At 61.0% G+C, this 42,695-nt stretch carries 32 protein-coding genes and 4 pseudogenes; 13 read left to right on the forward strand and 23 right to left on the reverse strand.

Going from position 1 to position 42,695, the window contains the following annotated elements; translation table 11 throughout:
• A partial coding sequence (locus AWB80_RS38815; protein ID WP_143328234.1) for a YihY/virulence factor BrkB family protein occupies window positions 1-570 on the forward strand: 570 nt, incomplete at its 5' end.
• Window positions 571-871: 301 nt separating this feature from the next.
• On the opposite strand, the gene AWB80_RS38820 is transcribed toward AWB80_RS38815, so the two are convergent.
• Window positions 872-1,852: a Gfo/Idh/MocA family protein gene (locus AWB80_RS38820; RefSeq protein WP_244206987.1), complete on the reverse strand. Its 981-nt coding sequence runs from the start codon at window positions 1,850-1,852 to the stop codon at window positions 872-874.
• Between the two features lie 641 nt (window positions 1,853-2,493).
• Between AWB80_RS38820 and AWB80_RS38825 the strand changes: the two genes are divergently transcribed.
• Window positions 2,494-2,838 carry a response regulator gene (locus tag AWB80_RS38825; RefSeq protein ID WP_061179928.1) on the forward strand — a complete coding sequence of 115 codons (345 nt, stop codon included), beginning with the start codon at window positions 2,494-2,496 and terminating at the stop codon, window positions 2,836-2,838.
• Between the two features lie 137 nt (window positions 2,839-2,975).
• On the opposite strand, the gene AWB80_RS38830 is transcribed toward AWB80_RS38825, so the two are convergent.
• The 6 genes from AWB80_RS38830 to AWB80_RS38855 form a co-directional block, all read right to left on the reverse strand.
• A complete protein-coding gene (locus tag AWB80_RS38830) occupies window positions 2,976-3,458 on the reverse strand; it encodes an ATP-binding protein (protein ID WP_061179929.1) in 483 nt (160 codons plus the stop codon).
• Between the two features lie 1,309 nt (window positions 3,459-4,767).
• On the reverse strand, window positions 4,768-5,991 hold the full coding sequence (locus tag AWB80_RS38835) for an extracellular catalytic domain type 1 short-chain-length polyhydroxyalkanoate depolymerase (RefSeq protein WP_087131950.1): 1,224 nt from the start codon (window positions 5,989-5,991) through the stop codon (window positions 4,768-4,770).
• 544 nt (window positions 5,992-6,535) lie between these two features.
• Window positions 6,536-7,366: a CHAD domain-containing protein gene (locus AWB80_RS38840; protein ID WP_244206989.1), complete on the reverse strand. Its 831-nt coding sequence runs from the start codon at window positions 7,364-7,366 to the stop codon at window positions 6,536-6,538.
• 113 nt (window positions 7,367-7,479) lie between these two features.
• The gene (locus AWB80_RS38845) at window positions 7,480-8,799 is read right to left on the reverse strand and encodes a PQQ-dependent sugar dehydrogenase (RefSeq protein ID WP_061179931.1); all 1,320 of its coding nucleotides are present in this window, start codon (window positions 8,797-8,799) and stop codon (window positions 7,480-7,482) included.
• Window positions 8,792-9,241, reverse strand: a complete 450-nt coding sequence (locus tag AWB80_RS38850) for a DUF2231 domain-containing protein (protein ID WP_061179932.1) — start codon at window positions 9,239-9,241, stop codon at window positions 8,792-8,794. The genes AWB80_RS38845 and AWB80_RS38850 overlap by 8 nt, the downstream gene beginning before the upstream one ends.
• A 77-nt stretch (window positions 9,242-9,318) precedes the next feature.
• Window positions 9,319-10,407: a catalase family protein gene (locus AWB80_RS38855; protein ID WP_087131953.1), complete on the reverse strand. Its 1,089-nt coding sequence runs from the start codon at window positions 10,405-10,407 to the stop codon at window positions 9,319-9,321.
• A gap of 242 nt (window positions 10,408-10,649) precedes the next feature.
• Here AWB80_RS38855 and AWB80_RS43705 point away from each other — a divergent pair, with 242 nt between their 5' ends.
• Window positions 10,650-11,087 carry a PAS domain-containing protein gene (locus AWB80_RS43705; RefSeq protein ID WP_143328235.1) on the forward strand — a complete coding sequence of 146 codons (438 nt, stop codon included), beginning with the start codon at window positions 10,650-10,652 and terminating at the stop codon, window positions 11,085-11,087.
• Between the two features lie 79 nt (window positions 11,088-11,166).
• On the forward strand, window positions 11,167-12,984 hold the full coding sequence (locus tag AWB80_RS38865; protein WP_143328236.1) for a hybrid sensor histidine kinase/response regulator: 1,818 nt from the start codon (window positions 11,167-11,169) through the stop codon (window positions 12,982-12,984).
• Window positions 12,985-13,416: 432 nt separating this feature from the next.
• Here the strand turns inward: AWB80_RS38865 and AWB80_RS38870 are convergent, their stop codons facing one another.
• The 3 genes from AWB80_RS38870 to AWB80_RS45495 all read right to left on the reverse strand — a co-directional run bounded on the left by AWB80_RS38870 (window position 13,417) and on the right by AWB80_RS45495 (window position 16,253).
• On the reverse strand, window positions 13,417-14,283 hold the full coding sequence (locus AWB80_RS38870) for a glucose 1-dehydrogenase (protein WP_061179936.1): 867 nt from the start codon (window positions 14,281-14,283) through the stop codon (window positions 13,417-13,419).
• A gap of 30 nt (window positions 14,284-14,313) precedes the next feature.
• The gene (locus AWB80_RS38875; protein WP_061179937.1) at window positions 14,314-15,450 is read right to left on the reverse strand and encodes a glutathione-independent formaldehyde dehydrogenase; all 1,137 of its coding nucleotides are present in this window, start codon (window positions 15,448-15,450) and stop codon (window positions 14,314-14,316) included.
• Between the two features lie 425 nt (window positions 15,451-15,875).
• Entirely contained in the window at window positions 15,876-16,253 is a 378-nt protein-coding gene (locus tag AWB80_RS45495; RefSeq protein WP_341866862.1) for a DUF6723 family protein, read from the reverse strand.
• Between the two features lie 139 nt (window positions 16,254-16,392).
• Here AWB80_RS45495 and nadE point away from each other — a divergent pair.
• A pseudogene (nadE, locus tag AWB80_RS45500) lies at window positions 16,393-16,758 on the forward strand (NAD(+) synthase); the annotation flags it as partial.
• 58 nt (window positions 16,759-16,816) lie between these two features.
• On the opposite strand, the gene AWB80_RS38890 reads toward nadE, so the two are convergent.
• The 8 genes from AWB80_RS38890 to AWB80_RS38925 form a co-directional block, all read right to left on the reverse strand.
• Entirely contained in the window at window positions 16,817-18,091 is a 1,275-nt protein-coding gene (locus AWB80_RS38890; protein ID WP_061179953.1) for a cytochrome c, read from the reverse strand.
• 2 nt (window positions 18,092-18,093) lie between these two features.
• On the reverse strand, window positions 18,094-18,456 hold the full coding sequence (locus AWB80_RS38895; protein ID WP_061179939.1) for a c-type cytochrome: 363 nt from the start codon (window positions 18,454-18,456) through the stop codon (window positions 18,094-18,096).
• Between the two features lie 3 nt (window positions 18,457-18,459).
• Window positions 18,460-19,386, reverse strand: coding sequence for a cytochrome c oxidase assembly protein (locus AWB80_RS38900; RefSeq protein WP_061179940.1), 927 nt, complete (start codon window positions 19,384-19,386; stop codon window positions 18,460-18,462).
• On the reverse strand, window positions 19,365-19,700 hold the full coding sequence (locus tag AWB80_RS38905) for a hypothetical protein (RefSeq protein ID WP_061179941.1): 336 nt from the start codon (window positions 19,698-19,700) through the stop codon (window positions 19,365-19,367). The genes AWB80_RS38900 and AWB80_RS38905 overlap by 22 nt, the downstream gene beginning before the upstream one ends.
• Window positions 19,697-20,326 carry a cytochrome c oxidase subunit 3 gene (locus tag AWB80_RS38910; protein WP_061179942.1) on the reverse strand — a complete coding sequence of 210 codons (630 nt, stop codon included), beginning with the start codon at window positions 20,324-20,326 and terminating at the stop codon, window positions 19,697-19,699. Before AWB80_RS38910 ends, AWB80_RS38905 begins: the two co-directional genes overlap by 4 nt.
• Complete coding sequence (ctaD, locus tag AWB80_RS38915; protein WP_061179943.1) at window positions 20,323-22,245, reverse strand: cytochrome c oxidase subunit I; 1,923 nt, start codon at window positions 22,243-22,245, stop codon at window positions 20,323-20,325. The genes AWB80_RS38910 and ctaD overlap by 4 nt, the downstream gene beginning before the upstream one ends.
• Window positions 22,242-23,198 carry a cytochrome c oxidase subunit II gene (coxB, locus tag AWB80_RS38920; protein ID WP_061179944.1) on the reverse strand — a complete coding sequence of 319 codons (957 nt, stop codon included), beginning with the start codon at window positions 23,196-23,198 and terminating at the stop codon, window positions 22,242-22,244. The genes ctaD and coxB overlap by 4 nt, the downstream gene beginning before the upstream one ends.
• Before the next feature lie 103 nt (window positions 23,199-23,301).
• Entirely contained in the window at window positions 23,302-24,606 is a 1,305-nt protein-coding gene (locus AWB80_RS38925; protein WP_061179945.1) for a cation:proton antiporter, read from the reverse strand.
• A 257-nt stretch (window positions 24,607-24,863) separates the two neighbouring features.
• Between AWB80_RS38925 and AWB80_RS38930 the strand changes: the two genes are divergently transcribed.
• Both AWB80_RS38930 and AWB80_RS38935 read left to right on the forward strand, forming a co-directional pair.
• A complete protein-coding gene (locus AWB80_RS38930; protein ID WP_061179946.1) occupies window positions 24,864-27,182 on the forward strand; it encodes an FdhF/YdeP family oxidoreductase in 2,319 nt (772 codons plus the stop codon).
• Between the two features lie 215 nt (window positions 27,183-27,397).
• A pseudogene (locus tag AWB80_RS38935) lies at window positions 27,398-27,723 on the forward strand (phosphatidylserine decarboxylase); the annotation flags it as partial.
• Between the two features lie 112 nt (window positions 27,724-27,835).
• On the opposite strand, the gene AWB80_RS38940 reads toward AWB80_RS38935, so the two are convergent.
• The gene (locus tag AWB80_RS38940) at window positions 27,836-28,369 is read right to left on the reverse strand and encodes a low affinity iron permease family protein (RefSeq protein WP_061179948.1); all 534 of its coding nucleotides are present in this window, start codon (window positions 28,367-28,369) and stop codon (window positions 27,836-27,838) included.
• Between the two features lie 127 nt (window positions 28,370-28,496).
• The gene (locus AWB80_RS38945) at window positions 28,497-30,872 is read right to left on the reverse strand and encodes a hybrid sensor histidine kinase/response regulator (RefSeq protein ID WP_061179954.1); all 2,376 of its coding nucleotides are present in this window, start codon (window positions 30,870-30,872) and stop codon (window positions 28,497-28,499) included.
• A gap of 161 nt (window positions 30,873-31,033) precedes the next feature.
• Here AWB80_RS38945 and AWB80_RS38950 point away from each other — a divergent pair, with 161 nt between their 5' ends.
• Both AWB80_RS38950 and AWB80_RS45505 read left to right on the forward strand, forming a co-directional pair.
• Entirely contained in the window at window positions 31,034-31,498 is a 465-nt protein-coding gene (locus AWB80_RS38950; RefSeq protein ID WP_061179949.1) for a response regulator, read from the forward strand.
• A complete protein-coding gene (locus tag AWB80_RS45505; protein ID WP_208635752.1) occupies window positions 31,422-34,769 on the forward strand; it encodes a PAS domain S-box protein in 3,348 nt (1,115 codons plus the stop codon). The genes AWB80_RS38950 and AWB80_RS45505 overlap by 77 nt, the downstream gene beginning before the upstream one ends.
• Window positions 34,770-35,058: 289 nt before the next feature.
• On the opposite strand, the pseudogene AWB80_RS38960 reads toward AWB80_RS45505, so the two are convergent.
• The 3 genes and pseudogenes from AWB80_RS38960 to AWB80_RS38970 form a co-directional block, all read right to left on the reverse strand.
• Window positions 35,059-36,166: pseudogene (locus AWB80_RS38960) on the reverse strand (GMC family oxidoreductase N-terminal domain-containing protein); the annotation flags it as partial.
• A pseudogene (locus AWB80_RS38965) lies at window positions 36,156-36,805 on the reverse strand (gluconate 2-dehydrogenase subunit 3 family protein). The pseudogenes AWB80_RS38960 and AWB80_RS38965, both read right to left, overlap by 11 nt.
• Window positions 36,802-37,713 carry a hypothetical protein gene (locus AWB80_RS38970; RefSeq protein ID WP_061179951.1) on the reverse strand — a complete coding sequence of 304 codons (912 nt, stop codon included), beginning with the start codon at window positions 37,711-37,713 and terminating at the stop codon, window positions 36,802-36,804. Before AWB80_RS38970 ends, AWB80_RS38965 begins: the two are co-directional and overlap by 4 nt.
• Before the next feature lie 598 nt (window positions 37,714-38,311).
• Here AWB80_RS38970 and AWB80_RS38975 point away from each other — a divergent pair.
• The 4 genes from AWB80_RS38975 to AWB80_RS38990 form a co-directional block, all read left to right on the forward strand.
• A complete protein-coding gene (locus AWB80_RS38975; protein ID WP_061179952.1) occupies window positions 38,312-40,108 on the forward strand; it encodes a thiamine pyrophosphate-requiring protein in 1,797 nt (598 codons plus the stop codon).
• A 153-nt stretch (window positions 40,109-40,261) separates the two neighbouring features.
• A complete protein-coding gene (locus tag AWB80_RS45690) occupies window positions 40,262-40,561 on the forward strand; it encodes a histidine kinase dimerization/phospho-acceptor domain-containing protein (protein WP_425266936.1) in 300 nt (99 codons plus the stop codon).
• A gap of 578 nt (window positions 40,562-41,139) precedes the next feature.
• Window positions 41,140-41,343, forward strand: coding sequence for a ribbon-helix-helix domain-containing protein (locus AWB80_RS38985; protein WP_208635753.1), 204 nt, complete (start codon window positions 41,140-41,142; stop codon window positions 41,341-41,343).
• A gap of 54 nt (window positions 41,344-41,397) precedes the next feature.
• Window positions 41,398-42,695 (forward strand): chemotaxis protein CheB (locus AWB80_RS38990; RefSeq protein ID WP_279628690.1); only part of this gene is annotated, 1,298 nt, incomplete at its 3' end.

The raw sequence follows: 42,695 nt of genomic DNA on the forward strand, positions 1-42,695 counted from the left end.
CAATTCGTGCTCGGGCTCGCCATCCTTTCTTGCGCATTTGCGGCGCTGTTGAAGTATCTGCCGGATGGTCACGTACCGTGGCGCGATGCGCTCGTCGGCGGTGCCATTTCCGCGGTGCTCTTCTCCGTCGGCAAAAAGCTCTTCGCGTTGTATCTCACGCATGCCGGGACCGCGAATGCATTCGGCGCAGCCGGCTCGCTCGCCGTGCTGCTGATGTGGCTGTATTTTGCCGCCGCCGTGATGCTGCTCGGCGCCGAAGCCGCTGCGACAAGAGTCGAGGCGCGTGAAGGAGAAGTGCGAGATGGCAAGGCGCGAGATGGCGAAGCCCGAACTTCGCGCGAAGAGCACACCCTTCGTGCCGCGCCGCAGAACGTGCCTGCGAATGCGATCGTGTCCGCTCCTGCGGCGCAACCCGACTACCGCGTCGCACCGAGCGGGTCATCGGCGATCGCAAGGGTGCTCGATGTGGTGAAGGCAAATCCGAGCCGGTTCGCAATCGCGGCAGCGGGCGCGAGCCTCTTCGTCTTCACGAAGATCGCACATCGCCATTACATAGATCGACGGTCCTGAGCGCCTTCTCCGGGCGGCCATGCCGGGAGGCCGCTGCGTCGAAGCATCGCTGTCATGTTGCGGCGCGACCGTTGCTGCGACCGCGATCAGCATCGTTGACGCCGGGAGCGGAGAGTCGGATCGCTCAAACAGGATGAGGCTCTGGTTAGCAAGGAGCCACGATGCGCCTGGATCAGACGACGCGTGAAATGTGAATCCGCGGTGGGCAATCGTAGGCGAGATCGCTTCGTACTCGCCGCCGAGGGTTCACACCAGAATATTCTGGCATCCCGAAGATGCACCGGACGGACCTGAAGCGCGCTCAGAAGTTTTCTTCCTGTGGGGCTGGGCCACGCGTCAGCGCGCACGGATGCGCAAGTTTGACCGGCCGCCCGCTGCGCGCCGATTCGTAGATCGCGTCGATGATACGTTGATCCTGCAAGCCTTCCTCGCCGGGGGTATGCGGCATGATGTCATCTTGCACACAGAGGGACATGTGATCGATCTCGCGAGCGAACTGATTCTGCGGATCTGTTTGCACCTCGATCGTCGCGCTCTTGCCATCCACCAGCGTGCCGTGGCGCATGCGCAATCCGTTGTAGCCGAACGCCGGGTCCATCTCGGCCCAGCCTTCGGCGCCTTGGAGCCGGAAGAAGCGCGACTCGTGGCTCGCGTAGCTCGACATGCACGTCGCCGTGAGTCCGCTCGGAAAGCGCAAGATGAAATGCACGGACGCTTCTACCTCGACGAAGCGCGGATCGCCTTCCGGCCGATGCACCGTAGCGATGACTTCCTGAGGTTCCTCTCCCGAAAGGAAACGCGCCGCGTTGAGGCAATAGAGTCCGATGTCGGGCATGGCGCCGCCACCCGCGAGCGCCTTCTTAAGGCGCCACTGCGCCGGATCACCGACATTCTGCGAATTCCCCGCGATGAACTCGCGTAAGGGCCCAAGATATCTCTCGTTCACCATTTTCATGATCATGCGATCCATTGGCTCGTATTGACTGCGATACCCGATCTTGAGCTTGCGGTTGGCGCACTTCATCGCATCGACCATCGCCTGGCAATCGGAGGCATTGTTGGCCATCGGCTTTTCGCAGAGCACGTGCTTGCCGAGCTTCGCGGCGCGTAGCGTGAATTCCTTAAGCAAGCCGTTGGGCAACACGATATACACGACCTGCACGCGCGGATTGTCGGCGAGGCGCTCGAAGCTTTGATAGTCGTGGACGTCCGCTTCCGGCACGCCGTACTGACGCGCGACGCGCAGCGCCTTGCCGCGATCGCCCGAGACCAGCGCGGCCACGTTCGAATACTGCACAGCGCGAGGGCGGGCAGGATCTGGTTCAGCGACAGCCGCCCAAGTCCGACGATCGTGTAGCCTACGCGGTCATCGGGTGGCAGACTGGCGTCCGGTGTTTCTTCCTTCTGCTCGGTGTTGGGATCCTGAATCAGCGGGAGTTTGATCTGATTGCTATCGGCGCCGGAAGGGGCTGCGGCCCACGCGCCTCCCGTCGAACCGGCGGCAATCGCGACCGCGATGCCCCGCAGCAGAAAGGAGCGCCGCCCAGTTTCGGCAGGCGCGGGATCGACCTCGGGTTCGGCGGGCGGAATGCGGTGCGGAAGGGTGGGGTCGCTTCGGGCGGGCATGGGAAGCTCCGGTGAGAGGGACTGAGCGCGCCTGCCACCTCGGCTGAATGCCGGTCGGCGTCATGCACTGCGAGGATCTCAGCATCGACCATGCCTCCGATTATTCGACTGCGAAGAAAGGAGGCAGAAGTCAGCGACATGCGTGCTCGAAGGGTGCGCATCGAAGCGTGGTTCGGTCGACGGAACGGTGCTTGCTAAGCTTCGTGCACAGGCGCATGCATCGGACCTTGACGTCAAGAGCACCGTATGCATGGCGTGGCTGGAACATGATCAGCAACTCATTGACGGTACAGTCAGATGCTCTTCCTTTTCATTGACGATGACGAGAACATAACGAACGCGTTCGCGGAGCTTGCGGCATCGCTCGGGCATCGCGCGGAGGTTGCCCACTCGGGTGGCGAAGCGTTGCGGATGGCGGGCCGGACCCGGTACGACACCGTCTTCATGGACATCGGGCTAAGCGACATCGACGGACGCACGCTTTGCGACTACATACGCGCCGTCGGCCCGTCGCGCGAAGCGTGCATCGTCGCGGTCACCGGGTTGCCGGATTTCGATGTGACGACTTCGCATCAATTCGACGGCTATCTGCGAAAGCCCGTTACCGCGCTCGATCTGAAGGGCGTGTTCGGGCGTTGTTGAGTCCGTCCCCCGGCGGGATCGACTGGCTTGCCCACATGGTCGTCAAATCCGGCATCCTTTGCCTTTTGCTGATCTTCTTGTTTGACGTGCCCGCTAAGCGCCACGGCTGGGATGTGGATGCCCTCCCGTCGCAACGCTCATAGCACGTCAAACCCAGCGTGGGCCGGCAGGGTCAGGTCTGAAACGATCACATCGGGTGGGTCTCGGATGATCGCCTTGCGGGCTTCTTCGGCTGACGTTGCGGTTTGCACGCGTACGCTTTCGAGTTGCAGGGTGAGGGCCAGAGCCTCCAGCGTATCGGCATCGTCTTCGATGAGAAGAACGGTTTTCCCTTTTATCGATGAGGTGCTAAGCACCTCTCCTTGTGATGGCGTGGCGGACACAGGCTGGCCCACAGTCGGCAAGACCACCGTAAATGTCGCGCCTTGTCCCGATCCGCTGCTCTGAGCCGATATGTCGCCGCCGTATATTACGACGATGCTCCGCGCGATGGCGACGCCTAGACCTAACCCGACATGGCTTCGCGTGATCGAATCTTCGACCTGAACGAACGGCTCGAAGATCGCCTCCAGCTGGTCGGCTGGAATGCCGGCACCTGAGTCCGCAATGCTGATGCGCACGTTGCACGTTATTTCCGGCGCTGATGAGTGACGGCAGAATTCTTCCGCCCGGCTCGGTATGTTTCATCGCGTTGTTCGGCAGGTTTGTCCCCTGCCTCTCGGTAGGCTCCGTTGGAACATCGATGCAAGACGCACTAGTTGATAATCCGTCTTGTTTCTACGTTTGCGGTCGTCAAGAAATGGGCGCGATGGCAAACTCGGCCGTGGGGGTGATCGTGGGATTCTGTGATCCAAGCGGTCTCCGCCGATTGTTGAACAACCGACTTCACGCGTCCCCTTGAAAAAGAACTCACCCGCTAGATGTGCCTGTGCATACCCGAGGACGCATGGTTAAAGGCACACCTAATTCACGACGGTCACGTTCAGGCTTGTTGCACTGTCCGCCTGTACGGCGATCGCCGCCACGGTCCCTTGTTGTTCCGGGTCGCCATCGCACCATGTGCGAAAAGCGTCTCCACAAGTTTCGCTGCTGCAAGCGTGCATCTGCAATCTCGAACCACGACCATTAAGCGGTCGCCCGTCATCCGGGGTGCCGGCGTGATCGGACGACCAACCACTCTCGCTTCAATACAGCGACTTCCTAGATGTTCACCATGTGCTGCATACTCCGCCTGTTCGAAGCTATGACCGGCTGCGACGGCTCCGTCAACTTCGTCTTGATGGATCATCGGGGCATCGGATTCGAGTAGGTGGACCCGGTCTGGGCTAATGCCGGCTTCCTGACTGCTCGAAAAGCATCGTGTGCGTCGCGCGAACAATGAAACACCGCCACGACATCAGCCAGCATGCGTCTGTCGTTCCGCTCGGCGCGAGGGGATACGGTTTGGAGATCTCTAGGCCCAAGATCCGAAACACACGCGCTGTCCGGTACGGGTTCGGGCCTTGGTGAAGGCGGAAGCGCATCCTGCGAATGACTGGCTTGCGCTCGGGGATCGGTCGTCTTGTCTTCCATGCGATGTTCCCGATTCGTGACTTGACCGCCTTCCTGTCAGCAAGCCCAGTTCCTCCTTGGCGCCGATTTCCCGAAGTCGACCTCCGTTGGATGACGAACGAGCAAATTCACGTGAACCGCAGGCGGCCCGTCCTTAATCTGAATCGTTATCAATTAGACCGACGAGCACGTTTCGTTGCGCGGTTCAGGGGCGCAATCCCTCTCACAGCAACTTCTCTTCCGCCGCTTACTGGCTCCTGGCAATTGGGCGAAGCCGGCTCGCGCGGTGCCTTGAAAAGATCAGAAGTTCGGGCGTGTCCTCCTCCGACGCAGAAGGGCAGATAGATGAGGTTCTCTTGGTCGCTGCCGCGGTATGCACTAGCCGGTGCAGTCGGCGCAGTCGGCGCGACCGTGACGGGGACGGGAACACATGGGGCCGTCCACCTTTCCACAACCGTTTCGATCGGATACATCCAGAGGGGCTAAAGTGCCCAGCGCAAATTGATTGAAGAATCGAATCATTTCGCTCGTTGCATGCGGACCGCGAGAGTCGGTATAGGTACCGCGTGAGTTCCCTCCTGACCAGGCGTGACCTAGTCCGTGGACAAGCCACTGCTCGCCGACGGGGGAGCCATTTTCATCATGAAAGACGTGGCACGTGTACGCGTAGGCGTTCTCCGTTTCGGCCGCGTAAGTCGAAGAAGCCTCAGGCGCCGCGCCACAGTCGCCACTCATCAGTGCGCGCATCGCAACAATTTGATCGCTGTTACGCGGATGCACAGTTTCATCCGCATCGCCGTGGAAGACGATAAGCGGTACGGCGCGAAGTCGAAAATCATCAGCCGAATGTGCGGGCAGGCGAATCTTGCCCATCCCATCATTCATCGCGCAGAGCGCCGAGAACGCCTCATCTGCGACGCCGAAGGATACGCCCGAGTGTACCGCTGCTGCCGCGTACAGATCTGGATGGGTGACTGCGAGATTGACCGCCATGGCGTAACCAGCCGACATGCCTGCCACGTAAATCCGAGTACAGTCGACGTTGTACGCCGCAACGACCTCTCGAGTGAGAGCCGCGATCATCGCGGTTTCCCCGGACTCGCGCGCCTGGTCGCTGGCCCGGAACCAGTGCCAACATCTGAGCAGATTGGTGCTCTCCGACTGCTCCGGATAGGCAACGATAAAGCCACATGCCTCTGCGGCCTCGTTCATTTCTGTGCCGGCCGCGAGGTCGTCGGGATCTTGCTGCGCGCCGTGCAGCATCACGATCATCGGCAGCGGTTGGCGATGACGGACACTCGGGATGTAGAGCTTGAACCGGTGAGTTTGGCCGCGGTGTACGAAGCGATTGCTCAACCATTGCGGACTGTTCTTGGCCGGCGGTGAGCGTGGTTCGAGAGACGGCGCAACCAAAGGGCTTGACCGCGCCAGCGGCGCAGCTTCCGCGATCGCAGCGATTGAGGTTGGGGAAGGGTCCGGTTTTTCGCTTGGAGCCGCCGTGTGGGGTTCCACGAAGAACTGCGCCGCGAAGCCCAGATGTCCAAAGCTGAACAGCGAAAAGAGCGCGGCCTGTGCCGATGCAAGCGGATCAAAGTTATTCATTTCGTTTCTCGAGGGTCAATCAGCGTGCGCTTGGGTCCGCGCTGGGCCACGACTGGCGATCACCGGCCGTATCAGGCGCACCGCATTCGTCGTTCCCGGTGTCGCAAAAGTATCTAGATTAATTTAGGAAAACGAATGGAATGGCCTATGACGTATGCTTGGAGCATTTTCTCCCAACATGATCTTGTGCGGCGCCATTGTGCATGAGCCGCATGCTTCCGGCTCGCCTTCACGCGTGCTCTTCGTATCAGGCCGAACTCTTGGCTGGCGTGCGCGTGGTCTTTGGGACGTCGCCGGCCGCAACCGGCATGCTAGTCCGTCAGTCGTAAGGGGGACGCGTACTTGCCCGGAGACGAGTCATCGAAAGCCGGGAGATGATAGAGGAGAGGAATTTCGTGAGCCGTACGGCACCACCGGATGGAGAACATGCCGGCTCCTCGTGTCAGGGAGGTAGTCCCCTGGCGATGCTCGACGGAGTCTCCACCATCGGCTGGCGCACTATACGTGAGTAGGCGTGCCCGGCGAGCATTACAAAAGAGGATGCCTACAAAAGCTTAGACGCCGCCTTTAGGCGACGCCTCTGTTCCTTCTTGAGCAGCCGAAGTGCTGCATCAATGCTCGCCCCCTCAGGCAGCGCCCCTCGATTTGCAATAAGGAGGTCCCGGCTGGCGACGACGTCGTTCAATCCGCCGAAGCGCTTCTGCAGTTGCTTTAGCTCCTTCAGACTCTTGCGCTGCCGCTTCTGCAAAAGCGGTTCGAAGAACTCGATAAGGTAGCGGACCTTCTTTCCTGCTTTGCGGACATTGTGATACGAGTTGTAGTCCGAGCTCCCTACTTTCGAAGCAAGCTGCATACGCTTCTCGAGTTGCTTTTGCGCGGCTGAAACCCGCTTCCGCGCGAACTTGCCCAAGGGCGTGCGTTCAGATGAGGTATTCAACTCACGATTTGCTTCGCGAATGGCGTCGCGCAGCAGTTTGCGCAGGTCCGTGTTCATCAGCGTCTGTCGACTCTTGTCAGCGGTGTTATCTCTATTTTGTTTGATTGCACTCAATAGTTTTTCATCGCTCTTTTCCTCGACCAGACCAATCAAGATGTCCCAATCGCGTGTGTTTCCGGCCGCGTTCGCGAGAAACTTCAAGAGTGCACGCTGTTCGTTGTCGAACCTCTTGTCAAGTATCGGTCGGTATGCCCACAACAAAGTTCGAAGCCGGCGCAATGCCACGCGTAACTTGTGTAGTTTCTTGGCATCGGCAGTGTCTCTGAGAGCCGAGGCTTCCTCGATGGCTTCGCTCACCAGCGGTCCAGCATAAGTTGCGAAGTTCGCTTCTGCGACTGCTTCGCGTTGCACGGCAGGGTTAGTATCGTCGGTCGTCACGTCAGCGCTCCATATCTCTGTAGTCTCAACCATTAGGCAAGATGCCTACCTTTGAAACGGTGTCGCTTTCCATAAACCGGGGTGCTCGTCGCGCGCTTTTGAGCGATGCCGCACTACTTGGCTGCGCCTGTCACTCGCCATACCGTGTTGCCGACATCATCGGCAATCAGGAGGCTGCCTTGGCGATCCTGAGTCACGCCCACAGGCGCGCCGTACAGTTCCTTCTGATCGGCCGATGTGAACCCCGTGATGACATCCTTCGGCGCGCCGACCGGTTTGCCGTTGTCGAACGCGACGTAAGCGACCGCATAGCCGCTCAGTGGTGAACGGTCCCAACTGCCGTGCTCGCCGATAAACGCGCCGCCGCGATACTGCGCAGGCAGGCTGTCGCCGGTATAGAAGGTCAGCCCGAGCGGCGCGACGTGTGAGCCTATGGCGAAGTCGGGCGCGATCGCTTTGGCGACGAGGTCGGGACGCTGCGGCTGTGCGCGCGGATCGACATGCTGGCCGTAATAGCTGTACGGCCATCCGTAGAAGGCGTTCTCCTTCACGGAAGTCAGATAGTCGGGCACGAGGTCCGCGCCGATTTCGTCCCGCTCGTTCGCGACGGCCCACAACTGGCCGGTCTTCGGTTCCCATTGCAGTCCGGTTGGATTACGAATGCCCGCCGCGTAGATGCGGCTCGCGCCTGTCGCGGTATCGACTTCGAGCACGTCCGCGCGCCGGTACTCGACGTCCAAGCCATTCTCGCCGACATTGCTATTCGAGCCGACGCCCACATAGAGCTTCTTGCCGTCACGACTCGCCAGCAGCGCTTTGGTCCAGTGATGGTTGACCGTGTCCGGAAGATCGGCAAGTTCGACGCCGCGCTCGCTGATGCTTGTTTCACCCGTCTTATAGGGAAACTTCAGGATCGCGTCGGTATCGGCGACATAGAGCGTGTCGCCGATAAGCTGCATGCCGAATGGGGAATGTAAATGGTCGATGAACACATGCCGCTCCCATTCGCCGCTTCCGGCCGCCGGCTTTCTCAGCAGCGTGATGCGATTCGCGCCTTTCGCCTTCTTTCCGGACTTGCTCTCGATCAGGCCGGCGATGAGCTGCTTCGGTGTGGTCACGGCCTCTTCGTCCGGGCTATTGGATTCGGCCACGAGCACATCGCCATTCGGAAGCGCGTAGACCTGCCGCGGATGCACGAGTCCCGACGCGATCATCTCGATCGTCAGACCGTCGGGGACCTTGGGCGTGGCGCCGTTCCTCCACCCCACATATTTCGGCACCTTCATCGGTGGCGCGAAGAAGTTGCGCGCGTCCGGCATCGGTGGGTTGGCTCCCGCCTGATGCGCCGCGTCGTACTGTGCATGTTCGTTGCAGCCGCTCATCAGCCCCGAAACGGCGACGACGAGCGCGCCTGCCGTGGTGAACTTATTCATGAGCCGCCTCCGCGAGATCGAGCCGGTCCATCGCCATGGCGATATGCGCGATGCTCAGCAGCGCGACAGTGACAACGGAGAGAACGACGTTTTCCGGCACCATCGCATAGGCATCACGGCTGTGCACGAGCGCGTTGGCGATCGCCGCGATGATCGCGACCAGATTGAGCCAGAAGTCCATCTTCCCGATGCAGGACACGGCGCGCCGGCGCTGGATCCACACGTGACCGAGGTTGAGCAGCCGCGGAATGATCGCGATGATCAGACCTGCCGTGACCAGCCAGGCGGCGCCCTTGCCCCAGAACACGTTGCGCGTCGTCATATACGTGACGTCGAAGATCAACGTGCCGACAAACAGTCCATATGGGATTGGATTCAGCAGTTCGAAGATGGCCGGAGCGAACCTTGATGGGTGTCTAACGACGGCGGGCCTGGCTGACATGATTTGCCTTCTAAGAGTCATAACCGATGCGGTCCTTTTGCATTGTCCATACCTGTTTCTTTCGCTTTGCCCGCTTGCTATATGTCGATGCGCCCCTGCGGCTCGTGCATGGGGCACCCATTATGTTCGCCACGAAATCGCGACGACATCTCGTATGAGAGTTTGCGTGTTCGCATTACACCCCCGAGTGGGCGGTGCGCCACTACGCCATGCCACGGACTAAAGGCCATGCCGTCGTCGATGCGCTCTTCCCGCGTCGCGTCCCACGACGATTGCGGCGACACCCGAATGCGCGCGACGGTTACGTACGGGCTCTCGTCTTCCGGCCATTGCATTGAGGCGTCCTCCACCGGCATTTTGTCGATGTCGGTCGCCAACTGCACGCGGACTTCCCACTCCGCGCCGTTGCTGGCAAAGAAATCGCTGACCAGGGTGCGTAGTCCATCCGGGTTATTATCGAGATCCACCGGCGCATCGGTAAGGGCCGTCAGTTCAGGCGACACCGGCGCTACGCTTAGCTTGCCAAAGTAATGCCCGTAGAGAAGGGGCACTGCTGTATAGAACGTTTCGCCAAGGATGTGGGTCTGCGGATGACCACCCAGGCTTATCAATGTCGCGCTTTCGCCGCCGAGCTTTTCAATTGCGGCTTCGGTGACGCGCAGCACCGCCGAAAGCGCTTTTTTCGCGCCCGGAGCCTTGTCGGTCGTCTTCGCTAGCAGTTTGAGGTTGTTTAGAAATTTCTTCGGCGTCGCCGCCGTGAAGGCCGGCGCGTTGATCATCACCAGGTCCTGCGTACGGTCGCCCTCGCTTCCTGGTAGCCGCTCACCGTCCACGCCAATCACTTTGATCGCGAGCCCGCGTGGCGTGGAGACCTTATCGTCGAGCACGTCGCCAGGATTGGTCGACAGACGCAGCACCACTGGAAACGTTGCCGCATGAGCGAAAATGCCTTGCGCCAGTTCTGGCGGCAGGTTGTCCAACACGGAGAGGTCACCGGTCAGAAGGCCGTGACTCTTCGCATGCACACTGCGCAGCGCGTGACCCGAATCAGCATAAGTCGTCTCGACAATGCTGCGCATGGCGGCTGCAAGCTCCTGTGCAGTTTCGTTTTCGTCGTCGGGTATCTGTTCGTAAGCGGGATCGAAGGGCAGGGCGTGCGTGGTCATGCAGACTCCGTATGCGGGGTTGTGCATCAACTAGCGCAACAGTTGTTCCAGCGAGGTAATGCGCCCGGTTGGCTCGACGGTACACAAATTGCTCCACGCTTCGCCATATCTGCAGTACGACTTGACCTCCCGCCGCAGATCTGTCGCTCGCCGTTGCGAACACTATGACTTCCATTTTCGAAGCAAGCTTCAACAGCGCGGCGCAAGGGAGTTGCTTGCTGTCGCCAAACTAGGACGCGACCGTGCTCGCGGCGAATGACGCGTTTCTCCACATGTCGAAGGTGCAGCGCGGAGAAATTGTGGGACGAAGTCTCTCCGAGATCCTTCCGCATAAAGAAAGCGATTGCCGCGCTGCTGAAGCGGACGTCCTGCGACGGTCAATCTCGCGCGCAATCGCATCCGGCAAGCCAGACAGCGTCTTGCTTCGACGTCATCCGCTCTCGGCCCATGCGGCGGAGGAAAGCCAGTACGACGACGCGCGCAATTTGAGCGTCGTCAATACACCTGTCTTCGACGCCCACGGCGTGCTGACCTGTATTGCGCATACCGTGTCCTATGTCGCGACTGCTCATCTTAATCAGAGAGAGTTGTTAGCCAACGAAGCGCGCTACCGGGAGCCTGTTCGAGGCGATCAACCAGGGGTTTTGCATTATCGAGGTCTTGTTCGACGCGTCTGGTGAACCCGTCGATTATCGATTCCTTCAGGTCAACACTGCGTTCGAAGCTCAGACTGGCCTCACCGATGCGACAGGACGGCGCATGCTCGACATGGTGCCGGGTCATGATCGACACTGGTTCGAGATTTACGGAACTGTCGCCAGAACAGGAAAAGCCAGGCATTTCCAGAATGAGGCGGTGGCGCTCGGTCGTTATTTCGACGTGCATGCCTTTCGACCCAACCCGTCTGCACCCAACGAGGTCGCGGTCCTGTTCTCCGACATCACCGAAAAGCGAGCGTCCGAGGTGCGCCTACAAAAAAGCGAGCGAAGCGCGCAAGCCGCCGCACGCGAGGCGTGGGCCGCCACGCGACGCCTTGATGCCGTATTGGAGACAGCTCCAATCGGAATCGCCGTCACCGATCATAGCGGCGTCATTCAACGTGTGAATCGATGTTTCACACAGATTTGGGGTGAAAATCATCCTCGTCCAACTGAGATTAGCGACTTCAGTTTGTGGAAAGCGCGCTGGGCCGACCATTCCGAGAAGCACGGTCAAGTGATCAAGGCTGATGAATGGACGACTGCGCGCGTGTTACGTGGCGAGGAAGCCGCGACGGATCTCGTGACGATCGAGAGCTTCGACGCGCCGCCCATTTACCGCACGGTGTTGAGCACCGGTGCGCGGATCGAGAGCGAATCCGGTGAGATTGTCGGCGCTGTGGTGGCGCAACTGGATATCACCGAGCGAATCCACGCGGAAGAGGAACTGCGACTCGCCGACAAACGCAAGGACGAGTTTCTCGCGATGCTATCTCATGAATTGCGTAATCCCCTCGCACCGATCGCATCCGCAGCAGAGTTGATGCGAGCAAGCCCCAACGATGAAAGCCGCGTCAGCAAGGCGACCGCGATCATCGCCCGCCAGGTCAAGCACATCACGGGGTTGATCGACGATCTTCTGGACGTCTCTCGCGTGACCCAGGGACTCATCAAGCTCAGCCCGGAAGTCGTGGACGTGAATCGGGTTGCTGCAGATGCCGTCGAGCAGGTCCGGCCGCTTATCGAGCACAAGCATCATCGATTGTCGCTGCGTACTCCAAACAGTGCTGCGCTGGTCCGGGTGGACCCCAAGCGTCTGACGCAGGTCTTCGTCAACTTGCTCAACAACGCAGCACGATACACCCCCGAGCAAGGAACAATTGAGTTCTCGGTTGCCGTCGACGGACCGCAAGTCCGGGTCACCGTCTCCGACAACGGGATCGGCATGACACCCGATGTAACAGCGCGTGCCTTCGAGCTTTTCTCTCAGGCAGAGCGTAGCGCCGACCGATCGCAAGGAGGGCTCGGCATCGGCCTCGCCCTGGTTGGAAGTCTGATCGCTTTGCACGGAGGCACAGTCAGAGCTTTCAGCGCGGGCCCGGGCCAGGGAAGCAAGTTCGTCGTCTGCTTGCCTCACGTCGAAATGACCGGAGCGGTCCTCGACGAACAAGTCGATAGCGGATCTCACGGGTCGCCGTCGCTGTCTCAGTTGCGCGTACTGATCGTCGACGACAATGCGGATGCGGCGGAGACGCTTGGCATGCTGATGCAGACGATGGGAACCGAGGTTCGGACCGCTGCGAATGCGAACGCGGCTCTGGCGCTCACAGAACGATGGCGGCCAGACGTTTGCCTGCTGGATATTGGCTTGCCGGACATTGATGGGTATCGGTTGGCCAGAATGATGAGAGCACGACCCGATCTAGCAGGGACGGTTCTCGTTGCTGTGACGGGATACGGCTTGCAAAAGGACAGAGAGGAGGCGCTCGAAGCCGGCTTCGATCATCATTTCGTCAAACCGCTTGATATCAGCAAGCTGTTCTCTTTGGTCGGGACCATCGCTTCGTCCCAGTCTGACCAATTGCCGCTTCGACCCTGAGACTCATGCGAGACTGACAATCCAGATCGGTGACAAGGTTGGCGGCCCTGAGAATGAATCTCAGTAAATTTTCGGTAGCCTTTAGCCGAGGTTAGTGTTTTGAGGCTTCGGCCTCATAGAATGGGTTGATAGGCGACTGCAATTTCTGGCGCGCTCGGCGATAGCGGATGCGATTGCCGTCGAGAGCGGCTGGCGAGTTCATCCCTCCAACTACTTCGCGCGACAGACTTGCCTGCGAAGTACCGTCCGTAAATTAATGCGGCGCCGTGTAGCAACGCTCAGCCGGAGTGTGCGTTTCCGCATGTCCCCCACAGTTTGGAGCGTGGCCTTCTCGTCGTTCGCATTCGGATCAACGCCTCCGTACCACGCAGCGCCCCCGATTGTGAATGCTTTCGCAATCGACAGAGATCAATCGAGCCGCCGTGGCGCGGCTCAGATGATTGGCTTTCCGCCTGTCACGGCGATGGTCGCGCCCGATATGTAGCTCGCTTCGTCAGTTGCCAGCATCACGTACGCCGCGGCCAGTTCGGCCGGCTGGCCGGGACGCTTCATCGGCGTTTGGTTGCCGAAGTTCTCGACGCTCGAAGGCGGCATCGTCGATGGAATGAGCGGCGTCCATATCGGCCCCGGCGCCACGCAGTTCGCACGGATACCGCGCTCGGCCAACAATTGTGCCAGTCCGCCCGTGAAGTTCTGGATCGCGCCCTTCGTGCTGGCATAGGCGATCAGACCGGGATTCGGCGCATCGGCGTTGACGGACGTCGTGTTGATGATCGTGCCGCCCGATCGCATATGCGCGAGTGCCGCCTTGGTAATGCGGAACATGGCGCCGATGTTGGTCGAATAGGTCTTGTCCCATTCGTCGTCGCTGATATCTTCGAGCTTGTCGTAGGTGGCCTGATAGGCGGCGTTGTTCACCAGCACGTCGATACGCCCGAAAGCCTCGGCTGTCTTTGCGACGAGGGCTTTGCAATGCTCGCGATCGGTAATGTCGCCGGGCAGCAGCAGCGCACGCCTCCCGGCCTGCTCGACCCAGCGCCCGGTGTCGCGGGCGTCGTCGTGCTCGTCGAGGTACGCGATGGCGACGTCCGCCCCCTCGCGCGCGAATGCGATCGCGACCGCCCGGCCGATGCCGCTGTCCCCACCGGTGATCAGCGCAACCTTGCCCGCTAGCCGGTTGCTGCCCTGATAGCTCGATTCGCCGTGATCGGGCGGCGGGTCCATCGGCGCGGTGAGTCCGGGGCGGCGATCCTGCTGTTGGTGCGGCATGGGCGGGCGAGGATATTCAGAGGCGGTCATGGCGTTGCTCCTTGTTGCGGGGTTTGCGCCCTATGCGGCGGTTTTCAGCACGACCTTGGTCCAGCCGTCCCGGCGTTCATCGAAGTTCTTGTAGCCTTCAGGCGCCTGCTCCAGCGGCAGTTCGTGAGAGATGATCTGTGAGGGCTTCACCTTGTCCGCAGCGATGAGATCGCGCAACTTGCGGTTATAGGCTTTCACGTTGGCCTGGCCGGTGGCCATGTGCTGCCCCTTCATCCAGAACGAGCCGAAATCGAAGGCGATCTGTCCTTTCTTCATCAGTTCGTCGGGCGAGCCGGGATCTTCGGCGATGAACACGCCCACCACGCCGATGCCGCCAGTCGCACGCACCGATTTCACGAGATTGTTCATCGTGAGGTTCGGCACTTCGTGGCCCTGGCAAGAGCACTGATAGCCGACGCATTCACAGCCGCGGTCGGCTCCTTCGCCGCCCGTCAGTTCGAGCACGCGGTCGACCGCACCGCCGTCGGTGTCGTTGATCGGTATCGCGCCGAGTTGTTCCGCGAGCTTGAGACGATCGGGATGCGAATCGACAACCATCACTTTCGATGCGCCTTTGAGATTCGCGGACATTGCTGCCATCAAACCGACGGGCCCGGCGCCGTAGATCACGACGCTGTCGCCCGCCTCGACGCCCGCGAGCACGGTCGCGTGATAACCGGTCGGAAAGATGTCAGAGAGCATCACATAGTCATTCTCTTTCTCCTGCGCATCGGGCGGAAGCAGAAGGCAATTGAAGTCGGCGAAGGGCACCCGCAGAAATTCGGCCTGGCCGCCGCTGTATGGGCCCATGCCCGCGAATCCGTACGCTGCACCCGCCATGCCGGGGTTCGCCGTCAGGCAGAAACCGGTCAGGCCCTTCTCGCAGTTCTTGCAGAATCCGCAGCCGATGTTGAACGGCAGGCACACGCGGTCGCCCACTTTCACGTGGACGACGCCTAGGCCGGCTTCCACGACCACGCCGAGATTTTCGTGACCGAGGATGCGGCCTGTTTCCATATTCGTGCGTCCCTCATACATGTGTAGGTCGGAACCGCAGATGTTCGTCGTCGTGATCCTTACAACCACATCAGTAGGCTGCTCGACCCGCGCGTCAGGCATTTCCTTCACGACGACGTTGCGCGGTCCTTCGTAGACGAGTGCTTTCATGGGTGCCCCAGAATGATTGAAACAGACGACCGCACCATGCGGCCACGAACGGTTTCAAGCATCGTGTGTTCCCGGCGGCATACGAATAATTACGTCGCTCCGCTACGGCGCATTTCATTGCGCCCATGCCGAGCGGACGAACGTCAGCGCGCGAGCTTCGTCGGTGAACGCCGATATTTTCTTTGGTGATGACGCTTGCCCAGAACACCGAGCCGTCCTTTTGCCTTCGTCACCCTTCGTGACCCGTCGCGGCGCCTGAATTTAGGCTCTTCCCGCGCCGGCCCTCCTTGTACCAGAGGCAGAAGTACGCGCGGCATGTTTTGAAAAAAGGAGCCTTGACGCAAACGGGAGCGCAGTAAGCAGGCGCACAAGCTAACGGGTTCGATGGAATCATCGCTAAAGGATGCTGTGCCTGGTTCAAATCTTTAAAGTTCCGGATGAGCCAGATCACCGCGGACGATGGCTTCGCCTTGTTCCTGAGACCCTCGGACCGCCTCATCCGCCGAACTATATGGGCCGATTTCCGACGATCCTTCGAATGGGTAAAGCAGTCGACTATCGGTACGCCGCACTACTTTAAGAGTGCCGACGAACCTTCCCCCGATACTGGGGCGGTAAGAGGCGTACACGGCATAGTCTTCTTCGCGCGAGCCAGGGATAGATAGCACGCCCTTCTTCGCTGGAAAAAGGACGAGCTTCGGGCGGCGACTCGGATGTTGGGACATGCGGGGCTCTCCTACGAACGGTGGGGATTTAACGCCCCAACATGCAGGCACGAAAAGATGTAGCAATGGATGTTCCATGGACGAAATCGAGAGTTTGAGCTGCTGAACGCTTTTGATACCGCTCTCGTGCGATTGCTGCCACGACGATCAGCTCGCCCTTTGCAGATGCAGCAAAACCATGAAAGACTCAGTGTGCGAGGGCAGCGCCGCATGTCGCGCGTGCGCTAAAGCGTCATTGCACGTCGGCACTGATCATGCCACCGAATCCCGATGGGCTTCTTTACCACGTACGAAGAAGGCGGCGCGGACGTACGCCCTTGTCGGGACTCACGAAACGCCGTGTACGCGCGCTCGCGCCCTCGATGGGCGCAGCTGAGACACTTGTCACGAAGGTGCCGACCGCCGATCTCGAGACACTCACGCCTCAGCGTCCCAACGAGGAGAGTTACGGTATCACCTTCGAGAACATCGACAATCTTCTTGAAGAAAAGGAGGCGTTTTATCACGATTCGACGCTTCCACGGCGACGCAGCATAAGCGGTCGCTGCCGATGGAAGTTCCTGCGGATTACGCCGCCCCATAAAGGCGCACAGGGTGAAAATCGCACGTTACTTATAGGCGCACAGGGTGAAAATCGCACGTTACTTATGAATGGTCGAACGAAACGATGCGACATCGTTCGTCGTGACCGCACGAGCGTCGTTGCCCCATGACGCGCGCACATAAGTGAGCACTTGCGCGATCTGCGCATCGGTGAGGCGTCCGGCGAATGGCGGCATCGACTGTCGGGGAGGCCCGTGGATCGTCGCGGGACTGTTGCCGCCTTCGACTATGAGCCTGATCAACGACGTCGTGTCCTCGCTGATGACCGAAGGGTTGCCGGCGAGCACGGGAAAGACATTTTTCACCCCCTTTCCATCGCTGCGATGACACTGCGCGCAGAACCCCGCATATACCGCCGCGCCCTGTTCGGGCGCAACGTCGGGCGCGCGCGTCTTAAGACGTCCCGGCGCTTGCGACGCATCGAAAACGCCGTCCGCCGCGCCGGTAGCGGGCAGTGTCTTCAGATAGACGGCGATCGCGCGCAGGTCGTCATCGGTCAGATACTGCGTGCTGTCCTCGATGGCTTCAACCATGCTGCCGTATGCGACCACGCCCGCGCCGTGGCCTGTCTTAAGAAATGCGGCCACATCTTCCTGTGCGATGCGGCCGAGCCCCGAGCCGGGATCGGCGCGCAGGTTCGGCGCGAACCAGTTGTCGTTGAGGCTGCCAGACAGGAACGTTTTCGATGACTCGTTGTAGCCGCGCTCCTGATAACCGATACCGCGCGGCGTGTGGCACGAGCCGCAATGCCCGAGCGACTGTACGAGATACGCTCCGCGGTTCCAGCTCGCATCGCGATCCGCGTGCGGTTGAAATGGCTGCTTCGGTGCGAAAGCCAAACGCCACAGACGCAACGCCCAGCGCTGGTTGAATGGAAAGGGCACTTTGGTTTCGGGCGGCCGGTGACGCACAGGCGGCACGCCGTGCATCATGAAGGCGTAGAGCGCGTGAAGATCGTCGTCGCTGATTTTCGCAAACGCCGGATACGGCATCGCGGGATACAGTCCCTTCCCACCCGGCGCGACACCCTCGCGCAATGCCTTCGCAAAGTCCTCGTAGCTGTACGTACCGATGCCCGTCTCACGATCCGGCGTGATGTTGCTGCTGACGATGATGCCGAACGGCGATGCCATCTCGAGTCCACCGGCATAAGGCGCGCCGCTCGAAGACGCGGTGTGGCAACCGGCGCAGTCGGCGGCTTTGGCAAGATACGCGCCGCGCGCGACCCGTTCAGGCGATGGCGAGGCGATGCCGTCCGCCATGACGGCGAGCGGCCACAGGAGGAGAACGAGAAGAAGGCGCGATACGTTCATCGTCATTGGTGATACAGGTAGGCGGCGATGTCGCGCGCGTCGATCTCGCTCACACCGAGATCGGGCATCGCGCTCTCCGGGGAAATGCGCTGCGGGAAGCGGATCCACATCTGCAGATTCTCCGGTGTGTTCGGCAGCTTGCCCGCGACATAAGCCCGTTCGCCGATGTCCTGCAGGGTCGGTCCAACCTTGCCGTAGGCGCCCGGCACGCCGTCGATCCGGTGACACGCGCCACAGCCGTAACGCTGGATGGCATCGAGTCCGCGTTGCGGATTGCCGCCGGTGATCACATCCGATGAGGGCGGTTTGGGTTTGCAGGCGCCGAGCACGACGAGCAGCGAAAGCGCGACTGTGAGATGACGCATGGATCATCTCTCGCCGGCCATGCCCGCGCCGACGCGCGGCGGCGGGCGGCGCATCAGCCAGCGTGCGCCGACGAGCAAGCCGCCGATCAGGTAAGCAAGGCCGCCGGGCACCCACATTACCAGGCCGCCGAGTTGCTGGTCCTGCAGCGGATCGAAGCCGAGCGCGCGCGTCGTCTCGATGCACGACGGATACCAGACACCCGGCGCAAGCGTGAGTAGCGCACCGAGCGCGCCGGTGTGGACCATCGTCGTGAAGAGGGAAAGCATCGCGTGTGCGTTCGATGAGCCTTGCACCTCCGATGCGCGACCGAACACCGTCCACCAGAATAGCAATGCGCTCGCGAGAAAGCTCGCATGTTGGAGCGTGTGGATGCCCGGGCGCGCGAGCGCGGCCTCGAAAAAGCGCGGGGCATGCCAGCACCAGAGTGCGGCGGCGTGCAGCGTCCACGCGACGATGGGTAAGGTAACAAGGCGCCACGGCAATCTGATCCAGCGCGCACGCGTCGCCGCGCCGATGCGTGTGCGCGCAGCGGCGGGAAACGCCCAGAGCCACACGGCGAGCGGCCGGCCGATCACGAGCAGCGGCGCCGCGACGAGCATGAAGAGTTCGTGCTGCAGCATGTGCGCGGAGAAGAGCCATTCGCTCAATGCATGCAACGGCGACACGAGCGCGCCGACGAGCACGAGCCAGCCAGCGCCGAATGCGGCGAGCCGGGCGGTGCGTCCTGCGCGGCCTTGCGCGCCGCGCGTGCGCAGTCGCACGTAGCCCGCGACGTAGAGCGCGAGACTCACCGCCAGCACGATGACGATCCACGGATCGAACGTCCATGCGAACGGCGATGCCTCAGTCGTAGCGACGTGGGCTTGCGCATCGGCACAAGCCACGAGCGCGGCGAGCAGCGCGCATTTCAGCAGGCGGACAGTAGCCATTGCGGTATCGAAATCGCGATCACGGAAAGCACCGACAGGGCGCCGACACCGGCCGCCACCGCCGCGATAAAACCAGCGCGCGCCGGACGATCGGCGGCATCGGGCGTCGGCAGGGCGAGCCTGCGTCGCGCGTCGCGCCAGCGCTGCCATGCGAGCAACGTCGCCGCGACGCACACGAGCGCGCTCGCGCCGCTCACGCCGTCGAGCAACGCATGGCCTCCGAGCCGGCACGCGGGCGTCACGAGCGCGTAGTTCAAGCCGAGACATCCGAGAACGATAAACGGGGCGCCGAGCAGCGCAAGCCATGCTTTCATAGCCGCGCTGCCCAATAGATCACGGCGTAGATCGGTAACCAGCTCAGCACGACGAAATACCAATAGAGCGCGTTTTCGCTGACGTCGACGAGCCGCTTGCCTTCGAACGGTCCCGTAAAGAGCAGCACGGCCAGCACGGCGGTATCGACGGTATCGGTGATGAGGTGAGTCGTGTGCAGACCGAGCAGTAGCCAGATGACCGAGCCATATGCGTTCGTGTACCAGCTCACGTTCAGTGATGCGAATTCGAATCCGCGTATCACGAGGAAGATCACCGATGCGGCCAGGCAGACCGTGAGCCAGATCGCCGCTTTTCTCCGGTCGCCAAATTCCGCCGCGTTCTTCGCGAGCTGATTCGGCCACAAGCTGACCAGCAGCACGACCGTGTTGAGCGTGCCCCAGAAAAGGCGCGGCGGCTCGGCGGCCATCGGCCAGGCGGGAGCGCGCGTGCGCAGATAGAAGACCATCATCACCGCAATGGCGAACACCGTGCCTTCGATCAGCATCAGGCCCGCCGTGCTCCACCACATCAGGCTGCGGTGGCTGAAGGCGAAGGTTGGCAACGTGCGCACGTCGAGCACGAGCTGGCCGGTGTCGTTCGCGTCGCGGCGCGTTTCGGCGTTCATGGCCGGCGCTCCCGCGCGACCGCAAGCTGGTTCTCGCCGCGATTCGGCCAGAACCAGCCGATCGTCGCCACGGCGACCGGCAGCGACGACCATACGATTGCCCACGGTGTGTAGATCGAGCCGATAAAGAGAATCGTCGTCGCGACGGCGCTTGCAAACGGCCAGATGGATGGCGTCGGAAACATCGGCCGATGGTCGGGCTGCGCGTCGAGCACGCTCGTCACGAGCACTTCGCGCGCATCGGCAGCGAGCCCTGCGACGAAGGCCGGTTGCGCTGACGGCTCCCACAGCGGATCGCGGCCGTGTATGACCGGAATCGCATCGAAGTTATGCGGCGGCGGTGGGGACGGCACGCTCCATTCCAGCGTGCCCGCGCCCCACGGATCGGCGGCGGCGCGTTCGGCGCTGCGCAGCGTCTTCACGACATTGACGATGAAAAGCAGCACGCTCAGCGCGATCACATAAGCGCCTATTGTCGCGGCGAGATTCATGCCGTCCCAGCCCATTCCGTGCGGATAAGTCCACACGCGCCGCGGCATGCCCTCTAGACCGAGCAGGTGCATCGGGAAGAAAGTGACGTTGAAGCCGATGAAGAAGAGCCAGAACTGCCACTTGCCAAGCCGTTCATCGAGCATGCGTCCCGCGAACTTCGGAAACCAGTAAAAGAACGCGCCGAAGAGCGGAAACACAGCGCCGCCGAGCAGCACGTAGTGCAAATGCGCGACGACGAAGTAGGTGTCGTGAACCTGTAGATCGAGCGGTACCGACGCGACCATGATGCCGGTCATGCCGCCCATCACGAGGATGAAAAAGAACGCGAGGACGAACAGTAGCGGCACGCGCAGATTGAGCTTGCCGGTCCATAGCGTGCCGATCCAGCAGAAGATCTGTATCGCCGATGGAATCGCGATCATCAGACTCGCCGCCGTAAAGAAGCTCTTGCCGAGTTCGGGGATGTTCGTCGCGAACATGTGATGTACCCATAGCCCGAAGGCGAGAAAGGCGGTCGCGATGAGCGACAGCACCATCGCCGGATAGCCGAATATCGGGCGGCGTGCGAAGGTCGGGATGATCGACGAGATGAAGCCGAGCGGCGGAATGAAGATGAGATACACCTCCGGATGGCCGAAGAACCAGAAGAGGTGTTGCCACAGCAATACGTCGCCGCCCTTCGAGGGGTCATAGAAATGCGTGCCGACGAGGCGGTCGAGGATCAGCGCCGTGCTGCAAAGCATGATGGCTGGCATCGCGAAGATCACCATGAACTGCGTGACGAGCGTGGCCCACACGAAGAGCGGCATGCGGTTGAGCGACATGCCGGGCGCGCGCAGCTTGAAGATCGTCGTGATGAGCACCACCGCTTCGAGCAAGCCGGAAAGCTCGGTGAAGGTAATCATCTGCGCCCAGATGTCCGCGCCCTTGTTGGGCGAGTAGTCGGGACCGGACAGTGGCACGTAGCTGAACCAGCCGGCGTTCGGCGCGGTGTTCACGGCGAGCGCGGCGAACAGCAGCACGCCACCAAACAGGAACACCCAATACGCATACGCGTTCATGCGTGGAAAAGCGATGCTGCGCGCGCCGATCATCAAAGGTACGAGGTACGCGGCGACCGCCTGCATCACCGGCACGGCGAAGAGGAACATCATCGTCGTGCCGTGCATCGTGAAGAGTTCGTTGTAAAGATTCGGGCCGATCAGGCGCTGATCCGGACGCGCGAGTTGCGTGCGCATCACAAGCGCGAGAAGGCCTGCGAGCACGAAGAACGCGAACGTGGTCACGATAAAGCGTCGCGCGATCGTCTTGTGATTGACCGCGCTCAACATGCCAATGACGCCGGGCGGATCGCTCCAGGTTTTCGCGAGCGCATCGCGAACTTCGGGCGATGCATGCGGGCCGTCCGTCAGCGGCGCGTCGCTCATTTGAGCGTCTCCATCCAGCCGAGCAGCGCTTGCAGATCGGCAGGTGGCAGGCGCGTCGGCGGCATGACGGTGCCGGGTTTGAGCGTGCGCGGATCGACGATCCATCCGGCGAGATTGCCGCGATTGTTCGCCAGCGTGCCGGCGGCGATGTACTGCCTGCTCGCAATATGCGTGAGATCGGGGCCGATCGTGCCTTGCGCATCGGTGCCGCGCACGGTGTGACAGCGCGCGCAGTCTTGACCCATGAATACATCGCGGCCGCGCATTACTATTTCGTCGGATGGTGCGATGGACGGCTGGCGTTGGCGAGCGGCCCAGTCCTCGTACTGTGCAGGCGGATCGGCGATGACCTGAAACGCCATCAGCGCGTGTTCGTAACCGCAGAATTCGGCGCATTGCCCGCGATACACGCCCGCCTTGTCCGCGCGAAATTCGATGGTCGCATCGCGGCCGGGAATCATGTCCTTCTTGCCATGAAGGTTCGGCACCCAGAACGTGTGGATCACATCGGCGGCTTTCAGCGATACGACTACCGGTCGCCCGACCGGCACGTGCAGTTCGTTGGCGAGTGTGAAGCCGGGCGCGCCGCCATCGTTCGAATAACGCACTTGCCACCACCATTGATAGCCTGTCATCTCGATGCGCAGCGCATTTTCGACGGGCAGGAGCGAGAGCGCGCGGTCGGTAAGGACATCGGCCAGAACGAGGCCGAAGAGCAAAAATGTGGATACGCCCGTCGCCGCGACGACCCAGAAACGCACGCGCGGCTCGCGGCGTCCGACGACGGATAGATCCGCCGGCGTCGCACGATTGGCGCGAGTCGCGCGCATCATCGCGATGAGGCACGCGAGCAGGATCGCGGCGAACACCACGCAGCAGACGGCCAGCGTCAGATGCCAAAGGTCGAGGATGCGGCTGGCTTGAATACCTGCCGCGCTCAGTGCGCTCTGCATGGTTGCTCATCAGGTTCTGGGGTACTACCTTTTCCCGGCTTGGGCACGGTAGACAGAAGCCGGACGTGCTCTCGAACAGCAATCCGCATGCCACCCGGACTGCTCATTTTCGACTGAAATACCATTTGAGCAGCGTCGTTGCGCTCGCGCCATGCAGCACGACCGAAAGCACAATGCTTCCGAGCACGATGGGCGCAATCGCCTTTAACTGATCTTTTCCTGCGCTCTCGAGGCTGAAAAGCAAGTAGTAGAAGGCGCCGACGCCGCGGATGCCGAGCCAGCCCACCAGCCAGCGCTGAGGTCTGTCGAGCGACGATCCGACGAGTGAAATGGTGGTTGCAAGCGGTCGGGCCACAAACAACAGGAATAGGACCGGCCAAATCACGCGCCAGTCCAGAAGCGCCCGCCAGTGCGCCGATACAAGGCTGCCGATGAGGAGCATCAGCGCGAACTCGACCAGGCGCTCGAACTCAACCGCGAAAGCCATCATCGTCTCGGCCATGTAGGCATGCGCGAGGTCCGGGTCTTTCGCCGCTTCTTCGCGCTCGCCACGTTCCACCGATTCGAGCGCTTCAGTCGGCAACATGTCTCCCGTCGCCTTCAGTTCTTCGCGCCGAAGTGCGACGCCTGCCGCAAATACAGCGATAAAGGCATAGCCGTGCGCGAGCAGCGCGCATCCGTAGCTGAGTGCCATCAGGCCAAGCGCGAAGAAGCCCTCTAGCCCCAACGCCTGTTCATAGCGGGTCCGCAGCTTCGTCACGAGTATGACGACACCCGCACCGAACGCCCAGCCGATGCCGAGCGCACTGACGATGCCCCACACGACCGATGCCACAAAGGTCCAGGGCATGCTGGTGTGAGCACTGGGATTCGCACACAGCGCGAGCCCCAGCAGCACGACAGGGTAGGCTGCCCCATCGTTGGAGCCGCCTTCGGACGAAAGCGCGAAGCGCAGCTGCTCATCATCACCGGCCTCTTTCACTCGTAGCTCGTTCGCGAGCACGGGATCCGTGGGGGCAAGGATCGCCGCGAGCAAGAGCGACTGGCTCGACGGAAGACCGAGACCGAAGTGCGCGGCGACGTAGAGCAGTGCGATCGTCACGATCATCGCCGGGCCGACGAGCCGCAGCGTCAGCGCCCACAGACGATCCGAAAGCGGCACGCGCAAATACATGCCGATCGCGAAAAGCGAGACGACCAACCCGGCCTCCGTGAGTATCCGCAGGAGTCGCAGATTGCCCTCAATGTCAGGGTTTAGCATGCCAACGCCCGCCGGCCCGAGCGCGACGCCAGCAATCAGATACACCATCGCACCGGTAAGTGGCAGGCGGGCGATGAGGCCACGTGCAACGGCCATTAACACGAGCAGCGCTCCGATCACAAGGAACCAGATTGCTTCTTCGAACACGTCCTCTCCTTCAGGTGGCGTCCACCGGCGCGGCGGTGAAAGCGCGCTAGCGATTTTCGTGCGCGCTAGTCGTACAAGCATGCCCCAAAGGCATTCCTTCTTGAAAGCGGTGCGAAGACGACGCGGTCCACCACGCAGCGGAACTAACGGGCGCATGAAAGAGCTGTGCCTCGACGCTCCGAATTCGCAGGCCATTTGAAAGGAATGCGACTTGCTCGCAATGAAAGAAATCTATCGAGAGCGCGCGAGGCAAAAACATGGCCGAATCAGACGATGCCGTTCGCAAGAACGCCGCATACCCGTATTCGTCGGGCGGGTGGGGCTCGCTCAAAGCCGTTACCGGCGCGCTCGTCCACGAGAAAGTGCCGCTCAAGGTCAGCACCGTTCTGCTCAAGCAAAACAAGCCTGAAGGTTTCGCGTGCGTGAGTTGCTCATGGGCGAAGCCGGCTGATCCACACACTTTCGAGTTCTGCGAGAGCGGCGCGAAAGCAACCGCGTGGGACCTGACCGCGAAGCGCATGACGCCGCGACTCTTCGAGCTTCACACGGTGACGGAGCTATGCACATGGCACGACCATGATCTCGAAGAAGCAGGACGTCTCACCGCGCCATTACGCTACGACGCCGCCAGCGACAAGTATGTGAGTGTCTCGTGGCAGGAAGCATTCGAGGACATCGGCCGTGAGCTGCGCGCGCTCGAACCGGATCGCGTGTCGTTCTATGCGTCGGGGCGTGCGTCGCTGGAAGCGTCTTACATGTACCAGCTTTTTGCACGCATGTACGGCACCAACAACCTGCCCGACAGCTCCAACATGTGTCACGAAAGCACGAGCGTCGGGCTGAAGGAAGCGATCGGCGTGGGCGTCGGCACCATCACGCTCGATGACTTCGAGAAGACCGATCTGATGTTCTTCTTCGGACAGAACGTGGGGACCAATAGTCCGCGCATGTTGCACCAGTTGCAGGAGGCGAGAAAGCGCGGCGTGCCGATCATCACGTTCAATCCCTTGCGCGAGCCGGGCTTGCTGAAATTCTCGAACCCGCAATCACCGGTCGAGATGCTGACGCCCGCGCATACCCTCATCAGCACACAATACCATCAGGTGAAGACCGGCGGCGATACGGCAGCGTTGCTCGGCATTTGCAAGCTGGTTGTTCAGGCGGATGATCGCGCGAAGGAACGCGGCGAGCCGCGTGTGCTCGATATCGAGTTCATCGATACCCACACCGTCGGCTTCGAAGCCTTCGCGGAATACGTGCGAGCCGCATCGTGGGACGATATCGAGCGCGTGTCCGGTTTGCCGCGCGCCGATCTCGAAGCTGCCGCCAACGAATACATGGCCGCGAACGCGGTCATGACGCACTATGGCATGGGCATCACGCAGCACAGACAGGGCGTGCAGAACGTACGCATGATATGCAACCTGCTGCTTCTGCGCGGCAACGTCGGCAAGCCCGGCGCGGGGCCGTCACCGGTGCGCGGGCATTCGAACGTGCAGGGGCAGCGCACCGTCGGCATCACTGAGAAGCCAGAACTCGCGCCGCTGGACAAGCTCGCGAGCCAGTTCAGTTTCGAACCGCCGCGCGAGAAGGGCATGAACATCGTCGAAACCTTCGAGGCGATGCTCGATGGCAAGATCAGCGCGGTCATTAATCTTGGCGGCAATCTCGTGCGCTCGGTGCCGGACCGCATGCGAATCGAGCCGGCCTGGCGCAGTCTGAAACTCACGGTGAACGTAGCAACGAAGCTTAATCGTAGTCATCTCGTGCATGGCGAGAAATCATACATTCTGCCGTGCCTGAGCCGCATCGAGATCGATACGCAGGCGACCGGCGCGCAGGCGGTGTCGATGGAAGACAGCACCGGCTGCATTCATGGCTCGCGCGGCGTGGCCGAACCCGCATCGCTCGATGCGCGCTCCGAGCCGTATATTGTCGCGGAGTTGGCAAAGCATACGCTAGGGGATCGCTCAACCGTCGACTGGGACCGCTGGCGCAACGACTATGCGTTGGTGCGCGATGAAATCGCGAAAACGTATCCCGAGACCTTTCACGATTTTAACGACCGGATGTGGACGCCGGGCGGCTTCCCGCGCGATCTGCCCGCGCGCGAGCGCAAGTGGCAGACGAAGAGCGGCAAGGCGGAATTCGCCGTGCCGGAAACACTGGGCGAAGATCCGGACATGCCCGAGCGCGAACCGCAATCGCTGCGCCTCATGACGTTGCGTAGCGACAGTCAGTTCAATACGACCATCTATAGCCACGACGACCGCTTTCGTGGCGTCAAAGGCGATCGAATGGTGATCTTCGTGTGCGTGACCGACATGGCGCGCCACGGTCTCGCGAGGGACGATCGGATCACGCTGCGCACCATCGCCGATGATGGTTTCGAGCGGCGTGTCGGAGGCCTGCGCATTCAACCGTATGACATCCCGGAAGGATGCATCGCCGGTTATTACCCCGAATGCAATCCGTTGCTGCCGCTATGGCACTATGCGAAAAAGAGTAAGGTGCCAGGCGCGAAGTCGATCCCGGTTCATATCGTCGAGGTGAACGGCAGGCCGCGCGAATCTTGAACGGAGTTACCTACGGTGTCTGTGACGCCCGGGCGCCGCAGACACCGTGCAAGCGCGCCGATCAACATAGGGTGCGAACGATGCAAGTGAGCACGTGACGGAGGTATCCATCGCCATCGCGCCGGACCGGTTTTGAGCAGCACTGTGCGCCTTCGACATTATGGGCGAGCTGTGAGATGACTGCCGGGCTCTGCTCGCCAAATGGCGCTCCACTGGTAAGCGGGACAATCACGAAGGGCTATCTTGTGGACGGACCTATTTATTCGGATGCGGACGCAGAGGGCGAAGATCCTGGCAGTCTCAACGACTCGCAAGGTTACATCACCCCCGTTGCAGCCCGCGCCGTCATCGTCATTGAATGCGACGACGCCGACATAGGCGAGGTGGCGTGCATCTTCGTCAGAATGCCGGAGGTCTAGTCAGCGTGATCGAAGCATTGACAGGGCAGCACTTGCGCAAGGGCGAAGAAATGGGCTACTTTCAATACGGCGGCTCGATGCACTGTGTCATCTTCAGACCTGGCGTTGTCCAAGATTTTGTACCTCAAGCTTCGTCTAACGGAAGCAAATTTGCCTGTGCAGGTCAACTCCGTTCTCTGCACAGCGCGCTGAAACGTTGCGCTTTTCGCTCGAGAGAGCGTGGCTTGCGATGGACTACGCGCCCGCGCGCGCCTTCGCATTGGCCAACCTGCGGGCGATGTCTGCGGCAGCGCCGAAGTCCGGGTCGTACGCGTCAGCCTGTTGCGTCCTTTCAGAAGCAAGCTTTAAGTACGCTGCCGCAAGCTTGCGAAGTTCCTGTTCTGACGCGTCCTCTATGCCGATGAGCTGATTGTTCGCGGAACGGTTCGAGGCGAGCAACTCATTGAGTTTGAGATGGACCGCGACGCTGTCTTTGTTGGCGCTCTGCTGGATGAGGAAAACCATGAGGAACGTCACGATCGTGGTGCCGGTGTTGATGACGAGTTGCCAGTCTTCAGAATAATGAAAGACGGGACCCGATATCAACCAGGCAACAACTGAGATTACCGCGAGTCCAAAAGCTAAGGGTGAGCCCGCCCAACGAGTAACCGCGCTTGCGAAGTTGTCAAAAGCTCGCGATACAGGGTGTCGATTCGCATACGAGGGCGTCGAAGTGTTAGGAACCGTTTGAATGGGATCGGCCTCTGGAAAACGGCTCTGTTCTGCCATGATTGCTCCGTCGAGTGTGTGCAGTACACTCTACCGCGTCAAGCTTTCGACCAACATACGTCGGGGGCCGCGTGCGATCGCTGTGAGCGAATCAAATCATGCAGAATGGCGGCCCCGTTGACAACGTTCATCCGAGCGACGCACGCTTATCGCTGCCATCAAGCACTTCCCGTAGGGCAGCTTGCAGGTCGTCGAACGTATAAGGCTTAAGCAATCCGAACCATGTAAATGCGCGGCTGTCGTCTTCCTCGATCGGCGCGCCCGATGCGAAGATAACAATCAAGCCGGGGCAAAACGAGCTCGCTTGGGCGGCTAGGTCCGTGCCAGGCATGTCGGGCAGGTTCACGTCCGTCAACAACACGTCGAAGCGGTGACGTGCGATCTGTGCAAAAGCCTGCGACGCGGTACCGGCGGCTACCGCCCTATGACCCAAGGTTGCGAGAAGCTCGGTCAACGCCTCACGCGCCAGTTCGTTGTCTTCAACCACCAGGATATCGAGCTCGGACGCCTTACCCTGTTGCCGCTGGCGCACGTCATTGTTGGGAAACGAGTCACCTGGCGAACCCAGCACGTGACGCACCTTGAAAGCCAGGTCCGCGCGGCTGTAGGGCTTGCTGAGTAGTTCGACGCCTTCATCGAGACGACCGGCATGCACGATGGCATTTTGCGTGTACCCCGAGGTGAAAAGCACCTTCAGATGAGGCTGAACCTGGACGGCCCTTCGGGCCATATCCGGGCTTTTGAGCGTGCCCGGCATAACGACATCGGTGAAAAGAAGATCGACGTGAACGCCGCTGCCAAGCACTACAAGCGCCTGTTCGGCATTGTCAGCCTTCAATACGCCATAGCCGAGTCCGGTCAGCATCTCGATCACGGTCGCCTGCACCTTGAGATCGTCCTCCACGACCAGAACCGTCTCACTGCCGCCCATGACGGCGACGTTTGCATTGGTCGCCGGTTCATGCGCCTCGACTGATGATTTCGGCAGATAGATACGAACTGTCGTTCCCTGTCCGACTTCGCTATAGATGCGGATATGGCCGCCTGTCTGTTTGACGAACCCATACGCCATGCTCAGACCCAGGCCGCTTCCGACACCTTCGGGCTTTGTCGTGAAGAACGGGTCGAATGCACGCTCCAAGACGTCCGCGGTCATGCCGGTTCCGGTGTCGGTCACCCCAAGCATGACGTACTGTCCGGCAGGCACATCTGACAAGGTACGTACGTAGCGGTCATCCAGCATCGTGTTTGACAGCTCAAGCGTCAACTTCCCGCCATCCGGCATCGCGTCGCGCGCATTGATCGCCAGATTCAACAACACGTTCTCAAGCTGATGCGTGTCCACCATCGCATTCCACAGCCCGCCCGAGACAACGGTTTCAATGAGGATGGTTTCGCCGAGTGAGCGGCGAAGTAGATCATCCATACCGCGGATCATTGACGCCAGATTGACCGAAACCGGTCGGAGCGCCTGGCGGCGCCCAAACGCCAGCAATTGCGAGGAGAGCTTGGCGCCGCGGTCGACTGCATCCAGTGCATTCACGAGTCGAGTCATCAGCCACTCGTCACGTCCATAGCGACTGGTCATGAGTTCCAGGTTGCCGCGCAAAATCTGCAGGACGTTATTGAAGTCGTGCGCGACGCCACCGGTCAGCTTGCCGATCGCCTCCATCTTTTGCGATTGAAGAAGCGCTGCGCGAGTCTGCTCGAGCACCTGATCGGCCTCAAGCTTTTCGGTCACGTCGCGCGTGACCTTCGCGAAGCCAATCAAAGTTCCGGCCTCGTCCTTGATCGCATCGATGATTACATGGGCGCGAAATCGCGAGCCGTCTCGTCGCAGCCGCCAGCCTTCCGCTTCAAATCGCCCTTCGCGAGCGGCCGTGTTCAGCGCACGTTGCGGCACGCCCGCGGCGATATCTTCAGGAAGATAGAAACGGGAAAAATGAGAGCCGATGATCTCATCGCTCGCGTAGCCCTTGATTCGTTGGGCGCCAGCGTTCCAACTGGAAACGTTACCCTCGGGGGACAGCATGAAGATCGCATAGTCGGTGACGCCTTGCACAAGGAGGCGGAAGCTGCGCTCGCTTTCGATGACGGCATCGTGCGCCTGGCGTTTGTCACTCTCATCGCGCACGACCTTAACGAAACCCTGTAACGATCCGTCTTCTCCCGAGAGAACGGTTGTCACGACGCTCGCCCAGAAAACTGAGCCGTCTTTGCGCTTGCGCCAGCCCTCGATCGCGCAGCTGCCCCGCTCAATGGCGTGGTTCAACTCTGATTCAAGCGTTTCTTGTGACCGAGCATCTTCAGGGAACAGCATCGAGTAATGCTGTCCAATGACTTCATCGGGTTGGTAAGCGTAGATCGAGGTCGCTCCGGGGTTCCAGGATGAGACGCGTCCCTCGGGCGTCAGAGCGAACACGGCGAGGTCGGTGGTACCTCGCGCCCACTGCTGCGCCCAGTCAGCCGCCGCTAGGTCCTTTTTACTTCTTTTACCGTTCATGGCCATCCAATTCAGTCATTTTGGCGTTGACCGTGACGATCACAATCTGCGCTTCTTCATGGATTCTACCCGTCGAGCAGATATTTTCTTCGGGCATCAAGCTTGCGCCTCAACATAGATAAACAAAGAAAGCCTACGAAACAGGCGGGGGCGGTGAAGTTATGGTGCGCGTGTTGATCGTAGACGACGAGCCAGCGATATCCGATTCGCTGAGCATTATTTTGGGCGACGCCGGTTATGACGTGAAATGCGCCGTGGACGGCCAGGCGGCGCTTCAGGAAGCAACGGTATGGAAGCCCGACGTTATTCTGTCGGATCTCAATATGCCTCGCATGGGCGGAGAAGAGTTGTTGCGGCAGGTGCGGCAAACACGTGCGCTGGCACACGTCCCATTGGTCGCAATGAGTGCGTTAGCGCCAACGCCCGGATTAAGCTTCGCGGGCTTTCTTCACAAGCCATTCTCCGTTCTCGCCATGCTGGCGCTCGTTCGGAGAATCTTGTGTTCACCGCCGAGCGCAACGCCGTGCATAAAGCGCCGAGCACCTCCTCATGCGGCTGGTATCGCGGCGCGCATTTTCCTGCAACAAAACCTCCCTTTGCCAAATGACTTCTTCCGCGGACTATGAGAGCCGCCGGCTCTCGGCCTTGGCGCAGTACGACATAATTGATTCCCCCCGCGAGCAAGCGTTCGATGAGATCGCGAGTTTGGCGGCCGCCATCTGCCAGGCGCCGATTGCCGTCGTCAATCTCATTGGGGAAGGCCGACAATTCTTCAAGGCAGAGGTTGGATTGGGCGTTCGCGAGACGCCACTCGAGTCATCATTTTGCAATGTAGCCCTGCTCGAAGAGGACTTTCTCCTTGTGCCGGACGCAACGGTCGACCCGCGATTCAACTGCAACCCCCTGGTGACCGATGCACCCAATCTACGCTTTTACGCGGGCGCGCTGCTAAGAACGGAGAACGGTCTTCCGATTGGCACCCTCTGCGTACTCGACTTTGAAGCGCGCGGGCTGAGCGCAGTGCAGGAGCACGCGCTTAGAGTGCTCGCACGACAAACGATGGCAGCACTCGAGTTGAGACGGGCCGTCGGCTCAGCGGAAGCTGAGAAGATCCGGCATCGGGCCATTGTCGACAGCGCGCGCGACTATGCAATCGTGGTGACTAACCTTGACGGCCGGGTCACAGACTGGAGCGCCGGCGCTGAACTGATCTTTGGCTGGACTGAAAGGGAGATGATCGGAGAACCGATTGCGGAGATATTCACCGAAGAGGACCGTGCAGCAGGCATCCATAACCGGGAAATGCTGGTTGCTGGCGATGAGGGGCGCGCAACTGATGAGCGCTGGCATGAAAAACGTAGCGGTGAGCGCTTTTGGGCAAGCGGCGAAATGTCGCCCTTGCGCGACGGTGCCGGACGGCACATGGGTTACGTCAAAGTTCTACGCGACCGTACTGAGGAACACCTTGCGGGGCAGGCACTCGCTGCAGCGGAAAAGCGCTTGCGTCACGCGCAGGAGGCCGGCGGAATCGGTCTATTCACGCTGGATATCGCGGACGATGTGATGACGGTGACGCCCGAGATGTGTCGCATTTACGGTTTGCCGGCGAAACCTCAATATCCCGCATCGGAAGTCGAGGCACGCATCCTCCCGGAAGACCGCCACCTGGTGACCACGGCTACCCTGAGGGGCGGTGGCGAAGTAAGGCGCGAAGTCGAGTATCGCGTTCGCATCGAGGGTACCAAGGAAGTGCGCTGGATCGCGCGCACCGGTGAACTCGAGTTGGACGATAAAGGTCGACCATGTCGATTCGTAGGCGTTGCACGCGACGTGACGGAGCCGAAGCTCACACGCGACGCACTAACGAGCAGCGAGTCTCGCTATCGGACGCTGTTCAACGCTATCGACGATGGTTTTTGCATTGTGGAGTTTTTTGATGGACCACACGGGCCACTAAGCGACTATATCCATGTAGAAGCAAACCCTGGGTACGAACGACATACCGGCATCGCCGACATTGTGGGGAAGACGATCAGGGAGCTTGATCCGGCCAGCGCCGACCAATGGGTCGCGATTTATGGCGAGGTGCTGCGTACTGGTGTGACTGCGCGTTTTGAACGCTACTTTGAAACCGCAGGCCGACATATTGAGGTATCGGCCGCTCGCGTCGAGCCGCAGAGCTTGCGACAAGTGTCGATTCTCTTTCGCGATATCGCCGCTAGAAAGGGAGAGGAAGAGGCGATGCGAGAAAGCGAGGCTTTGGCGCGAGAAAACATTGAGCGCGTCCAGCTCGCCCTCTCGGCCGGAGCGATCACCGGCACGTGGGTTTGGAATTTGGTGGAAGACAGTTTTACCGTCGACGAGGGCTTCGCGCGGGCGTTCGGTCTTGACCCTGCACGTGGTCGGCTCGGTATGCCCCTCGCGGAGATTATCGCGAATGTTCATCCGGATGATCTCGAGGGGCTCTCGCATGCCATAAAAGAAGCGATCGCGCGAGGCGGCCATTATGCGCATCAATATCGGGTAGGCCGCGCGGATGGTCGATATTACTGGATCGAAGCAAATGGGCGAGTCGAACTGAGCGCGGACGGGACGCCGCTACGTTTCCCAGGCGTGATACTTGACGTGGAACAGCGTCGCGCGGTGGAAGATGAGCGAGACCATGCCGCAGCCTCGCTCAGAGCGCTCAACGAAACGCTGGAGCAGCGTGTGGTGGAGCGCACATCCGAACTGATGCGCGCCGAGGAGCAGCTGCGCCAGTCTCAGAAGATGGAGGCTGTCGGCCAGCTCACAGGCGGACTCGCTCACGACTTCAACAATCTCCTGGCAGGGGTGTCAGGGTCCCTGCAGTTGTTGAGTATCAGACTAAGTCAGGGACGCATCGTGGATGTCGACAAGTATGTGGCGGCCGCTCAAGGCGCAGTTCGACGTGCTGCGGCATTGACCCACCGACTGCTGGCGTTCTCGAGGCGGCAGACGCTGGACCCGAAACCGACAGACGTCAATGCGCTGGTCAGCGGCATGACCGACCTGGTCCAACGTACCGTGGGCCCGAGCATCAAAGTTGAGTTTGTGGGTGCGGCGAACATATGGGCGACTTTGGTCGACGGAGGGCAACTTGAAAACGCGCTGCTGAATCTGTGCATCAACGCGCGCGATGCCATGCCGGACGGCGGGAATATCACGATCGAAACCGCGAACAAGTGGATCGATCAAAGCGCCGCGCTGACTCACGATATGCCCGAAGGTCAGTACCTGTCCCTCTGCGTCACCGACACGGGAACGGGCATGACGCCCGACGTGGTTGCAAAAGCATTCGACCCGTTTTTTACGACTAAGCCGATTGGCATGGGAACCGGGTTGGGCCTGTCCATGATCTACGGTTTTGCGAAGCAGTCCGGCGGACAGGTCCGCATCTACTCCGAGGTAGGCGACGGAACGACAGTATGTGTCTACCTGCCTCGCTTCTACGGCAATATAGGCGACCAAACCGGCGACAATGGGAGCGCTGAGATTCCGGGCTCGAAGGACGGAGAGACTGTTCTCGTGGTTGATGATGAACCTAGCGTTCGCATGTTGGTCACCGATGTTTTAGAGGAATTGGGCTATACGGTGATTGAGGCAGCAGACAGCATCGCCGGTCTTAAGATTCTCCAGTCCAACGCCAGGGTCGATCTTTTGATCAGCGACGTCGGACTGCCCGGGGGAATAAACGGGCGCCAGATGGCGGACGCCGGGCGGCAGGCTCGACCCGACCTGAAAGTGCTGTTCATCACGGGTTACGCCGAAAATTCTGTGATAGGGAACGGACGGCTTGAGCCCGGTATGCAGATCTTGACCAAACCTTTCGCATTAGAGTTGCTCGCAACCAAAGTCCGGCAGTTGGTTGAGGGGTGATGGCGATCGGAAGAATCAGGCGGTGTCGACGGTCGATTCTTTCGCGTCTGGCCACGGTGCGGTCAGAAAGGTGGCCGTTACCGCGGGAATAGTAATCCAGCCCTCTTCAATCGTCGACGCGTTGCCAAGACGGTTCCATCTCGGCCGTGCTTCACACCGCGCAGAGTCCACGGACGCTGGATCAACTAGTCCAACGGCATACGTCGTTGACCGTAGGCTACGCATGTCAAACTGGGTCGATTGACCCGCGACGCTTCTACATTGCGCCACCAGGACAGCACTTGTTTGTATAGCCGCCGAAGAAATCCTTGCCCGTGTCCTGGTAGTTCCAGTGCTCGGTCATCGAAAGCGAAGGCGGCCCCTTGTACCAGCTCACTTCCTCTTCCATGGTGCCCCACACGGCCTGATTCAACTGCACCGTCAGATTCTTTCCGACGAGGCCCGAGCTGTTCGCGGGGCCGTCGGGATAGCGATCCGTCGCGGACATCAACAAGAGTCGCGGCGTCTCGATCGCATAGCCCGCGACGACCACATTGCGCGGCGCTGAAAGCGCCATCGTCCTTCGCGGAAGTATTCGACGCCGGTTGCGCGGCCATCGTCGCCCAGGACGATGCGCCCGACCATTGCGAGATCGCGAATCTCCGCGCCGGCACGCACGGCTCGCGGTATCCATTGACGAGCGCGCTTTGCTTCGCGTTGGTCGCGCAGCCTGACACGCAAAAGCCGCGATATACGCACGGATGCGCTTCTCCGCGCGGCGCGGATACGATCGCGAGCGGCGTCGGCGTCCAGTCGATGCCGAGCGCCTCGCAGCCGCGCGCGAGCACGAGCGCCGCCGCATTCAGTTCATGCGGCCGGTACGGGTAGCGCGGCCGCTTCGGGCCCCACGGATACTTGACCGGTCCGGATATCTTCAACGCGTTCTCGACTTCGGCGTAATAGCGCCACATCTCGTGCCAGCCGAGCGGCCAGTCCGCGCCATAGCCGAGCACGCTTCTCGACTTGAACCATTTGGGCCGAAAGCGCAGCGACACCATCGCGAAGTGCACAGTGCTGCCGCCCACCGCCTTGCCGCTGTTATTGTTGCCGAGTTTGAGCGGATTCTCGCCGCCGCAGATGCGCTCGTCGGTCCAGAACAGCTTCGACTGATGCATCTCGTCCGATGCAAACTCTTCGAGCGGACGCCACCACGCACCAGCATCGAACGCGACGACGCGAAAGCCCTTCTCCGCGAGACGACATGCGAGCGTGCCGTCGCCCGCGCCCGTACCGACGATCGCGAAATCGACCGCATCGCTTTCTTCGTATTCGCGCATCGGCAGCCACGAGCCCTGGCGGAAGACATCGGGTGCGCGTCTGTGCTTGCCGCACGGCACGTGCTGTGGATCATCGGACACGCTGGTTCTCCTTCTCCGCTCGTTCTTCCTGTCCGGGTTTCGCTTCGGCCGCTTCCCACGGATCCCGGCGATCAAACACCATGCGCACATAGTCGTGCGGATTCGCCGGTCCGCCGAAGCCGATCTCGCTCCACGCCCGCGGATGCGAGTAGTAGGCGCCGCAGATGTCGTGCAGCACGCGCATCGCGAAGAAGAGCGCGGACGGCATGCCGCGCCATGCGTCGTGCCTTAGCGTGCCTTGCTGCATGTCGCGTAGCAGCGCGTCCTGCGCCTTGTGGCCGATCCGATGCTCGCAAAGGGGAGTTCATGACGCGCGCGGCTTTCGGCATCCAGTGCGGCGAGGCCGATGCGCCAGGCATCGCGCAGCGGCGGGAGATGAGCGTCGCGGCAACCGTCGCCCGTGTCCTTGACGAGCTTCGCATCGAGCAATGCCGGCAATGGCGCGGCTTCGCGTATGTCGTCCTGCGGCACGATCCGCGCGCAAAGTGCACAGATCGCGATCTATTCGACGGCATCGAAGAAACGGGGCTCTCGCGGCGTCGCGAGACGTTCGTCGATGACCTCACGTGTGACGTCGTCCCATGAAGGCGTGTCGCGCTTTGTCGTGACGTCGTAGCCGGGATAGCGAGGCAGGTTCATCGCTCGGTCCCCCGCAGGCGCAACGCGGCGAGGCCCGCGAGCGCGAGCGCCGAAAAGCTCGGCGGCGCGGGCAAAGGCGGCCCGTTGAAAAGGTTCTGGCTCCAGTTGCGCCAGCCGCCCTGATTGCGCGCGATGCCGCCCGCATGGAAGCCCACGCCGATGAAACCGAGCGCCGTCGTCATGCGCAACCAGAGCCGCGTGAACCAGCGCTCGCGCGGCGCGGCGAGTGCTGCATTCACGAGCAAGGCCGAGGTGACGGGCGGAATCACGATGGGCGCGTACATCGCCGGGTTCTGGAACGCGCCGCGAAAATGCAGCAACGCGACTTCGCCGAGCGTGCCGACGATACCCGCGCTCGTCAGGAGCGCGAGCGCCCGTCCCGCGGGCATGCCGAAGAGGCGCGGCTCGCGCGCGGGTTCGTCGCGCAGACGTTCGGCGACGGCGCCGAGCGCGCCGGAGAGCAGCAATGCCATCGGTGCGCCGATCGGCGCGGAATAGAAGAGGTTGTGCCAGCTCCATCGGCCGGGACGCTTCGTGATGTTATAGAGATGAAACCCCGTGCCGGCGACGCCTGCGAGCGCCGCGCCGACATACACCGAATCGCGCACCAGATGGCGCTGCGGCTCATGATCGCATCCGCCGTGCACGCCGGCGAGCAGCGACAGCGTGGAGACGACGAGCGGCGTGAACATTGCGGGATTGTCGAAGGAGCCGCGATAGTGCTCCATCGCGCTATCCGCGAGCACGGACAGCGCGAGCAGCGCGGAGCTTCGATTGAAGGTGCGCGCCGTGTCGATACGCGTCCGAACCGGCGCCTCATGCGCAGGCGTTCTTCTGCCGATCAAAGCCACGCCGGCAGCGGCGATTCCGCTCGCGATCGCGATGTTGCCTGTCGTGATGTGCTTCATCAAATGAGCTTCCGTAAGTGGCGATACCGAGTAGCTCGCGATGACTGGGATGGTAGTACTTCTGGGCGCGGCGCTCGTTGTCTACCTGTTCAAGAGCAGCGCAAAGATGAGCGTTTGGGAGCAATGGGAGCAGGAGCTTGCGAAATCTCGACAAACCGGCGGCGAGCGCCCCCTGGATGACGATGGCGCTAGCCGCTCCGTCGGCGGCGAGCGAACTGCTCGGTCTACACTACCGTCCGGCAACGCATCGCAGGGCTGCGTCCGAGCAGACACTGCTTCCAAACGCGTTTGGGGCAAACGCTCCGCTGAGGCATAGTGGGTGCCATGGCTATTTTCCGCCCACCCGCTTGTCTCGGCCGTGGCATCCTTACCGAACGGGCCTTCGGCGTTTTATATATTTGGAGGATTGAATTCATCCAGGCAGCATCGTTTCTTGAAATCCGCAGCCTTGGTCGAAAGCACGCGACGGCGGTATTTGAGCTTTGCGTATCGACCAGCGACCTCCCCCACCGCGGCATGGCCATTGCGCACTTAACAAATAAGCGCCCGCATACAGCGCGGCGCACTCTTTCGATTCCGATTTTCGGAGACTTCAATCATGGCTATTACCGTCGGCGATTTCCTGATCGACCGCCTGCATGCCTGGGGCGTGCGCCGCATTTACGGCTATCCCGGCGACGGCATCAACGGTGTGTTCGGCGCGCTTAATCGCGCCAAAGGCAAAATTGAATTCATTCAGGCACGCCATGAAGAGATGGCCGCCTTTATGGCGTCCGCGCATGCGAAGTTCACGGGCGAGCTGGGCGTGTGCATCGCGACATCGGGACCGGGCGCGGCGCACCTCCTCACAGGCCTCTACGATGCGCGCCTCGATCACATGCCCGTCCTCGCGATCGCAGGTCAACAGGCGCGCGCGGCGCTCGGCGGCCACTACCAGCAGGAAGTCGATCTGCCCGCGATGTTCAAGGACGTCGCCAGCGCTTTCGTACAGCAGGCGAGCGTGCCCTCGCAGATGCGCCATCTCGTCGATCGCGCGGTGCGTATCGCGCTGTCGGAACGCAAGGTGACCGCGCTCATTCTGCCGAACGATTTGCAGGACCTCGATTACGAACCGCCGGGCCGCAAGCATGGCACGCTGCATTCGGGCGTCGGCTATCGCGCGCCGAAGATCGTGCCGTATGATGATGATCTGCAACGCGCCGCCGATGTCCTCAACGCGGGCAAGAAGGTCGCGATTCTCGTCGGCGCGGGCGCGCTGAAGGCGACCGACGAAGTCATCGCTGTCGCGGACAAACTCGGCGCGGGCGTCGCGAAGGCACTGCTCGGCAAGGCCGCGCTGCCCGACGAGCTGCCGTTCGTCACGGGCTCGATCGGCCTGCTCGGCACCGAGCCGAGCTACAAGATGATGAATGGATGCGACACGCTGCTCATGATCGGCTCGGGCTTTCCGTACGCCGAGTTTCTGCCGAAGGAAGGCGCGGCGCGCGGCGTGCAGATCGACCTCAAGGCGGACATGCTCTCGATCCGCTATCCGATGGAAGTGAATCTCGTCGGCGACAGCGCCGAGACCTTACGCGCGCTCCTGCCCTTGCTGCAACAGAAGACGGACCTCGCTTGGCGCAAGGATATCGAGGGCTGGGTCGAAGACTGGTGGAAGACGTTGGAGAAGCGCGCGATAACGCCCGCGAAGGGCGGCGTGAATCCGCAGCGCACCGTGTGGGAGTTGTCGCCGCGCGTGCCCGCGAACGCGATCGTCACGAGCGATTCGGGATCGGTCGCCAACTGGTACGCGCGCGATCTGAAGGTGAAGCGCGGCATGATGTGCTCCCTGTCGGGCGGCCTTGCATCGATGGGCGCGGCCGTGCCGTATGCGATCGCCGCGAAGTTCGCGTATCCGGAGCGGTCGGTGATCGCGCTCGTCGGCGATGGCGCGATGCAGATGAACAACATGGCCGAGCTCATCACCGTCGCGAAGTACTGGAAGCAATGGTCGAACCCGAGCTGGATCTGCATGGTGCTCAATAACGAGGACCTGAATCAGGTCACGTGGGAGCAGCGCGTGATGGAAGGCGATCCGAAGTTCGAGGCGTCGCAGGACATTCCATCGGTGCCTTATCACAAGTTCGCGGAAATGATCGGTTTGAAGGGATTTTATGTCGATGATGCGGAGCGCATGGCGGCTGTGTGGGACGAGGCGGTGGCAGCGGATCGTCCGGTGGTGATCGAAGTGAAGGCCGATTCGAACGTGCCGCCGTTGCCGCCGCACATCACGTTTCAGCAGGCGAAGGCCTTCGCGACCACGCTTATGAAGGGCGATCCGAGTCAGAGTCATGTCATCGCCGATACGGCGAGGCAGGTGCTCAGCGCAGTGCTGCCGGGGCGCAAGGACAAGTGACGCGTCATGTATCTGTCCAAACGCGAAGCGCCGGTCGAGACGATTCGAACGCGCGCCTAAAGCATTCCCACCGATAAGCCCGCTCGCCCGAATGGTGCAGAGGTGAAGGGGCGCACGGAGTCTGCGCGCGAGCGTCAGAAGCGCACTGAGAAAGTGCGCAACCTGCTATCGCGAATTCTGGCGCACGATTTACGTTCGCCCCTGTCCGCCATTACCAATTCGGTCGAACTCTTGCGGCGAGTCCCTGCGCTACCGACTGCGGGCGTGAAAGCCGCAGAGAACGCGCACCGTAGCGCGATGCGCATGAAACGCATGATCGATGATTTGCTAGACGTCACGCGAACGAGCCTTGGGGGAGACGTTGCCGATATCGGTGTCTTCGCAGGATTTAGCGCCGCTGTGTCGCAACGCCCTGAGCGAAGTGCACGCGTCGCACCCCGACGACCAGATTGATGTCCGTATGAGCGGCGACCTGACTGGCGCATGGAACGGGGAGCGCCTCAATCAGCTGCTGGTGAACTTACTGGTCAATGCGATTCAGCACGGGACAGGCACTGTGCATTTGAGCGCAAGCGGACAGGGTGACACGGTGTGCATCGCCGGGAGACCCGATCCCGGATCATGCGAAGCGGGCGCTTTTCGATCCATTGATGCGGACATACACACCTCCCGAGCGACGCGGCCCGGCGGCCGGACTCGGACTGGGCCTCTATGTGTGCGACTGCATTGCCAAGCTCCATCACGGAAAAAATCATAGTGGAATCCAGCTCCCAGACGATTATTTTTACGGTGGAACTGCCGCGCGTACGTCGCAGCTAACGTAGCGCAATTTTCGATCCACCTTATCGCTTTCTCGAACGACGTCGCGCCTCACAGCGCAAGGGTTCGCCGCTAAAAATCAATTCGAATCATCGTGATTAGCCGGCCTATAATCGTGGGCGTCGACAACGTGCGCGAGGCGATGCTCGGCAATTGGCTGATGACTTGGCTCTGTTGCTCACCTGTCACCCGCGCCAACGAAGGGGAATGCGATGCCCGATGTGAACACACGTGTGATTACTGCCCACGTCCCTCTCCCTCTGGCCGAGCAGGTCGATGAGGTTGCGGCGCGCCTTGACCGCTCGCGCGGCTGGATCGTCCGGCAAGCGCTAGCTGCCTGGATCGAGCAGGAAGAGGCGCGCAATCGGGCAGAGAACCCTAACCCGCGGCGCACAGGCGGTCGCGAGAAGCGCTGAAGACGCGCACTGATTCGTCAAATCTACAAAAGCCGGTATCACGGCGCTTGAGCAATGACTGGAGACAACGTGATCCATCCTGCAACCGCGGCGAACGAACCGACGTCGCCGACCTTTCCGCTGGTCGGAATTGGCGCTTCGGCGGGCGGCTTGGAGGCGATTTTCGAACTGATGGCAGAAATCCCTGCAGTCAGTGGGATGGCCTTTCTCGTGGTACAGCATCTGGATCCCTCACGTCGCAGCCTGCTGCCTGAGATCCTGCTAAAAAAGGTGTCCATGCCGGTGGTCGAAGCCGTCGACGGCATGGATATCGAAGCCGACCACCTGTACGTGATTCCTTCCAACAAGAGCATGTTGGTTGAGCAGTGCCGTATCCATTTGCGACCGCGTGACGGCACGCTCGGGCCGCCAATGCCGATCGACGACTTGCTGGATTCGCTCGCGAAGGATCAAGGTTCCCGAGCCATCGGGATTATCCTTTCTGGCAGCGGTTCCGACGGCGCACTGGGGCTGCAAGCCGTTCAGCAGGAGGGGGGCATCACGTTCGCTCAGGACGAAAACTCAGCGCAATACAACAGCATGCCGCACGCGGCGATTGCACTGGGCTGTGTCGATCGCGTTCTGTCTCCCCGCGAGATCGCGAAAGAATTGATGGGTATCGGACGGCACCCTCACGTGCGCCGCGCTCCGATCACCGAGATGGACGTACCCAGCGAGTCCGCCGAGACGAGTCTGCGCGCCATCTTTCGCCTGCTTCGGAATGCCTGCAATATCGATTTCAGTCGGTATAAGCATGGCACTATCCAGCGCCGGCTGTCTCGTCGCATGGCATTACGACAACTGACCTCAGTGGCAGAGTACGTCGCGGTGCTGGAGTCCGACCCGGCCGAAGTCTTGGCGCTGGGACGCGATCTGCTGATCCAGGTGACGAGCTTCTTCCGGGACCCCGAGTCGTTCGACGCGTTAAGTCAGACGGTATTTCCGCGTCTTATTGCTGAAAGCGATCCCAGGGCGCCGCTCAGGATCTGGGTGCCGGGTTGTGCGACGGGCGAGGAAGTCTATTCGATCGCGATATGCCTGATCGAATATTTGGGAGAACACGCGGCGAATCTGCCGGTGCAGATTTTTGGCACGGACATCAGCGCGGGCGCGCTCGAGACTGCCCGCACAGGTCGATACATCGAGAACATCGCGAGAGATGTGTCGCCTGAGCGGCTGGAGCGCTTTTTTGCCCGCGACGGCGAGTATTACTGCGTTGACAAGTCAGTGCGCGAACTTTGCACGTTCTCGCGTCACGACATCTTGAGCGATCCGCCCTTCTCGCGGATGGACCTGGTGAGCTGCCGTAATCT

Origin of the sequence: Caballeronia pedi, assembly GCF_001544915.2 — a bacterium.
Classification (GTDB): Bacteria; Pseudomonadota; Gammaproteobacteria; order Burkholderiales; family Burkholderiaceae; genus Caballeronia; species Caballeronia pedi.

What these genes read in the sequence shown, in the direction of transcription:
- AWB80_RS38825 (WP_061179928.1), top strand. Translation starts at nt 2,494, where the DNA reads ATGCTCTTCCTTTTCATTGACGATGACGAGAACATAACGAACGCGTTC.
- AWB80_RS38835 (WP_087131950.1), bottom strand. Translation starts at nt 5,991, where the DNA reads ATGAATAACTTTGATCCGCTTGCATCGGCACAGGCCGCGCTCTTTTCG.
- AWB80_RS38845 (WP_061179931.1), bottom strand. Translation starts at nt 8,799, where the DNA reads ATGAATAAGTTCACCACGGCAGGCGCGCTCGTCGTCGCCGTTTCGGGG.
- AWB80_RS38850 (WP_061179932.1), bottom strand. Translation starts at nt 9,241, where the DNA reads ATGTCAGCCAGGCCCGCCGTCGTTAGACACCCATCAAGGTTCGCTCCG.
- AWB80_RS38855 (WP_087131953.1), bottom strand. Translation starts at nt 10,407, where the DNA reads ATGACCACGCACGCCCTGCCCTTCGATCCCGCTTACGAACAGATACCC.
- AWB80_RS38865 (WP_143328236.1), top strand. Translation starts at nt 11,167, where the DNA reads ATGCTCGACATGGTGCCGGGTCATGATCGACACTGGTTCGAGATTTAC.
- AWB80_RS38870 (WP_061179936.1), bottom strand. Translation starts at nt 14,283, where the DNA reads ATGACCGCCTCTGAATATCCTCGCCCGCCCATGCCGCACCAACAGCAG.
- AWB80_RS38875 (WP_061179937.1), bottom strand. Translation starts at nt 15,450, where the DNA reads ATGAAAGCACTCGTCTACGAAGGACCGCGCAACGTCGTCGTGAAGGAA.
- AWB80_RS45495 (WP_341866862.1), bottom strand. Translation starts at nt 16,253, where the DNA reads ATGGAACATCCATTGCTACATCTTTTCGTGCCTGCATGTTGGGGCGTT.
- AWB80_RS38890 (WP_061179953.1), bottom strand. Translation starts at nt 18,091, where the DNA reads ATGAACGTATCGCGCCTTCTTCTCGTTCTCCTCCTGTGGCCGCTCGCC.
- AWB80_RS38895 (WP_061179939.1), bottom strand. Translation starts at nt 18,456, where the DNA reads ATGCGTCATCTCACAGTCGCGCTTTCGCTGCTCGTCGTGCTCGGCGCC.
- AWB80_RS38900 (WP_061179940.1), bottom strand. Translation starts at nt 19,386, where the DNA reads ATGGCTACTGTCCGCCTGCTGAAATGCGCGCTGCTCGCCGCGCTCGTG.
- AWB80_RS38905 (WP_061179941.1), bottom strand. Translation starts at nt 19,700, where the DNA reads ATGAAAGCATGGCTTGCGCTGCTCGGCGCCCCGTTTATCGTTCTCGGA.
- AWB80_RS38910 (WP_061179942.1), bottom strand. Translation starts at nt 20,326, where the DNA reads ATGAACGCCGAAACGCGCCGCGACGCGAACGACACCGGCCAGCTCGTG.
- ctaD (WP_061179943.1), bottom strand. Translation starts at nt 22,245, where the DNA reads ATGAGCGACGCGCCGCTGACGGACGGCCCGCATGCATCGCCCGAAGTT.
- coxB (WP_061179944.1), bottom strand. Translation starts at nt 23,198, where the DNA reads ATGCAGAGCGCACTGAGCGCGGCAGGTATTCAAGCCAGCCGCATCCTC.
- AWB80_RS38930 (WP_061179946.1), top strand. Translation starts at nt 24,864, where the DNA reads ATGGCCGAATCAGACGATGCCGTTCGCAAGAACGCCGCATACCCGTAT.
- AWB80_RS38940 (WP_061179948.1), bottom strand. Translation starts at nt 28,369, where the DNA reads ATGGCAGAACAGAGCCGTTTTCCAGAGGCCGATCCCATTCAAACGGTT.
- AWB80_RS38945 (WP_061179954.1), bottom strand. Translation starts at nt 30,872, where the DNA reads ATGAACGGTAAAAGAAGTAAAAAGGACCTAGCGGCGGCTGACTGGGCG.
- AWB80_RS38950 (WP_061179949.1), top strand. Translation starts at nt 31,034, where the DNA reads ATGGTGCGCGTGTTGATCGTAGACGACGAGCCAGCGATATCCGATTCG.
- AWB80_RS45505 (WP_208635752.1), top strand. Translation starts at nt 31,422, where the DNA reads ATGCGGCTGGTATCGCGGCGCGCATTTTCCTGCAACAAAACCTCCCTT.
- AWB80_RS38970 (WP_061179951.1), bottom strand. Translation starts at nt 37,713, where the DNA reads ATGAAGCACATCACGACAGGCAACATCGCGATCGCGAGCGGAATCGCC.
- AWB80_RS38975 (WP_061179952.1), top strand. Translation starts at nt 38,312, where the DNA reads ATGGCTATTACCGTCGGCGATTTCCTGATCGACCGCCTGCATGCCTGG.
- AWB80_RS38985 (WP_208635753.1), top strand. Translation starts at nt 41,140, where the DNA reads ATGCCCGATGTGAACACACGTGTGATTACTGCCCACGTCCCTCTCCCT.